Consider the following 57671-nt stretch of genomic DNA (forward strand, 5'->3'; position numbering starts at 1 on the left):
CCCTGTTTCTAAGTATTGTGAAAAGCAGGGAAAAAAAAGAATTAAAATTGGAAGTGAGTATTCTTTTCATCTCAAAAAGGATATAACTATTGGTAATATTGAGGAAGAAATTATTAGTCAAAAAGTTGATGATAAAATTGTTTGGACTTCTGATATGAAGAATACTATTTATTATGATCAATGCGAAAATGTTTGCGGATTATACATACAATAAACTCTTCACTACCGCACAATTTTATCGTGTGTAAGATAACAAGTGACCTCGTATTTGAAGCTGCTATCTTTTCGAAATAGAAGTTTATGTTCTGATTATTAAAAATCAAGAGAAAATAATTAAAAAAAGGAAATGCAAGGGTTAGTTATGCTAAAAAAAGTGATGGCAACCTTGAAATAACAGATACGAACAACTATTATGCTTTTGGGATGAACCATATTGGAGGACTGAAAGGGATCTTTAGAGGATATCAAAGTTACAAGTACAACGGAAAGAAGATGGGGTGTGGTGGACCCGTTGGCGGAAACTTCGAGAAGATGGTCAGCTTATACTTATGCATTTAACAATCCTAGAAGATTTATTGATCCGGATGGGATGTAGAATAAAGATATTATAATTACTGGAAGCGAAAAAGATAAGGCCTTTGAATAATTACAGGCTTCTGTTCAAGGACAACTTAATTTATCAATAGATGAAAAAGGAAAGGTTACTGCAACAAAAATTGAAGGAGTTGAACAAACGGATGCATCAAATCTTCTTTTTCATGCAGCTAATGTTGATAAAGAACATATTGTTACTTTACAGACAGACAGTGATTTGAGAATTGATCAAGCAGAAGGAGATGAATATCCATTATATGAAGGAGGGGCTTATAGAGGGAGCTATGAATATGGAGGTAAAATTCGTGCTACTAATATTGTCAATCCCGATATTTTGGGCAAATATGAAAATGTTATGGGGGCAGTTAAAGGATCAAATATTTTGCATGAAACTCTGGAATCATTTATTGGTGCAGTGCTTTTTCCTGGTAGCCCAGCTGCTATAACTGAATCTGACAAAAACAAAGGATATTATGAAGCACATGATCTTGCTAAATATATTGATCCACGATATAAGGATAGTGATGGATTTTCATTAATACAAAGCTCTAGCAGGACATTTATTGATAAGAATAATGTTACTTTAACGGATGAATTTTCATTAAGAAATAAAAAGACTGGAGTAGTTACTTCAATTGGTAGCTATTCTGGAACATATAAAAACTTAAAAAAGAAACAATGAGAATATTAATAATTATAATTTGTTTTATTAATGTTAGCTGCTTTTCACAAACAAATAAGAATAGGGATATTATATCTGCAACAGTTAAAGGAATAGATTCTACATCATGGAATTATATTCTTCATTTGGAAAATAAGAAAACAAAAATTATTGTTCCTGTTTTCAAAGAATGTGATAATGGAAAAGATTATTTGGAAAAAATAAAGGTAGGAAAAAAGTATAGTTTTGTATTATCCAAAGAAATAAGTTACGTAAGAACTCAGAGAGAGTTTACAAGCCAAAGCATTGACGGAAAAGAAATATGGAACTCTGATATGAAAGATACATTTTATTATACCGATTGCTCAAATATGTGTGGACTTTATATAAAATTGAATAAGAAAAATTCGCCTTCTCTAAGAAGCGAGTTTAAGTAATCATTTCAGATTCTCGATTATCTACTAGAATCTAATATTGATGGTTAATCCTTCTAACAAAGATGAAAAAACGCTCTTATTTATGGTACGGCATATAATGATGCAGGTACTGCTGAAGGTTTCTACAGCTATACGGAAAACCGTTATATTTACCAGTATAAAGATCATTTGGGAAATGCAAGGGTTAGTTATGCGAAAAAAAGTAATGACAATCTTGAAATAACAGATACGAACAATTATTATGCTTTTGGGATGAACCATATTGGAAGGCTGAAAGGTATTTTTGGTGGTTACCAAAGTTATAAATACAACGGCAATGATTACTTCCAAAGAATCGAACCATTTGCTAATCCAGATAAAAATGGATTTACAAGTAATGAGAAAATAAGGACTACTCTTTTATCTAATCAGGTGAATGAATCATTAAATGAACCACAACGTAAAGTTTATTGGGGAATCACGTTGCCAACAGAATCAGTAACAAGTAATAAATTAAAATAAATCATGCTTAGATTAATTGTTTTATTTATGTGCTTTTTCATATTTTTTTCATGCTCAATGAGAAAGGAAAATAAAAACGGAGAAGCTATTCTTTATAAGCAATCAACTTCAGCAAATGATGCTTCATTTAGCTTTGAAAAAAAATGTTTTGGAAAATTAATTCTGATGAAAATACTTTTGTTACACAAAAATTTTCTAAAATAGATTATTTGGAAATAAATGCAAAGATTAAAACATTTAAGTTGATCGGTAATAATACTCCAGAATATTATAATAATGTAGATTTTGCTTTTGTATTATATAATAAAAATAAAAAAAATGATACCATGTATTATGACGGTTATAATAAGTGGTGGATTGTGGAACAAGGAAAAACAACTCAATATGAGGATGAAAAAAATTATTTTACAGATAGATTAAAAATGGTGTATCCTATATTTATAAAATGCTCATATAAACCATCCAAGTAATTTTGCTGATATCACCTCTAAATCACAACAAAAAAGGAAGGAATATTTTTCACCTTCCTTTTTTGTTTGTAGGTATTAATATTACAAGTATAACGGCAAGGAGCTTCAGGAAAGTGAGATCTTTGCGAAAAACAGTTTATTGGGAATCCTTTATAATTTTTAGATCACCCTGAATTTCTTGAAACATTGTGATGATTTGTTGATTATCAAAATTGTTAGTACTTGGATCAAATTCCTTTGTCGCTATACTCATGGCGTATTCCCAGATTTCAATAATACTTTCCAGTGGAATATCATAAGGCTGGTAAAAGAGATTATCTGCTTTTACGGTAATTTTTTCAGGTTCTATTTCTAACAGGCGCTTGTAGGTGATTCCCTCACTTCTGGTAACAAAAATATAGCTCTTACCGATTTTAAGATCCGCTATGCTTTCGATGTATTTTCCAATCACATAAGCTCCGTCCTGATGTGGGGGCATGCTGTCTCCGTCAGCAGGAAATGCTCTGTACTTTCCATGACTAAGAAATGGAAAGACAATTTGCTGCAGGCTTTCAATATATTCAGGATCACTATATCCGGTTAAATATCCCATGCTTGCCTTTGCTGGAACAATTTCAATAACATTATTTCCCTCCATGTCTACTTTTATTGGCAGAAGGATTCTATTGTCCGGAAGTTTTAAGACATCTTCCAGCGGATATTTTCTGATGTCCACCGTGAGGAGCAGATCAATACTTAAATTGAAATATTTAGAAATCCTGATAAGAAGCTCATAAGGAGCCTCAGAGCGCCCATCCTCATATTTGGAATAGCGAACTCTGCTCATCGAAATTTGATCTGCAAGCTCCTGTTGGGATAAATTTTTCTGAGTTCTTAAGAACCTGATGTTATCTGAAAAAATTGACATTGATACAAATTGTATCTACAAATATACAAAAAATGATACAAATAGTATCTAATTTTGTGACGTGAACCGAGCGATTGTACATATGGATCTCGATACATTCTTTGTATCTTGTGAGAGACGTAATAACTCTCAACTTGACGGGATTCCCCTCATCATAGGAGGTGGAGACCGTGGGGTGGTCGCATCATGTTCCTATGAAGCAAGGAAATTCGGAGTGCGTTCTGCGATGCCGATCCGGATGGCTTTACGCTTATGTCCTGATGCAAAAGTAATCCGTGGTGATCATGAATTGTATTCCAATTTATCCCATACCGTCACCGAAATTATTCAGGAAAAAGTTCCGGTCATGGAAAAGGCAAGTATCGATGAGTTTTATCTTGATCTTTCCGGGATGGATAAGTTTTTTGGATGTTATCAGTGGACCAGAGAGATTGCTTCTGCTGTAACCAGAGAAACCGGTCTGCCGATAAGCTTTGCTTTATCCAGCAATAAAACCGTTTCGAAAATCGGTACGGGAGAAGCAAAACCGGTGGGAAGATTAGAAATTAAAGAACCAGAAGTTCAGCCGTTTCTAAATCCGTTATCGATTAAAAAAATTCCGATGGTGGGCGATAAGACATTTCAGCTGTTGTCGAGAATTGGTATTCGTACCATCCATACCTTATCCGAAATGCCGGTTTTGGTTTTGCAGCAGATGATTGGAGTAAACGGAAAAGAGCTCTGGAAAAAAGCCAATGGCATTGATGAAAATCCAGTAGTGCCTTATTCAGAAAGAAAGTCGATTTCAACAGAAAGAACCTTTACGAATGATACAATGGATATCCTAGAGCTTAAAAGATTGATATCAGGGATGGCTGAGCTATAAATACACCGCTGTGTTCGGCAGACTTAATTATCGGTTGATGAACCGGTATATCATCAACTTAACAGCAAGGCGCGATGGCTCAAGCCGCTTCGGGCCTAATAACAGGTTTTCAAATTTTGGAGCAATTGGAGCAGCCTGGCTGTTTTCTGAAGAATCTTTTTTTTAAAATTCCAAATGGCTCAGCTTAGGAAAATTAAGAGGTAGTTACGGACGTACCGGCAGCGATCTTAAAATATATAGGAAATCTAAGATACGATGGCTTTCCCTTTTACGTATTGAATATCATTATTTTTAGTTGCTTTAATAGTAATTATTCCACAATAAATAGGATCATGTAATATCTGAAGAGACTGAGAAATTAGGCTGATGCTAGTAAGGATACAAGGAAAAATTGTACTTACCGTTAAATAATTTGGATATGAATGAATAATATTTTGATAGAAATACTATATGTTGTGATTATAATCATAAAAACAATATAAATATTTCATTATGCAACTAAAAATGAAGTTTATTTTGGCAAAAAAATTGTTTTATAAGGATTGTTGTATTCAAACACTTTACCTATTACTATGAACTCTTTTAACCTTACATTAAATAGAATTGCTCCAAAACTTCTTAGAATGGAAGAAGATGTTTCAAATGCGGATGATGATCTCTCTGACTCATTGGAAGAGGTTTTTTCTCAAATTCCGCAATCCGAAAATTTTATATAGTGCACTGGCTAAGAGCGAGATTTATAGCGTTAAGCAAAGTTCAAGACAATAAGTACAAGGATTGTTAAATAGGGTAGATAGACTGTAGAAAAAATAATTAAACAAATAATCCATGTTAAAGACGGGTTACTGGTAAAAGATTAAAAATCAAATACAAAATATTAATAGTAAAAATGTAAAATTATGGCAACAACTACAAAAAGCACAGCAAAAAAAACTACGTCTAGAAAAACGCCAGCTAAAAAAGATGCCGCAAAAGAATTAAAAGATCTTTTTGAGGATGGTCTTAAAGATATCTATTGGGCCGAAAAAGCACTTGTAAAAGCTTTAGCCAAGATGCAGAAAAATGCGACTAATGAAAAATTGAAAAATGCGATCGCTCAGCATTTGATTGAAACTGAAGAACACGTAAGTCGATTGGAGGAATGTTTTGAATCTATGGGCAGAAAAGCACAAGCAAAAAAATGCGATGCAATGCAGGGGTTATTGGATGAGGCGGAAAGTATTATAAAAGAAACAGAACCGGGAACAGTAAGAGATGCAGGGATTATTGCAGCTTCACAAAAGGTTGAACATTACGAAATTGCAACATATGGAACATTAGCTGCTTTTGCAAAAATACTGGACGAAAAAACATCCCTAAAAAATCTCCTCGCAACATTAAAAGAAGAAAAACAATGTGACGAATCTTTAACTAAACTAGCAGATACGAATTTGAATTCTAAAGCAAAGTAACATTAAACTTTTCAAAATTCAGATTATAAAACTTTAAACACTCACCACTATGAAAATACACGAACTTAGACTTCATAATTTAATTCAATATAAAGAGGAAGTTGTACCCATTACTGGACTCGATTTAGATCATAAAAATAGCCTTGTACATATTAGAAGAGGAACTTCTAAAATTCCAGTTGATTCAAAGGATTTAAAACCTATTTTACTTACTAGTGAGTGGCTTACCAAGTTTGGTTTTAAAGAAAGTTACAGATCAGATTTTAGAATCCGTTATGATTTACCCAACTTTGGAAAATATGATTTTGACCTTTCGAAGGAAAAAATATTAGAGGGATTTTTATACTTTGGAAATTATATTCAGTGTATATATCTTCATCAATTGCAGAATCTCTATTTTGTGCTTACAGGAAGAGAATTGGTTGAAGTAGAATGCAATTAATTGTTCTCGCAATTTTAAGACTGCAATTACAGCGTATTTTTATTTCATATACAAATAAAAAGACTATTAGGTTGTTCTAATAGTCTTTTTATATAAATGCCAAGAGTAATGATCTCAAGTATTTGTTTTTCTATTTCATGTTGATTTTTCGTTTACCAAAGATAAGGAGAAACATATAAGTGATATTTGTAATCTAGAGATAGATAACTAAAATTTATTTAAATTCGTAATTAGCTTATAGTTTGGTAGTTAATATTGTATCATTACAATAATGGAAAATTTTAAAAATAATACAATTATGTGGCAATATTATTTAATCCTGGGACTAGGAGTAGTACTTCTTGTATGGGCAGTCTACAGCTTCCGTAATACAATGACATTTCTTAATAATGGTTATAAAGCTACAGCAACAGTAATCGATTTTCACAAGTATGAATCCGACGGTGAAGTGTTTGCGCCAATCTTCACTTTTCGGACAAAAGATAACCAATTAATTACATATGAGTTAGCAGAAGGAAATGATCCTCCAGCTTGGGAAATAGGAGAAACAACCACTGTTATCTATGATCCTTCCGACCCTTCCAAAGTAAGCTTATATAGCTACTTTAGACTATTTATTTGGACATTGGTTTTGCTATCGATTTCTCTTCCACTACTAGTAATTGGTGGTGGTTACTTTATAGCTGCAAGATTTCTCCTTTGACAGTTTGTAAATGAAAAAATATACTTCATTAGAATAAATGAGGTATATTTTTTTGATCCATTGTGCAATCCAGCTAATATTAGCAATATCAGGTAAAAGACCTAATATTCAATTAACATAAAATACTCTTACCAAAAATTGTAGGTGTAAAACATCTTTATTAATATTGTGTTCATATGTCCACAAAAAAAGTTTTTAGAACGTTTGGTTTTCCCAAGGCTGGTGCCGTTTTATTCTTATTACTGATGATTTTGCATGCCTGTAAGGATGTTTCAGCAAAATCGGATAAAATAAATATCGGCTTCTCGCAAGGGTTGGGAAATCATCCCTGGAGACAGACGATGAATCATTCCATGGAGATTCAGGCGTCTTTGCATTCTGAGGTGCAGCTAAGCATTAGTAAAGCAGAAGGTTCGGTTCAGAAGCAGATTCTGGATATTCAGAAGATGATAGATAATGAAGCGGATATCATCATTATTTCACCCATTGATCCCAATTCGCTGGTTCCTGTGGTGGAAAAAGCCTTTGCAAAAAAGATTCCCGTGATTTTGGTGGATAGAAAAATCAATTCTGATAAATATGCCACTTACATCGGTGCTGATAATGTGGAGATTGGGAAAGAAGCAGCGCAGTATATTATCTCGGATTCTAAAAATTTAAAAAAAATCATTGAAATAAAAGGCGATGACAATTCTTCGCCCACTACGGAAAGAAGTCTGGGTTTTCAGCAAGCTATTAAAAATAATTCCAATACAAAACTGATAAAAACCTTCAAAGGTCTTCCGGCTGAAGCATTCAGAAAAACTCTGGATTCATTGGGAAATCAAAGCTTGTATGTTTTTGCTTTCAATGACCAACTCGCTACACAAGCTTGGCAAATAGCGAGAAACGCCGGTGTGGAAAATCAAATCAAATTTATCGGTGTGGATGGTCTGAACACCAAAGACGGTGGAATTCAAATGGTTTTGGATGGTAAATTGAATGCCACTTTACTTTATCCTACCGGCGGAACGGAAGCCATTGAGACTGCCATTAAAATCTACAACGGGCAAATTCCACCGAAACGAATTAAGCTCAGTACAACCATTATCGACAGGCTGAATGCTGAAATTATGCGCAACCAGTTCGATAAAATCATCGAACAGCAGGGCGTGATTGAAAATCAGGTGAATGCCGTGAAAAAGCAGACCGAACTCTATTCTTCCCAAAGAGAATTGTTCCGATGGTCAGTTGTACTTTTGATTCTGATGTTTTGCCTGATCGCCTATGCTATTTACCTGATTTATACCATTAAAATTAAAAATAAACAGCTTACTCTCACCAACGAACGTGTAACGATTCAAAGGAATCAGATTGAAACCATTGCTAACGAGCTCAAAGAAAGTAATGATGCGAGAGTAAACTTTTTCACCGGCTTATCCCACGAATTCAAAACGCCGATAACGCTTATTTTGAGTTCTTTGGAATCATTGAAAGATACTTTTAAAAGCAAGGGTACAAAACCGTCTTATGAGCTGGAACTGATTAATAAAAATTCAAACCGTCTGCTAAGGTTGGTAGATAATCTTTTGGATTTCAGGAAAATAGAAAATAAAACCTTCAATCTAAGGGTTTCCAAAACCAATATCTACGATTTCACTTATGGCATTTTCAGGGATTTTGAAAATGAGGCTAAAAAAAGGAATATTAAGTTTGAAATTCATTCCGCAAACAAAAATCTGGAACTGTATATTGACAGAAACCTGATGGATAAAGTATATTTTAACCTTTTGTCAAATGCTTTTAAATTTACACCAGACAACGGAAAAATTGAAATTACAATTCAGGAAAAAGGAAATCAGGCGGTTATCAGCTTCAAAGACAACGGTATAGGAATCCCGGAAAAAGAGATCAGCAACGTTTTTGAACCCTATTTTAAAGGTTCCAACAACCGCAAAAACAGCTCGGGAATCGGGCTTCATCTCAGCCGTCAGTTTGTGGAGCTTCATCTCGGGAAAATTGATGTGAGTTCTTTTCAGGGAACGGAATTTATCATCAGTCTTTATAAAGGAAACAAGCATTTCAATGAGGATCAGATGATAAAAGAACCGGGTGTTATGGATGCGGAAACGTTGGCAAAAGAGGCTGTTTTTAGTGTGGTAGAAGAAGGAAGTTTTATGCAAAACCAAGAAAATCCGGGTGATCGGTATTCTTTGCTGTTGGTGGAGGATAATTCGGATTTGTCGTTTTTCCTCAGCAATAAGCTTCAGACGGAATTTGACGTGATGGTTTCTGACGGTACGGATGCGATTGATAAAGCGCTAAGCGAGATTCCCGACATCATTGTCTGCGATGTGAATCTTCCTGAAAAAAACGGATTTGAAATCTGCGAAATTCTGAAAAATGACCTCAGAACATCTCATATTCCGGTTATTCTTCTTACGGCTTTGGACAATAAGGAATCTTATCTTCACGGATTGAAATCCGGGGTTGATCTTTATCTTACCAAACCATTCAGCTATCCGATTCTGACACAGTCGCTGCGTTCATTGCTTTACAACCGCGAAAAACTCCGTTATTATTACACTAACAACATCGGAAGAATTGTGGACAGCAAATCCTTCGGAAGTATGGAGCAGACGTTCGTGAACAAATTGAATCAGATCATCAAAACCAATATTGATAATCCCGATTTTTCAGTGGAAAATCTTGCGGATTTACTGAATATTTCAAGAATTCAGCTTTACAGAAAAATAAAGGCAATGTTTGACGTGAATGTAAGCGACTACATCAACAATATCCGTCTGGAACAGGCAAAATCGATGCTGCAAAATCCAGGGCTGACGATTTCCGAAATTGCTTATAAAACCGGCTTCTCTTCCCCGAATTATTTCTCTACGGTCTTCAAAAATAAGTTTGGGGTTTCTCCGAATGTGTTTAGGAAGAGCGTTGGTGAGGAGTAATTAATCCTTGTATATCTTTTCTTTTCTTTCCCGAATAGAGTAGCAATATCCGTGCGAACGAGATATCGTTGTCAGCACTGATAAGACGTCGTTATTTGGTTGAACAATGATGCATTGCCTGCTCGAAGTATTCATCTTATAAAAACCAAAGCCGTAGTTTCCCAAAACCCGGCCTCAAATTTCGGTCAATCTTCCCACACTAACATTCGTTCATACTTCTAAAAATCTTTATAATCTACGTAACATTTTTATAGAATGGTGTTACATTTTTGAAACATCGTTATCATATTTTGAAATTACATTAATTTTAAAATTTTGATTTTCAGTTAATTAAAATTAGTTAACAAATAATTAACCTTGACGAAATATTTTGTTACATAATTAGACCTTCGCATTCCTGTCCCGGGATATATTAGCCACAAACAAAGTAATATTTTTCAACAGCTGAAATCGCTATGGTTTGTAAACGCAAACATCAATGAAGAAGAAGCGATTCCATTTGATCAATAAAAATTAATAAATACTATATATGAATAAAATTTTGATGTGGTCTGTCACTGCGGCTTTGGCAGGATTTCTTTTCGGGTTTGATGTTGTGGTGATTTCCGGAGCCGATAAAAAACTACAAGCGCTTTGGCAGAGTTCAGATACATTCCACGGTGCGGTAGTAATGGGAATGGCATTGTGGGGAACCGTTATCGGGGCCATCTTTGGCGGAATCCCGACCAACACATTCGGGCGTAAAAAAACACTTTTGGCAATCGGCGTCTTATATGCACTTTCAGCAATCGGAACAGCGCTTTCCAATGATCCTTATATCTTCGCATTTTTCAGATTTATGGGCGGTTTGGGAGTTGGAGCATCCACTATCGCAGCACCGGCTTATATTTCCGAAATCGCACCTGCAAGAGATCGTGGAAGATTGGTTTCCCTGTATCAGTTCAATATTGTTTTGGGAATTTTGGTTGCCTTTTTATCCAATTATTTACTCAGCGGAATCGGAGATAACGACTGGAGATGGATGCTTGGTGTTCAGGCAATTCCGGCAAGTATCTACACCTTATGTGTGCTTATAATTCCGGAAAGCCCGAGATGGCTCGTTTCTAAAGGCAGAATAAACGAAGCCAAAAATGTAGTTAAAATCGTAAACCCGGATCAGGATTCTGACCTACTCATTTCTCAGATGGAAAACGATCACGCCGAAGCACCAAAGGAAAATATCTTTATGAAAAAATACCGTTTTCCGCTGATGCTCGCTTTCCTTGTCGCATTTTTCAATCAGATGTCGGGTATCAATGCATTCTTATATTATGCACCGAGAATTTTTGGTGAGGCTGGATTGGGCGAGAAAACCGCACTTCTCAGCAGTATCGGAATTGGAGTTGTTAATATGGTTTTCACGTTGGTTGGTGTTAATCTTATCGACAAAGTTGGCAGAAGAACTCTAATGTACATTGGTTCCATCGGTTATATCATTTCGTTGGGGCTCGTTTCTATGGCTTTTTATTTCCATTGGTCGGGCTTGGCGATTCCTGTGTTTTTATTCCTGTTTATCGCTTCTCACGCCATCGGACAGGGAACGGTGATCTGGGTTTTTATCTCCGAGATTTTTCCGAACCATCTTCGTGCATCAGGACAGGCATTCGGAAGTTCCACGCATTGGGTTTTGGCAGCGATCATTCCTTCCCTTATCCCGACTCTATTTTCGACTATTGGCGCCGGAACTGTATTTCTGGTATTCACAATCGCAATGGTATTCCAGCTGTTATTTGTGATTTTTATGATGCCGGAAACCAAAGGAGTCTCACTGGAAAAATTAAGCAAAACACTTACAAAAGAATAGAATCTTCAAAAATCTTCGAGAAAAAATAATTCAATGAAAAAAATAATATCAAGTTTAATTGTCGCTTCTGTCTTTTTTTCGAATCTGAACGCTCAGTCGGATTCGAAGAAGGAAGAGCAGCTTTACCGCCCTAATTTCCATTTCAGCCCCAAAAAAGGATGGATGAATGACCCGAACGGACTCTATTACAAAGACGGTGTTTATCACCTGTTCTTCCAGCATTATCCCGATGGAAATAAATGGGGACCGATGCATTGGGGACACGTCACAAGCAAAGACCTCGTCAAGTGGGAAGAGCAGCCGATTGCACTTTATCCTGATGATTTGGGATATATTTTCTCAGGAAGTGCGGTGGTCGATAAAAACAATACTTCAAGTTTCGGGGATTCCAAAAATAATCCTGTCGTTGCGGTGTACACTTATCACAATCCCAACCGAGAAAAAGACGGAAAAATAGATGTAGAATCTCAAGGAATTGCTTACTCTTTAGATAATAGCAAGACTTGGACAAAATATAGTGCAAATCCAGTTCTTAAAAACCCGGGAATCCGTGATTTTCGTGACCCAAAGGTGTTTTGGGACAGCAAAAGACAGCAATGGATTATGGTTTTGGCGGCTCAGGACAGAACACACTTTTACGCCTCAAAAAACCTGAAAGAATGGGCGTTCCAATCCGAATTTGGAAAAGATTTGGGCGGTCACGGTGGCGTTTGGGAATGCCCTGATCTATTTCCGTTAAAAGTCGAAGGGACCAACGAAGAAAAATGGGTTCTGATCGTCAATATCAATCCAGGCGGACCAAATAATGGTTCTGCAGGACAATATTTTGTCGGTGATTTTGACGGGAAAACTTTTAAGATTGATGAACATTTCACGAAACAGCTTCAGAAAGAAAAAGCAGCCTGGCTCGATTGGGGAAAAGACAATTATGCCAGCGTTTCATTCGATAATGTTCCGCAGGGAAAACGGGTGATTATCGGCTGGATGAGCAACTGGGAATATGCGCAGGAAGTTCCTACGGAAGCGTGGAGAAGCAGTACGACAATGGCGAGGGAAGTTTCACTCAAGAAAACAAAAGACGGCTATATTCTTAAGAATATTCCGGTTGCCGGACTGAAAAATTATCAAGGAAAATCTATCCGGAAAAAAATCAATCTGAAGGCTGAAAATAAATTAGTAAGTCCGTCAGAAATTGACCTGACTAAAGCTGTTCTCGATTTAAATTTAAAGAAGATGACTGCCGGAACTTATAGCTTTTCTCTGAAAAATTCTTTAGGAGAAGAAGTCGTTTTTGGAATTGATAATAAAACAAAAGAATTGTTTGTCGATCGTTCCAAATCAGGAAAAACAGATTTCGGAAAAAACTATTCAACACCTGTTACCAAAGCACCATTGAATCAGATCTATTCCGAAGCAAAGATAAAACTTGTTATCGACAAGACCTCCATTGAAATCTTCTTCAACGACGGCGAAAAAGTACTGACCGAAATCTTCTTCCCTAATGAAAATTTCTCAGAACTGACCTTATCAACAGACACGAAAGGAAGCTCATTAAATATCGATGCACATCAGCTTGATATTAAATAAGAGATAGCAGTGTAGAACATTCCGTAGACAATTAATTAAAATTAAAACTATATGATATGAAGAAATATAAAATTGCAGTCGCCTTTTGCCTTCTTCCGTTTTCCTACCTTTTTGCGCAGGAAATTGTGAAAGGAAAGGTGCTGTCTCCCAATCAGAAACCGTTGAGCGGCGTGACTGTCACTGTTTCCGAAACGGGAGTTACTACAACGACTGATAACAGCGGAACATTTCAAATTAATGATTTGAAGAAAGGAAACACGCTGGTTTTTACCTATCCCGATTATACTACGAAAGAAGTGGTGGTGGATGAAAAAACTTTCCTCAACATCATTCTGGCAGCCGATAAGGTGAAGAACATTGACGAAGTTGTGGTGACCGGATATACCAAGCAGAAAAAAGCCGACATCACCGGAGCAGTTTCCATTGTTGATATGAAAGATCTTAACAAACAGGCGGAACCGAATCCCATCAAATCACTACAGGGAAGAGTAGCTGGGGTGAATATCTCCGCCGATGGTTCGCCTTCAGGAGGAAGTACCAAAGTTCTGATTCGTGGTGTCGGGACACTGAACAATACCGACCCGCTTTATGTCATAGACGGTGTACCAACAAAAGCAGGAATGCACGAGCTGAATCCGGGCGACATCGAAACGATGCAGGTACTGAAAGATGCTTCTTCCGCAAGTATCTACGGTTCCAGAGCGGCAAACGGTGTGATCATCATTACCACCAAAAAAGGGAAAAAAGGCAAGATGAGAATCGACCTGAATTATTATACTGCTTTTTCCCAATATGCGAAAAAAACACCTGTTCTCAACGCAAAACAATTCGGGCAGGTGCTTTGGCAGGCTAATATCAACGACGGTCTGAATCCGAACAATAATAACCTGAGCTACAGCTTCGACTGGGGCGTTCAGAACGGCGTTCCGACCTTGTACAACAGCTACGTTCCGGAATATCTGGATGCAGCAAAAACCATCAAATCTTCCAATACAAATTGGTATGATGAGGTTTCCCAGACTGGTGTTGCCAATTCTTTGGATGTGGCGGCTTCAAGCGCGTCAGACAAAGGTTCTTACTATTTTTCGATGGGGTATTATGACAATGACGGTATCGTAAAGCTGACCAATTTCAAAAGATTGTCTGCCCGTGTGAACACTTCCTATAATTTTTTCGATGGTAAATTAAAAATCGGGGAAAATTTTACATACAATAAAACTAACGAATTGATGGATCTTGGCGTTCTTGATCCGGCTTTAAGAGCACTGCCGATTATTCCTGTTCATACTGTGGACGGAATCGGGTGGGGTGGTCCGGTTGGAGGGATGAATGACCGTCAGAATCCTGTCCGTCTTTTGGAATACAACAAAGACAACGGTTATCGTTATCAGCGTTTTTTCGGAAATGTCTATGCCGAATTACAGCCTGTGAAAAACCTGACGTTGAAATCAAGCTTCGGGGTTGATTTTTCGAATTATTATAAAAGAATGCTGCAAAGAAGCTATGTTTCGGGCTATCTTCAGAATAAAACAAATGCTGTAAATATTGACCAGTCGGATACTGAAAAATGGACATGGACCAATACAGCTCAATACACGGCCAAAGCAGGAAATCACCACTTCGATTTGCTGGGTGGGATGGAAATGTATAAAGATACCTATAATAATACGTGGCTTAGAAAAGAAGGCTTCCTGATTGAAACTCCCGATTATATGTACCCAGACGCGGGAACGGGAGATGCGTTCAACGGTGGAAGCTCTACCTATTACAGCTTGTTGTCATACTTCGGGAAGTTCTCTTACGATTATGACAATCGTTATCTTTTCTCTGCAACAGTACGTTATGACGGCTCGTCAAGATTCGGGAAAAACAACCGTTTTGGAACATTCCCGGCATTTTCGGCTGGATGGAGAATCAACAAAGAAGATTTTGCGGAGAAATGGATTCCGTTTTTCTCAGATTTAAGGCTGAGAGTAGGTTGGGGACAGACCGGGAACCAGGAAATCAGCAACTCGGCGGTGTACTCGCTATACATTGCGAATTATGCAGGCGGAAACCCGACCTGGGCAACTTCCTACGGAACGGCTTACGATATTTCGGGGGTGGGAAGCGGTTTATTGCCTTCAGGATTCATCGCAACACAAACCAAAAATGACGATTTAAAATGGGAAACCACTACACAGACCAACCTAGGTCTGGATTTCGGATTTTTTAATCAGAAACTGACGGGAAGCGTGGATATTTATAAAAAAGATACCAAAGATATTCTCGTTTTACCTCCTTATCTGGGCGTGATTGGCGAAGGCGGAAACCGCTGGATCAACGGTGCTTCGATGGAAAATAAAGGGATTGAGGTTGCTTTAGGTTATCAGGATAAAACTTCCGGCGGATTCGGGTACGAGATTTCAGGAAATTTCTCTATGAACCGCAACAAAATCACGGAATTACCACAATCCGTTATCAACAATTATGGCGGAAACGGAACCACAGATAATATTCTCGGAAGGCCAATCAATTCAATGTATGGTTATGTTGCCGACGGACTTTTCAGAACGCAGGCAGAAGTTGATAATTCCGCTACGCAACCGGGTAAAGGATTGGGAAGGATCCGTTATGCCGATTTAAATAATGATGGAATTATCGACGACAAAGACAGAACGTGGATTGGAAATCCGAATCCGGGATTTATGTATGGTGTTAATCTTAATTTCTCCTATAAAAATTTCGATTTGTCTACCTTTTGGCAAGGTATCGGCGATGTGGATGTCATTAATTCTAAAAAATACCAAACCGATTTCTGGAGTGTAGATGATGTAGGTTCCAACAAAGGGACGAGATTGCTCAATGCATGGTCACCACAGAATCCGAATTCTGATATTCCAGCACTCACAACAGTAGACAGCAACGCAGAATCCAGATTTTCATCTTATTATGTAGAGAACGGAAGCTATCTGAAATTAAGAGTTTTACAATTAGGTTATAGTCTTCCGAAAAATGTGTTGGAGCAATACAGGCTTACCAATTTCAGGATTTACATCAGCGCACAGAATCTTCTGAGCATCAAATCCAAAAGCTTCACGGGTATCGATCCGGAAACGCCGGCTTTCGGTTATCCGCTACCGCTGACGTTTAATTTTGGAGTTAATTTATCCCTTTAAATTTTAAATATTAAAACAATGAAAAAATATATACTATTAACAGTTGCCTGTGCATTTCTGTTGGGAGCAACTTCCTGCAACGATTTTCTGGACAATGAGCCAAGAGGCGTGCTTTCCGAGGCCGATGTTGTAACGCCGGAAAATGTGGACGGTTTTGTGATTGCAGCTTATGCGGCACTTGGAAACGACCATTACGACACGCCTTTCAGCCTTTGGCCATACGGAAATGTACGTTCAGATGATGCTTACAAAGGCGGAAGCGGAACTAATGATATTCAGGCATTTCACTTTTTTGAAATTTCCAACAATATCCGTTCGGATTTTGGTGAATTGGACCGTCTCTGGTATTTGCATTACGCTGGAATCAGCAGATGTAACAAAGCAATTGCAGCGCTTAACCAGCTTTCTGAAGCGCAATACCCAAACAAGAAAAAACGTATTGCCGAGATGAAATTCGTGAGGGGACATTTTTATTTTATGCTGAAAATCCTTTTCAAATATGTGCCTTACGTGGATGAAAATACACCTATTGATGATTACCCGAAAATCTCCAACCGTGCGAAAACCGACCAGCAACTGTGGGATGCCATCGCTTCCAATTTTGAAGATGCTGCCGCCAATTTGCCTGCAACGCAATCCGAAGTCGGAAGACCAAAGAAAAGTGCGGCTTATGCATATTTGGCAAAAGTGAGATTGTATCAGGCGTATGAGCAGGACGACAATTATACGGTGACTCAGATCAATCCTGTAACCCTTCAGAAATCCATTGACGCAGCTAATCAGGTGATCGGAAATTATACTCTGGAATCAGATTTCGGGTACAATTTTCTTCCGGGAACGCACGAGAATGGTCCGGAATCGGTTTTCTCCATTCAATATTCCGACAATGACGGAACGCTTTTCGGAAGACTGAATTACGGTGATGTGCTTTCTCTGCCGCAAGGTTTAGGATGCTGCGATTTCCACAAACCAAGCCAGAATCTGGTGAACGCTTTCAAGACAACTCCTCAAGGTCTGCCAATGTTTGATACGTATAATGATACGGATCTGAATTATAATCAGCTGAATAATTACAATGTGGATCCGAGACTTTACCACACGGTTGCTTTGCCGGGATTGCCTTGGAAATACGAGGAAAACAAAATCTATCAGGAAAGCTGGAACAGAAGCCCGGGAACTTATGGTTATTATGCTTCATTAAAAGAAAATGTACCTGTAGGATGTGGCTGCACCGTGAATGTAGACCCGTTTTATGCCAATTCTAAAAACAGGATCATCATCCGTTATTCCGATGTGTTGCTGATGAAAGCGGAGGCGCTGATAGAGCTTGGACAAATCAATGAAGCGTTGCCATTAATCAATCAGGTGAGACAACGTGCGGCGAACAGTACTGTTTTGACTGGAAGTTACACTTCAAACAATCTGATCAGCAAATATGAACCGGGTGTCAACTGTACATGGAATCAGGATTTTGCCAGAAAAGCCCTAAGATGGGAGCGCAGAATGGAATTTGCAATGGAAGGCAGCCGTTTCTTCGACCTGGTGAGATGGGGAACCGCAGCAGGTACAATGAATACCTATTATTCCGGAGAAAAAACGAAAAGATCTTACTACTCTCAGGCAGGATTTGACCACGGAATTGAAGAATACTGCCCGATTCCATTGGCTCAGATCAATTTCAGTCAGGGATTGTACAAGCAAAATAACGGATATTAAAAACGAAAGATTTATGAAAACAATATTTAATAAACTCCAGGTATATTTCATTTTGCTGGTTTCCGCAATATTGGTCTGGTCCTGCGACAACAATATGGAAGAGGGTCTGGTAACAGACGTTTCGGTGAATGTGTCTTCTTTTAAAGTAAACGGCGTTTCTGGAGACATTGATAATAAAAATGACAAAATCACGGTAACGTTACCTTACGGAACGAGTGTAAAAGCCTTATCGCCAATCATAGAAATTCCGCAAGATGCAGTGATTTCCCCGGCTTCGGGAACTGTAATTGATTTTTCGCAGCCTGTCAAATTCAGAGTAAAGAATGGTAATATTTATAAAGATTATCAGGTGACGGTTCAGTCCCAAGTTCCGATTATCAGTTTTAAAATTAACGGATTATCGGCAACTATCAACCATTCCAGCAAGACGATTTCACTCACAATGCCGGAAGGAACTAATCTTACTGCCTTGCAGCCTGTAATAGAAATGGCAAGCGGAGTAAGCATCAATCCTGCATCAGGAACTACGATTAATTTCAGCAGTCCTGTACAGTTTACCGTTTCCAATGCGAATCTGACTGAAATCTACACGGCAAAAGTAACCACGCCTGTTTCAGGACCAACAGTGGCATTCCTCGGAACAGCGGTAACCAGAACGGGTCTTACCAATCCTGATGAAATTGCAGCTTCTGACTGGCTTTTCGGTAAATTTTCCGGAGCGGTCTACGTTTCAATGGCAGATGTGGCGAGTGGTGCAGCTAACCTAACAGGTATCAATGTGATTTGGTGGCATTTTGACTCGGCTACCGCTTTGCCTGGTGACGCATTGAATGCGAATGTAACTTCCAAAATCAAAACCTATCTGAATGCGGGCGGAAATATTCTTTTAACTGGATTTGCTGCTCAATATGTGGATGCTTTGGGAATTGTGCCTTCGGGAAAAGGCCCGAATAATGTTTTCGGGGATTTCTTACCGAACGGGTTTGTAGATGCGAACAACGATTGGGGAATTTCTTTCAAAGGGAATGAAACGCACCCTGTTTTTGACGGGCTTCAGACCTACGAATCCGGGAAAGCCAATTTTCTTCAGAAAGGAACATTCAGATTGAATCACACCGCGTGGTGGTTCTTGCCGGATTGGGGAGGCTATGTGAACGGAGCCGGATGGAGAACGCAAACAGGAGGAAATAACCTGGCCAGTGAAGCATGGGACGATACTTTGGACGGACGTGTCGCCGTGGCAGAATTTCCGGGAGGAACTGCCAATAAAAAGTGTATTACTATCTCAATGGGCGCTTATGACTGGTACAACGAAACCTCGAACGGAACACCAAGCCAGTCGAACGGATTTTTGGATAACGTCAAAAAAATCACGGAGAACAGTCTTAATTATCTTGTAACGCATTAATATCAGAATCAATGACAATCAAAACAATATATTTAGCCGCTATAATGGCTTTGGCGACTTATTCCTGCCAGAACCATGATTCGGTGGCCGATGTGAATCCGGATGATATTTTCAGACAGACGAACATCTTTCCACAACCGCCCAATCAATGGATGGGAGCTACTAATCCTTATTACACAGCAGGTTATGTCGGCGATGTAATGCCATATTACGAAAACGGAAAATTCCACCTTTTCTTTCTGCATGATGCTAAAATCAAACCTGCAGGCGAAGGATTCCATGATATTCACAGCTTCGAGACGACCAATTTTAAGGATTTTACTTATCAAGGGAGACAAATTCCTTACGGAACGACTTCCGAGCCGGATTTTGGTGTTGGAACAGGAAGTCTGGTGAAAGTCGGGAGTACGTATTATTACTATTACACAGGGCATAACGAGATTGCTTCGTTCTTAGCGGGTAATCCGAGGGAAAGTGTGCTTTTGGCAACAAGTACCGATATGAAAAACTGGACGAAAGTGAAGAATTTTAAGATCACTGCTCCGGCTGGCTATTATGATTATGAATTCCGCGATCCACATGTTTTCTTCAATACTGAAGATGGAAAATACTGGATGCTGGTTTCTGCACAGACTTCAGCTAAAAAAGCGGTTGTTCTTAAATTTACCACAACCAATCCTGCCAGCGGAAACTGGACGGTGGAAAACCCGATTTACACGACAACTTCATCAGAAAATTATATTATGCTGGAATGTCCCGATCTTTTCAAAATGGGCAATTACTGGTATCTTGTTTTCTCTGAAAACTGGAGTAACAATACCGGAACACATTACAGAATCGGAACTTCACCAAACGGACCTTGGACTACACCTGCGAATGACCGGTTGGATGGCTCTTATCTCTATGCTGCAAAGACCGTTTCGGACAATGCCAACCGTTATCTGGTAGGTTGGACTGCAAGAAAAGTCCCTGAAAGCAATACCGGTGGAAAAGACTGGGCGGGAAATCTTGTAGCACATCAACTCGTTAAGAATCAGGATGGAACGTTGGCGGTAAAACCTATTTCTACCTTGCAGTCTGTATTTGGGCAAAATGCTCCTCTTTCCGTAGATAGGATTACAGGTAATGCTTCTCAGAACGGGAATAGCTTTAATCTTTCTGCGAATTCTCAGGTAATGTTCGAGAAGCTCCAGAAGGCCAATCAGATCAGCTTTACGTTGAATGCTCCAGCTAACGGGAAATCAGGATTGATTCTGGCGCAGGACAATGACGGAAAGAATGGTTTTAAAATTTCATTTGAACCTTCTTCCAACAGAATGGCGAGCTATGTAATGAACGGCGGAAGTGAGGATTTTGCCAATGCTTATCCTTTGTCCGGAATCTCGGGAACCAGCTATAATGTAACGGTTTTTATCAGTAATGATGTTTGTGTGGTTTATGTGAATGATAAGTTGGCGTTCAGCAATCGTGTATATGATGTTGTTAACAAAAAATGGAGTATTTTTGGTACTGCGGACAGTTCATTCAGTAATATTAATGTTAAAAATCCTTAATTAATGTTCCTTAATAAAAAAATAAATGCAGTCAGTTTCGGAGAGGTGCTCTTCGATGTGTTTGGAGAAGAAAAGAAAATCGGCGGTGCTCCGCTCAATCTGGCACTCAGAACGGCGTCTTTCGGATTTCCGGTGGCGATGATAAGTGCTGTTGGAAATGATGAGGATGGAAAGGTAATTTGTGACTATGTCAGGGAAAACCAACTTGATACCAGTGGAATTATGACAACCCGGGATTATGATACGGGTATTGTCCAGGTAACATTGAACGAGCGTGGTTCTGCAACTTATGAAATCAAATTTCCGTCTGCCTGGGATTTTATCGAAACTAATGATGATACTTTGAATATCGTTAAAAATGCGGATGTCTTTTTTTACGGAAGCCTTGTCTGCAGGAATGATGCTTCAAGAAATACACTTTTCAGTCTGCTGGATTCCAATCCTGAAATGTTCAAGGTTTTTGATGTGAATCTGAGAAAGCCTTTCTACCATATTGAGCTTCTGGAAAAATTGATGAACAAGGCCGATTTCATTAAATTTAATGATGAAGAAATCCTTGAAATTGCCGCTGAGCTGGGTTTTAAATCAGATGATTTGGAAGAAAACATCCGTTTCATTTCAGAAAAGACAAATACAGGTTCTGTCTGTGTCACGTTGGGTAAACACGGTTCAATATTGCTTTGGAAAGACAAGTTTTACAAGCACGGTGGCTATCCTGTGAAAGTGGCGGACACCGTTGGAGCTGGGGATTCGTTTCTGGCAAGTTTGATTGCCCGATTGTTATCAGATAAAAATCCTGAAATGGCACTGGATTTTGCGAGTGCGGTTGGTGCTTTGGTGGCGAGTTATTCGGGAGCTAATCCGAAGCTTCGAAATGAAGAGATTGAAGAGTTTATAAAGGAAAGGGTTTGAGAGAATTCTTAAGCATTCAAAATGACAATAAAAATGGCACCAACTAAAGATAGTTGGTGTTATTTGTGAACTCGGCAGAATATCATCATTATTCACCTAATTTTTTTATGCCCTACTTCGATTGGATTTGAGATAATATGATAACCAAAGTATTCGCCAAATTAAATTCGATATTTGTTAAAAAATATTTTGGACACTAAAGTAATTTACTTTCAATATTTTTTCGCATTTCCGCAAGCATTTCTGCCAATACCTGTAGGTCCGCCACCTGCAATTACTATACTTAGTTTTTTTTCTGCTTCGGCATCATTCTTTATGATTGATGTCTTTCGATCGACTCATGATGTAAGTTTTGTAAAACGGAAGTATTTTCAACTTACATACTATTATTTAACAAATTGATTATCAGTAAAATAAATTCAATAAAACGCAATTAAAAGGACGATATTTCGTATTTAGACTTTATGAGTACTTTATTTAGTTCTTGCGTTAAAAAAATATCGATGTTAATAATAAGAGATCGAAGTTCGTTTCCGCCCTATAAATTGGGTTTTAGTGACCGTTATCATATTTGTTCTCAAAGGAAGTTTATAACTTTATTAAAAATTAAAAAATGAAGATCGAGCAAATTTATACTGGGTGTCTTTCCCATGCAGCTTATTTTCTGGAAAGCGATGGAGAGGTTGCTATTTTTGATCCCTTACGTGATGTGGATTCCTATATTTCAAAAGCAGAAGCTGGACAAGCTAAAATAAAGTATGTTTTTGAGACCCACTTTCATGCAGACTTTGTAAGCGGACATCTTGAACTAAAAGCCAAGACAGAGGCTGATATTGTTTTTGGGCCCACAGCAAAACCATCTTATGAAGCGATAGTAGCGGATGACGGAGATATTTTCTATGTGGGCAAATGTATGGTAAAGGTGATCCATACACCTGGCCACACCATGGAAAGCACAACATACCTGATCTTTGACGAAAATGGTGATCAGAGCGCTATCATCACCGGGGACACTTTATTTATAGGTGATGTCGGCCGGCCGGATCTTGCACAGCATGTCAACAGTGAGCTTACACAGGATAGATTGGCCAGATTGTTATTTCATTCTTTAAGAGAAAAAATAATGCCTCTTGATGATCATCTGATCGTTTACCCAAATCATGGGGCAGGAAGTGCGTGTGGCAAAATGATGAGCAAAGAGACAACCGATACGTTAGGCCATCAGAAAGAAACCAATTATGCCTTGAGAAAAGATATGACCGAAGATGAATTTGTTTCAGAATTACTTTCCGGCTTAACGGACCCTCCCGGATATTTTCCGAAAAATGTTCTGCTTAACATCAATGGTTATGATCATCTTGATGCTGTACTAATTAAAGGAAAGAACCCGCTGATCGCTGACCATTTTCTAAAGATAACGGAAGATGATGATGTATTGATTTTAGACACCAGAAATGCCTCAGCATTTGCACAAGGTTTTGTTCCTGGTAGCCTTAATATCGGGCTGGATGGAAGCTTTGCCAATTGGGTTGGTGAAATGATCAGTGATATTAATCAAAAAATAGTTTTAGTGACTGATGAGGGGAGAGAGGAGGAAAGTATCGTAAGACTATCAAGAGTAGGATACGACAATACCATCGGTTATCTTAAAGGAGGATTTGAATCCTGGAAGAATGCAAACAAAAAAATTGAAACTGCAGAAAGGATCTCGGCTGAAAAGTTGAAAGAAATCTATGGTGAAAGCCTAATCATCTTTGATGTAAGAAAGAATAGTGAGTTTGAATCCGAACATGTTGCAGGTGCTATCAATGTTCCTTTAAACAAAATAAACTTTCATTTTGATTCTTTTCCAAAGGACAGATCATTTATTATATATTGTGCGGGAGGTTATAGAAGTATGATAGCAGCATCAATACTAAAACAAAATGGATTTAAAGATTTTGCGGATGTCGAAGGAGGCTTTACGGAGATAAAGAAAAATGACCTGCCGAGAACTGCTTATTCAGCACCGACCACGTTTTTATAAGGCTTAATCTTTTACAGAGTTGGAAGGATGTTAAAGTGTCTAAATCATATAATCAGACAATGACAGGTAATTTATAGGAAAGGACAGCTATGAATGAGCAGCTTTCTGTTATAGAAAAATCCAGATAATTCTAGTTTGTAACAGAATAAATACTTATCGAAATACATCACCGTATAAAGTGTTGAACCTATCTGAGGGAAAGATTTTTGGGAAGATTAAAGATTGGTGCAAATACTTTTAGTGAAATGCCTTCATATTTTATACAATTAATCTATGAACGGATATGACGATATATCTTAGGGAGTTATCAATATTGTAAACAAAAGAAGATAGGCGGAACTTCTGAGTTCCTTAATATGAAGATATACATACCGGTTTTATTAATCGACAGATAAAATTGGTTTATATTCAGGATTCTGTTACAAAATACTGCGATATAGATACATCAATAATTTTTCAGATTCCCACTTTTGTTATTCAATTTTAACAAAGAAAAAATGAAAAAAGTATTGATTACAGGAGCCAATAAAGGGATTGGTTTTGAAATGGCAAAACAGCTGGCCGAAAAAGGATATTATATTTTTATCGGCAGCCGAGATCTGCAAAACGGTTTAGATGCAGTAAAGAAACTGAAAGAACAAGGTTTGGAAAATATTAAAGCCATACAACTGGATGTCACTGATCAGGAGTCTGTGAATCTGGCACGTATTGAAATCGGTCGTTCAACAGATTATTTGGATATTTTGATAAATAATGCAGGGATAAACGGGATAGAATTTAATGGCAATACACCTGTCATGCACTCTGCGATCAGGACGGGTGTAGATAAATTTAAAGAGGTCTATGAAGTAAATGTCTTTGGAGTTATCAGGACTACCCAAGCATTTTTTGACTTATTGGAGCGATCCACAGAACCCCGTATTACAAATGTAAGTTCAAGCCAGGGTTCACTGACGTTGCACAGTGATCCAACTTACAAATATTACAATGCAAAAGGAGCGGTGTATCAGTCCTCAAAATCAGCGCTGAACATGTATACCATCGCTTTGGCACATGAGCTGCGTGATACAAACTTTAAAGTAAATGCCGTCAGTCCACCATCTACTGCTACCGATTTTAATCACCATTTGGGTACAAGTACTGTAGAAGTGGGCGCAGAGCATATTCTCCGTTATACCCTTATAGACAATGATGGACCTACGGGCAAATTCTTCTGTGTAGACAACAATCCTAAAACAGGTGAAATTCCTTGGTAACAAACAAAGAGAATTTACTAAATTTATCTAATGAAACAGGATCCTAAAATACCTTACCATTATAATTCTTTAATAGATTTACATCGGATGCTCGGGCTGCCTAAGCCTTTGCATCCGTTGATAAGCCTGATTGATAACAGTTATAATCAATTGCAGGTAAGCCATTTGCCAGATCATCATACTTCTGTTTTTTATAAAATATCATTAAAGCAGAATCTGAAAGGAAAAATAAAATACGGTCAGCAGTATTATGATTTTGACGACGGTGGATTGTTTTTTGTTTCACCTAATCAGGTAACCTCCAACAGTGACACTAACGATGATCATTCAGGGTATACCTTGATCATTCACCCTGATTTTTTACTGACCTATCCTCTTGCAGCAACGATCAAGCGTTATGGCTTTTTTTCTTATTCTGCAAATGAAGCTCTGCATTTGTCGGCAAAGGAAAAGGAAACTATTATTACAATTTTTAAAAATATAGATAATGAGTTGAAAGACAGGTTGGACGACTTTAGCCAGGATGTCATCATTTCACAAATTGAATCATTGCTGAATTACAGTAATCGTTTCTACAAGCGACAGTTCCTGACACGAAAAGCTTTTAATAACAGTTTGTTACAAAAAATGGAAGCCCTGCTTGATGATTATTTCAATGCTGAAAAGTCCTTAATTAACGGTATTCCGACCGTTCAATATCTTGCAGATGAACTGCATCTTTCCCCCAGTTATTTAAGTGATATGCTCCGCAACCTGACCGGGCAAAATGCCCAGCAGCATATACAAGCCAGGCTTATAGAAAAGGCAAAGGAAAAACTATCGACAACAGATCTATCTGTCAGCCAGATTGCTTATGAGCTTGGTTTTGAACATTCACAGTCTTTTAGTAGATTATTTAAAAGTAAAACCAATCAAAGTCCCATTGATTTTAAGTCTTCGTTAAAAAATTAGTTAATCATGATAATAATTTTCTTAAATGTACCGCTGTTTGGTAGTCAGGAAAAAGGGCTTAGATCTATTTATTAAACGAAATTCCTGTCAAGATTATCCTATTGTAAAGCTTTTCATGCTTTACAATTTCTGAATCTAAATTGTCTCAGAAAGAACTAAAATCTGTCATCATGGAGCTTCGGCTATTTGATGGGATTTGAAAATCTTAGCCATTTTACCCGCATATTTGAACGGTATATTGGCATGAAACCAAAGGCTTACAGTATGTTGAACCAAAGTATTGGATAATTTGTTAATTGTAAATTGCATAAAAACAAGGATAATGAATGCACTTATACAGAAGCTGACTGCAGTGGAGCATGGCTTCAAATCATTTGAAGCGGAAGCTCAAAAAATAGTTGACAATCAAACTTTATCGGAGTCAAAAGCAATAGCTATCGATATGCTTCGAAGTGAGTTTTACCAGATTCGGTGTTGTGCCATCTTTATCTTGGGATTTATTACAGCCAAAGATAATACAGTGCTGCTTTTACTAAAGAACGCCGCACGTTCGGATGAAAGCTGGCAGGTGCAGGAAATTATTGCAAAAGCATTTGATCAATACTGTAAAGATAATGGCTATGAAAATTCACTCCCCGAAATCAAGGCGTGGCTCAGTGATGAGCATCCCAATGTTTGCCGTGCGGTTACAGAAGGATTAAGGATATGGACGGGACGGCCTTATTTTAAAACGCATCCTGAAGTGGCTATTGATTTCATTAGCCAACATAAAGCCAACGATAGTGAGTACCTTCGGAAATCGGTCGGAAATTCGTTAAGGGATATCAGCAAAAAATATGGAGAACTGGTCAGAATGGAAATAGCAAAATGGGATCTTCAGGATAAGAGGATTGCCTTCACCTACGATTATGTGCTTAAAAGGCACTGATGAGATTTTAATGATTAGATCTTCGGATGCTTTTTCAAAGTAGGATTGATTTTATATTTATGTTTTTATTAGTTGTTATGTTTATTTAGCTAAGGCTGCATAATTACAATTACTATAGCTGAATTGATAGTAATTATTTTCTATGTACTATTTCGGCAAATGAGCTACCAATTCAACCTCGAGTTTGGAGTCCGGCATATAGAGTCTCTGAACTTGTATCCAGGTGGCAGCGGGAAAATCATTGTTGTAAAATTTCTTCCTTACATTATTATGCTTTTTCATAGCTTCAATGTCCGTTGTGTAGAGGTTTTCCTTTACCACGTTGTCAAATGTTGCACCGTATTTTGAAAGTACTGTTTTTAAATTATTATACACAGAAGTAATTCCTTCCGGTGTAATATTATTTGTTACCACTCCTGAAATATAAATGACATTATCAACCTTTATAGCCTGAGTATATCCTGCCGTACTATCCTGTGTCTTATGATTCCAATGCCATTTTTCTTTCTGTATTTTGGTTTTTTGAGAAAACACATTGCTGAAAACCAAGATAAAAGCAATTATAATTAAATGTCTCATCATGTAAGTAGTATTAGGGTAATTTTAATATTAAGCTGATTTTAATTACTGCAATAAAATTAAAAATATAATCTATTTAAGATATCAGTGTAAATATGTTAAAGTTATTCATTTTCATCGGGCTTTACAATAATAGAATTAAATTTGAAAGTACTGGCTTGACAGGAACAGATAAAAAGTGTTTTGCTGCTCCCATCAAAGACAAAAAATGAAAAGAAATGTTTGCTGGTTGGTCACGCAGAGCTATTAAAAAATATAATTTTTTTTCGATATATGAAAGCTTGATGTGATTTCATGAACATGAAATTATAAAACTTATGAAGAAAATTAATTTCTTTTCATAACTTTGCGAAAGTGAAAAGAGCATTATCCATATTTTTTTTGATCCTATTCCTATCTACAACCATTATAGGAAATCAGCTCTTGAAACTACCCGATCTGATCGAACATTTTATATTGCATCAGAAAGAACATGATAAGGAGTCTAATTCATTTATAGGATTTTTAAAGGAACACTATTCTTATAATAGTCCTCACAATAATTTAGCCAATCAAAGCCATAAGAACTTGCCTTTTAAAAGCTTGGATGTTCATGCTTCTCATATTAGTGTTTTTAACTTTCAGCCTAATACATTTACATTTTTAAAGAGCATTCCCGAAATTAAGGAACAGCCTTTATCTAGTATCAATTCTTTTGTTCCATCTGCTCAGCGCAAAGGCATTTGGCAGCCCCCTCGTTTTTGTTAATCATTTGACATTCTCAAAAGAATTTTCTTTTGAGCCATTACATGTTCGGCTAATGTCGATATGGATGTTTAATGCTTAACAAATAAAATATGCTTAATAAAATAATTGAGTTTTCTATAAAAAATAAACTCATTATCGGGCTTTTTATCGTGGCCTTAATAGGTTATGGCGTATATGAGGTGAAGAAACTTCCCATAGATGCGGTTCCCGATATTACAGATAATCAGGTGCAGATAATTACTGTTGCGCCATCTCTCGGAGCTCCGGATGTAGAGCGATTAATTACATTCCCCATTGAACAGGTCAATAACAATATTCCGGGACTGAAATCACTTCGTAGTTTTTCAAGATTCGGACTATCAGTAGTAACCATTGTTTTTGATGATAATACTGATATTTATTGGGCAAGACAGCAAGTTTCCGAAAGACTTCAGCAAATACAGGATCAAATACCTAAAGGGTTTGGTACACCCATTTTAGCGCCTGTAACAACGGGATTAGGAGAAATCTATCAGTACTCTGTCCGTCCTAAGAAAGGATATGAAGGCAAATACGATGCTATGGAACTTCGTACGATTCAGGACTGGATTGTCCGCCGTCAGCTCATTGGTGTTAAAGGGGTCGCTGAGGTAAGTAGTTTCGGCGGACTTTTAAAACAATATGAAATTGCTGTTGACCCTGCAAGGTTGAAAGCCAATAATGTTTCTATCAGTGATGTATTTACCGCTATTGAAAACAACAACCAGAATACCGGAGGTGCTTATATTGAAAAAGGACCGACTGCTTTGTTTATTCGCAGTGAAGGTCTTGTGGGAACTCAGGAAGATATCCAGAATATTGTTGTAAAAAATCTTGACAATGGTATTCCTTTACTTATCCGCGATATTGCCCAGGTAAGATTGGGAAGTGCTACCCGGTATGGTGCAATGACCTATAATGGAGAGCAACAGGTTTCCGGGGCTGTTGTCATGATGCTGAAAGGAGCCAACAGTAATGAGGTTATCAAAAATATCAAAGAGAAAATTGACCAGATTCAAAAAACACTTCGTGAAGGTGTTGTCATAGATGCGTTTCTTGATCGTACCAAAATGGTTGACAATTCGATCAATACAGTTACCAAAAACCTAATTGAAGGAGCATTAATAGTAGTGTTCGTATTGGTATTTTTCCTGGGAAGTATGCGAGCGGGACTTATTGTTGCCTCTGTTATTCCTTTATCAATGCTTATTGCAGTGATCTTAATGAATACATTCGGAGTCAGCGGTAACCTGATGAGTTTAGGGGCGTTGGATTTTGGTTTGATTGTCGATGGGACTGTCATTATTGTAGAGGCCGTAATGCACAGGATCCGGCATTCAAACGTTTATAGCGGAATTAATATTCTTTCTCAGAAACAAATGGATGCTGAGGTGTTGAGTACATCTACCAGAATGAGAAATGCTGCGGTATTCGGTGAAGCGATCATCTTAATCGTATATCTTCCGATTTTTGCACTAAAAGGAATTGAAGGGAAAATGTTTACCCCGATGGCGCAGACTGTTGCTTTTGCTTTGGCAGGTGCATTTGTATTGTCATTAACGTACGTTCCGATGATGACAGCTTTATTTTTGAGTAAAAAAGTTCAGGTAAAAGAGAACTTTTCGGACAAGATTATGGCAAGATTGGAGAGATCTTATAAAAGTCTATTGGAAAAGGTTCTTGGTTTCCCGAAAGTTATGTTGGTTTCTGTTATATCAATGTTTGTTGTAGCGATCTTGATTTTATCAACTCTAGGAGGGGAGTTTATTCCTTCATTACCCGAAGGAGATTTTGCTGTTGAAACCCGGGTTTTACCGGGTAGCAATGTAAATACTTCGATTGATGCGGTTTCAAAAGGCTCAAAGATTATTTTAGAGAAATTCCCTGAAGTTGAAAAAGTAGTGGGAAAAACGGGAAGCAGTGAAGTGCCAACCGATCCTATGCCGATTGATGCCACGGATATGATGATTATTCTTAAAGACAAAAAGGAGTGGAAGTCTGCCGATTCTTATGAAGAGCTGGAAGAAAAGATGGCGAAAGAACTGGAGGCTGTTCCAGGTGTGACATTCAGTTTTCAGTATCCTGTTGCGATGCGTTTTAACGAGCTGATTTCTGGAGCCAGACAGGATGTTGTGTGCAAAATTTTCGGAGAGGATCTGGATACTTTAGCAAAATATGCGGATCAACTGGGCAAAATTGTTGGTTCGGTTAAAGGGAGCAGCGGTGTCTATGTAGAAGCGGTTACCGGAATGCCTCAGATTGTCATTAAGTTCAACAGGGCAACAATCGCTCAATATGGTTTAAATATTAAAAATGTAAATAATGTAGTAAATTCTGCATTTGCGGGGGCTGTCGGAGGAACCGTCTATGAAGGAGAAAAACGTTTTGATCTAGTAGTCAGATTATTGGGTGATAAGAGACAAAATCTTGAAGATGTTCAAAATTTGCTGGTATCAACTCCCAGCGGACAGCAGATTCCATTGAGTTCCATTGCTGACGTCAATATTGTTGAAGGACCCAACCAAATCCAAAGAGAAAATTCGCAACGTAGAATTATCGTCGGTTTCAACGTTAGGGGAAGAGATGTTCAGAGCTTGGTTCAGGAACTGCAGGACAAAGTTGGAAAACAAATGAAGCTGCCTCCAGGGTACTATGTGACTTACGGAGGAGCGTTTGAAAATCTGCAGGAAGCAAAATCGAGATTATTTATCGCTGTTCCTGTCGCTTTAGCATTAATTCTTATTTTACTTTATTTTGCATTTAACTCAATGAAACAAGCCTTCCTAATTTATACAGCAATCCCGCTTTCGGCGATGGGTGGAATCTTCGCATTGGCTTTAAGGGGAATGCCTTTTAGTATCTCTGCAGGAATTGGCTTTATTGCATTATTTGGAGTTGCGGTACTGAATGGAATTGTTTTAATATCGGAATTCAACCGGCTTAAGAAAGAAGGGATGACCGACTTGCGTGATATCGTTCTTGAAGGAACCAAAGTGCGTTTAAGACCTGTTTTGATGACCGCTTTTGTAGCTTCGCTGGGCTTCCTGCCTATGGCTTTGAGCACCGGAGAAGGTGCGGAAGTACAAAAACCTTTGGCCACGGTGGTTATCGGTGGTTTAATGGTGGCAACGTTGCTAACTCTTTTCGTATTACCAATTCTTTATATTATGGTGGAAAAAAGAAAATTTACATTCAAAGGGAAGTCGGGTAAAGTAATCATTTTTGTATTTCTGTTTTTCGGACTTTTTAGTGCAAAAGGACAGTCCGTTATTTCTTTAAAAGAAGCGACAGATATAGCACTTGAAAACAATCTGTCCGTTAAAAATGAAAAATTAAGAGCTGATTACAATAAACTTCTTATCCAATCAAATGCTGTTATTCCGGCAACAAATGTTACTGCTGAAGTGGGGCAGATCAATAGTTTTTATACAGATGTAAAAGCAGGGATTTCTCAATCAGTTGAGTTCCCTAAAGTATATTCAGCTAATAAAAACCTGCTGACAGAAGTTTGGAAAAGCAGTATGCTAAATATTGGTGTTAAGGAGGCACAACTGCGTAAAAGTGTTGCTCAGGTATATTACAATCTGGTGTATCTACAGCAGAAGAAAAGCCTGTTACAGGAAAACGATAAATTATATGAAGAATTTCTGAGTAAGGCTAATCTCCGTTTTAAAGTAGGAGAAAGCAATATTCTGGAAAAAACCACTGCTGAAAACCAGCGTGGACAAATTGCCCTCCAACTGAAGCAGTTGGAAAGAGATTTGGAAATTTCCCAACTTCAGTTCCAATTATTGCTCAATACGGAAACAGTTTATACCGCTGATATACAAGATAATAATTTACTACAGCAGACTTCGTTAAATGGGGTCTTAGTGACTGAACATCCTTACCTGCAATACCTAAAACAGAAAAGAGATATTTCTGTAGCTGAAACCGAGGTCGAAAAAAGTAAACTTCTGCCAAGTCTTTCCTTGGGTTACAATATTATGGGAATGAAAGGAACGGGAGCAGACAATAAAAATTACAACAGTACTCCACGTTTTCAGTCAGTTGTTGTTGGAGTTGGTATTCCTATCTTTAATGGCGGGCAGAAAGCTAAGATAAAAGCCTCAGAAGCTGGTCAGGTAGTGGCTGCAGCTGAGTATGAGTCAAACCTGAAAAATTTTGAGACCAGTTATCAATCTGCTCTCATCGATTTTCAAAAATACAATGAGGCTGTTGATTATTACCAAAATACTGGAATGAAGCATGTTGGAATAATTAATTCTACTGCTAAAAAACAGTTTTTGGGAGGAGATATAGATTATCTTCAATGGGTGATCCTGACCAATCAGGCTATCGAAATTCAGAATCAATATATTGAGGCATTGAAAAACCGTAACAATAGCCTGATCGAGATTAATTCGTTCGATCCAAAATTTAATGCCAATGGAAACTAAAGACCAGAAAACATGTGTTCAAAAGCTTACAGAGCCTTTTCTTGCTTTGAAAAATAAGGATTTTGCAAAGCTTTACTTGGCGCAAATGAAAGTCTTATCGGAAATGCATTTAAATGGGTTGGGTTAGCGCTTTTGGCCTATCAATTTGGCAAAGAGTGTTCTGCGGTGATATTGGCAAGCGCACTGACTTTACCCATTGCAGGCTTCTTGGGGTCTGACTTTCCCCAAAAGGAATTTTTATATGGTGGACTTATGATTATTCTCTTTTCCATCATCGCTGTATTGGTTTTTAAGCCATCCCTTAAATTTAATTCAAAATCAAATAATTAATTATGAACAGATTAATGCTCATCATATGCACGGTACTTCTACTTGGTTCTTGTAAAGGAAATAAGGAAGATGAACAAAAAGGAGAAGTGACTGCAAAAACAGAAAATAATATAGTGACCCTAACCGATGTACAGTATAAGAATGCTGGAATTGAGGTAGGCAGTATCGGTAATCAAAGTATTTCATCCAAGCTCAAGGTTAATGGAAAAATTGATGTTCCTCCTCAAAATAAGATTTCGGTGAGTGTACCTTTAGGCGGATATTTGAAATACTCCAGACTTCTGCCGGGAATGCAGGTTTCAAAAGGCCAGATCATTGCGGTTATTGAAGACCCTCAGTATATACAAATTCAACAGGATTATCTGGTCGCTAAAGCTCAGTATGCCTATAATAACAGTGAGTACAACAGACAAAAACAGCTGAATGTAAGCAAGGCCACAAGTGATAAAGTATATGAGCAGGCAAAATCCAATTATCAAACACAAAATGTGTTGGTTAAATCCTTAGAGCAGAAACTCAGATTAATTGGTATCAATCCTTCAACATTATCAGCGAATAATATTTCGAAAACAATTAATATTTATTCATCAATTAATGGTTTTGTATCGGCTGTCAATGTTAATATCGGAAAGTATGTCAATCCAACCGAAGTACTTTTTGAACTGGTTAATCCAACGGATATCCATTTAGCTTTACATGTTTATGAAAAGGATATAGATAAATTGTTGGTGGGGCAAACTGTTTGGGCTTACACCAATACAAATCCCGGTAAGAAATACAGCGCTAAAATTATCCTGATCAGTAAAAATGTTTCCGCAGATAATACCGTTGAAGTGCACTGCCACTTTGATAATTATGACAAAGAACTTATTCCTGGGATGTATATGAATGCTGATATCGAGGCCCAGACCAGCAATGCTTCTGCACTGCCCGATGATGCCATCGTAAGATTTGAGAATAAAAACTATGTTTTTGAGCTGAAAGGAAAAAATAAGTTTGAAATGAAGGAAGTTAAAACTGGAACTTCTGAAAATGGTTTTACAGAAATACTGCAGACAGATTTTGCTGGAAAACAATTTGCTACAAAAGGAGCATACAACCTTTTAATGCCATTAAAAAATACAGAGGATTAATAATTGATTTATAATTTTAAAGTAAAAGCTTCGGATTTCAGGAGCTTTTACTTTTTATCAGATAATTTTTGTCTTTCTTATGATTGTGAACAGCTACGTCTGCAATACCGTTTCCAACCAATGCTTTTATGACCGGAGCAACTTCAGGAGGTCCGATAGTATATTTATAGACACCGTTATTCATATCTCCGGTTATTCCCAGAATAGTATCTAACTTTTTAGTGTCAATGGTATTTTCAACTTTTCTGCCAATACTCAAAAGATAAAGCAATTAGTATGTATTAAAAAATAGATCTTGCAAAATCAATGATTTGTAGGACTTTTTTATTTATGGGAATTGTTAAATTTTTCAAAAGCACTCTAAAGGTTTGTGGTAGAATTGTGACGATATTAGGAAATTAAAACTTGCCACAGACTTTCACGTCGGGATAAACCCTATGTATTTCAAAATCAACAGGATTGGTCTCAGTTCCCAAACGATATATCAAGTGTAAATAAGTTTGGGAATATGATAAAGAATAATGCCCTCCTATTAATAATGGCTGAAATTGGTGTGAGCCATATTACCAAATTATTGAACTAAATTACAAAAAGGTAAGCATTTTTAATTTGCAATTTTGAACCATCAATAGAAAGTTTATAATTAAAAAATTAAAATTATGGGTTTATCAAATTTGGGTATTTTTCATACCGTTATCGGAATTATAGCAATTATTTCAGCAATTATTTCCTTAATTAAAAGTGGTAAAATAAATCTAGACACACTGGCAGGGAAAATATATTTTTATTTCACGTTGATTTCCTCTTTGACAGCTTTAGGTTTATCAAGTGTGAAGGGGGTTAATCCAGGACATATTCTGGCTTTACTTATCGTGATGTTGATATCTGTAGCCTATATTCTGTATGTAAGAAAGAAGGGTAATAACGGTTATCGTTTAATAGAAAATTTTTTTCTGTCTTTCAGTTTTTTTCTATCCTTAATACCCACTGTTAACGAAACTTTTAGCCGGGTGCCAGTTGGAAATCCTATAGCATCAGGACCAAAAGACCCAATAATCGGAACAACTATACTTTTTATCTTCGTTTTGTTTATTATTGGTTCGATATTGCAGTTTAGAAAGCAAAAGAGGATAAACAAAAATTATATTACTCCTTAAAGGTAATATTTTGCTTCGGTCTGAACTTTTTTAATATCTCTATTATGAGTGCTTGCTTTATCTACACTTGGTTATAAAGCCTTTGGGGCGGATTGATGCTACATTCAACTTATAATCTGTTTATTCGGTGGTTTCTAGCATCTATTACGGTATCAAATAAGTTATATCTTAGCATATAGGAAAATTTGATATGGCTCTTGAGTTCTTTCAGTCGTCTTTGCCTTTTACTTTTGTAGACGAAGAAGGGGATGTAATGCGGTCCATCATTTTAAAATCTAAGTACTTCTTATGGTTACAGACTATAAAAAATTTGATCTATTCGGAAAAACACTGATTCAGAAAGTGGATTTTAAACCACCTTTTCAATTTGCTTTTCCGGTTGCAGAACAGGCTTGCTTCCTTTATATGTTGCGGGGTGAAATAGAATATCGGTCAGAAGATGATCAACTGAAAATAGAAGATAAACGCTCATTATTACTTAACTGTATGGCTTCCGGCCAGCAGATACAAAATAACAATTCGGAAAGCAATGGTGAAATCATCATTGTTACCTTTCATCCGGACATTCTTAAAAAAGTATATGATAAGGAGATCCCCACGATCTTTATGCCCAATAATCAGGTCACCAACCAAAATAAAAAGAGAATCAATAATGATTTTCTTATTCAAAAATACATAGAAGGTCTGCTTTTTTATTTTGAAAATCCTTCTTTGGTAAACGATGAAATTCTGATTTTGAAGCTTAAGGAAATAATCCTCTTACTGTCTCAAACCCAAGACGCTGAAAATATTCAGGTCATACTTTCACAGCTTTTCTCATCAACGACTTATTCCTTCAAACAGATTATTGAAGCCAATCTGTTTCTGCAGTTAGGAATCGAAGAACTGGCACAGAAAACAAATCTGAGCATTTCGTCTTTTAAAAGGGAATTTAAAAAGTTATATGATGATTCGCCTGCCAATTATATTAAATCCAAAAGACTTGAAAGGGCTGCAGAACTCCTCATAGCTACCAGTGAAAGGATTACGGATATTGCATTTGACTGTGGATTTAACGATCTTGCAAATTTTACTAAAAGTTTTCACGAAAGATATCAGCAATCTCCTACAAATTACCGGTTGAAGTTAAAAGAAGAGTAACCATACTGGTAAAAAGGTTTCAAAAACGCATGTATTATTAAAATTTAAAATAAATTTCATTGGTCTAAGATTCCAAATCTTTCAGAATTAATTCAAATCATTGTCTTTTACTATTTCTCGCCAAGCGATTATTTCAGCAATAATATTCTGAAGGGCTACAATATTCAATAAATTCATATTCAATTAAACAGAAATCCATCTGGATAGACTGTTCTTTTTACCATTTAATATTCAGTTATCGTTTCTGCTTAACTGATTAAGAAATTCAAACTTCATCTCCTACAATTCAATATTTTCATTGTTTTTCCAGACAACAATTATTTAAATGAACACAGGCTTATCAGTGATCCAGTCTTTATTGGGATGGCCCAGCTATTTAGGTCTCTTTATTTAAAGATATAAATGTCTATTTCATCGTTCCAAATGTCCAGTTCACCTATTTAATAGATAATTACGGTCTAGATATACAATATGTTTGTACCATAATTTCTAAAAAATATTACAATGAAAGCAATCAAAAAGTTTACAATCGCAAGCACATTATGTGCAAGTTTATTTTCCGTAGCATTAATTTCCTGTAGTGATGATAATGACCTTTCAGTAGTCCAGGAAGCACCTGTGGTAAGCCACAATAATGCGAAGACTAATTTTATTAATGTAAAGGGAACGGATTTCGCTTACCGCAGCTGGGGTAAGGAAGGAGGGATTCCGTTAGTTTTATTGCCGGGTACCGGTGGTTCAATGGATGACTGGGATCCCGCAGTAACTGATGGACTTGCCAAGCAGTACAGATTAATCATATTTGATAATAAGGGAGTAGCTTCATCAAAGGGAACAACTCCCAATACGATCCAGGAAATGGCTAACGATGCTATTGATTTCATTAAAGCTATGAATCTAAGTAAGGTCAATATCATGGGGTTCTCTATGGGTGGTTTTGTGGCACAGCGAATTGTATTGACTGAGCCTGGTTTGATCAATAAGATCATTTTGGCCGACAGCGGTCCTAAAGGTGCAATCGGGTTATCAAATCTTCCTAACATCATTGCAGGAACAGCAGGATTAAGTCCTGAAGAATCCTATTTAAAATTCGGTTTTACTGATTCGCCATCTAGCATTGCTGCCGGCAAAGCTTCTTTTACCAGAGTTCATTTACGTACGATCGACAGAGACCCTGCTTTGAGCGATGCTACTTCAACAGCACAGTTTACTGCAGTACTGGCATGGGCAATGCCGGATGCATCGGCACTTGATGAGATCAAAACCATCAAGAAACCTTTTCTAATTGTCCATGGAGACAAGGACCTTCCCATAGCGATCCAGAATGCTTACAATATGAAGCAAAACTTAGATAATTCTGAATTATTGGAATTTTCCGATTCAGGTCATGCTGCTTTTTATCAGAATTATGAAGCCTTCTTGGCAAAAGCGGTAGCCTTCTTGGGGCAATAATAATATACTCAAATAATCCACATAAACGAGCAGTATAATTAACAGATAAGCTAGCACATATTAATATAAAAATCCTTAAAAGAAATGAAAACAAAAATAACAACAATGCTTATGTTTGCTACATTAGCACTAAATATTCCCACAATCACCAATGCTCAAGCCAAAAAGGGAAAAATAGAAACCTCGAATTCTGATATGAGTATCAGACCGTTCAAGATCAATATTCCACAAACAAAACTAAACGATTTAAAAAGACGTATTTCGGAAACCCGCTTTCCTGATAGAGAAACGGTCAAAGATGAATCTCAGGGAATACAGCTGGCTCAATTAAAAGAACTGATCGACTATTGGGGAAATGGTTATGACTGGCGCAAATTGGAAAATAAGCTAAATGTGCTTCCACAATTTGTCACAAAGATAGACGGCCTGGATATCCAGTTTATTCATGTACGTTCAAAGGAAAAAAATGCCTTGCCAGTGCTTCTCACTCATGGTTGGCCGGGTTCACCGCTGGAATTTATTGATACTATCGGCCCATTAACTGATCCGGTTCGATATGGAGGAAAAGCTGAAGACGCTTTTGATGTTATTATTCCTGCAATCCCGGGTTACGGCTTTTCTGAAATTCCAACAGAAGTCGGCTGGAACCCTGACCGTGTTGCCAGAGCCTGGGATACACTTGTAAAACGTTTAGGTTATTCAAAATATGTTTCTGAAGGCGGTGATCATGGATCGGTGATCTCAGATGCACTGGGTAGACAGGCTCCTACTGGATTATTGGGTATCCACCTGACAATGCCTGCAACAATTCCCTCAGAATTGGTAAAACCTATCAATGCGGGAGATCCAGCCCCAGAAAGTCTTTCAGTAGAGGAAACCAAAGCTTATAATTCATTAAGCACCTTCTTTGGAAAAAATGCAGCCTACGGGGGGATGATGGTCACCAGACCGCAGACTACAGGCTATCTGTTGTCAGATTCTCCCAGTGCGTTTGCGGCATTTTTATATGAAAAAATTGTCGAGTGGACTGAAAGTGACCTAAAACCTGAAAAAGTAATCAGTAGAGATGCGATCCTTGATGATATAACACTGTACTGGCTAACGAACACGGGGGCATCGTCTTCACGTTTTTATTGGGAAAACAATAACAATAATTTCAGTTCTCAACACCAGAAAACAAAGGATATAAAGGTTCCGGTAGCAATATCAGTTTTTCCCCATGAAATCTACCAGGCTCCCGAAAGTTGGTCCAGAGCCGCTTACCCTTCGTTGTATTATTATCATAAAGCTGCCAAAGGGGGACATTTTGCTGCCTGGGAACAGCCACAGATCTTTACTGAAGAGCTAAGAGCAGCGTTTAAACCACTCAGATAATTTGTTCAAATATCGGACTCACTTCACCTTCCGAGTTGTCTGTTTCAGGGATTAAAACGCCTGGTTGAGCTACTTTATACTGGCATATGCGTGATAATTAGTGTCTATTTGCATCACAAAACTTAAGGTTTAACAAATTAAAAAACAAAGACATGAACAGATTAGCAATTTTAATGATGATGGTTTTTATGTTGTTCTGTGGACATTCTAACGGACAGATATCAGCAGGTCAGGGAATATGGGAATGTACTCTTAAAAGAAAATCAGCCGATGAAGGAGAAATCCTGATGAAGGGGAAAATAGTACCGGAATTGCAGATGTACGAATTTGGCAACAGGACAAAAGGTCCCATCAAAATAAGCTTTAAATTTCAGCCTGACAATTCGTACCAGTCGGGAGAAAATATTAGCCGGCTCCAACCACTAAGGAAGTTTGAGCAGCTTTTGGGTATACCGGTCATTTATTCTGAGAATGAGGCTGAATTTGATCAGAAGATCAAACTGAAAGGGAAGGATGGTACAATCAGGGGAGCTATCCAGTTTATGCAATGTAGCGAACAGATATATGTTGTACCACAGGATTTTGGTGTTTCGCTAAAAATTTTCAAATAACAATTTGTAGAATTAAATTAAAATTCAGATCATGAAATCAATAAAAGAAATTTTGTACGGTTATTTCAGCAAGACAGCAATAATTGCACTTGTGGTAACAATGTCATTGGGAATAATTGCACCGTCATTACAGGCGCAGCAGACAATCCAAAAACAGGAGATACCTTCCGATACTTCGGTAAGTTCGGCATTTCAGCACACGAAAAAAATTAGGGCCGGGCTGCTTGATATAGGGTATGCAGAGGTTGGACCAAGTACCGGAAAGCCTGTTATATTGCTTCACGGATGGCCATACGATATTCACAGTTTTGAAAAATCTTCTGAGCTGCTTGCTTCGAAAGGATATCGAGTATTGGTTCCATATCTCAGAGGATACGGAACGACAGCTTTTGTATCGCCAAAGACGGTACGTAACGCTCAACAATCTGTCGTGGCACTTGATATTATTGCGTTTATGGATGCTCTGAAAATAGATAAAGCCATCATTGGTGGTTTTGACTGGGGAGCCAGGACTGCGGATATTATGGCCGCTCTTTGGCCGGAGCGTGTGTCTGCATTGGTAGCTGTGAGCGGATACCTTATCGGGAGTCCAAAAGCAAATGAGAATCCGCTGCCACCAAATGCAGAATTATTATGGTGGTATCAGTATTATTTTGCGACTGAAAGAGGATATAAAGGCTATAAGGCTAATACAGGGGCTTTCAATAAGCTGATCTGGAAAACAGCATCGCCCAAGTGGTCATTTGATGAAGAAACTTATCAGCGTTCTGCCAAAGCATTTGACAATCCTGATCATGTGGATATTGTCATCCATAATTACCGCTGGCGCCTGGGATTGACCCCTGGAGAAAAACAGTATGATGAACTCGAGGCCAAACTTGCGAAATCGCCTGATATCACGGTGCCGACAGTTACCCTTGAAGGTGATGCGAATGGCGCAGCATTTCCGCTACCTGAAAATTATGCTTCTAAATATAAAGGGAAATATGTGCATCATACTTTAACAGGGGGTATCGGGCACAACTTGCCGCAGGAAGCTCCCCGTGAATTCGCTGATGCAATTATTGAAGCAGATTCGCTGTCCAGATAATAGAGGCGGTTTTGTTCCTAGTTAATCAAATAAGAGAAATGTATAGGAAAAAAGGCTTAGTTCTTTGATGTCCGGATTGCCAATCCATATTATCCAGCACATCATTTTAATTCTCCACTTCAGGTCTTAATATACCTATTTAAGCCACTTTGAATTATTATAGTTAGAAACTTTATTATCATAACGGAAGACAAAAAGATTTTTTAGAACATAAAAACAATTAGTTAACACTTAAAACAATTAAAATGAAAACAATTACAAAAATTGATAAAGTACTTTATACAGCTAAGACTCACACAGTAGGGGGCAGAGAAGGAAGTGCTAAAAGCAGTGATGAGAAATTGGATATTTTACTTACTCCTCCGGGGTTAAATGGAAAGGGGACAAATCCTGAACAGCTTTTTGCAGCGGGATGGTCCGCCTGCTACATCGGTGCATTGGGACTTGCAGCAAAAAAACTGGGAATCGTACTTCCAAAAGATACATATGTAGATGCGGAAATAGACCTGGGATTAAACGGAGAAGCATATAGTCTTCAGGCAAGATTGTTTGTCAGTGTTCCCGGAATTAAAAATGAGATCGCGGAACAGCTTATAGAACTCGCTCACCAGACCTGTCCCTATTCAAAAGCGGTAAAAGGGAACATCAGTATTTCAACAACAATTATCTAATAACAATCGTCATGATCAAAAAAATCCAGCTTTCACTCTTAGTGATATTTACAATAGTTTTTGGCCTTTCAAGCTTAAAGGCGCAAAATAAAGATAACAGTGCAAAAATCAAAAATGTAGTTCTTGTCCATGGTGCTTTTGTAGATGGTTCTGGTTGGAGAGGAGTGTACGATATTCTGACAAAACGTGGTTATAATGTGACCATCGCTCAGATCCCACTGACTTCACTGAAAGATGACAACGAAACTGTTCGCAGGGTATTGGATAAGCTTGACGGACCAGCTGTTTTAGTGGGGCATTCCTGGGGCGGAACGGTCATTACTGAAGTAAGTTCCCATAACAATGTTGCATCATTGGTATATGTAACCGCTTTCCAGCCAGACAAAGGCGAAACTACTGATACTTGGTATTCTTCACAGCCAGGACTTCCCGAAGCGGACATCTTACCTCCGGATGCTGAAGGATTGGCCTATTATGATGTGAAAAAATTCCATGCAGGATTCGCAGCAGATCTTGATCACGATCTGGCAACATTTATGGCACATTCACAAAAACCAATATCGGCATCTTCTTTTACAGCGGTGGTAACGGCTGCTGATTGGCATACCAAACCAACATTCGGGATCATACCAACAGCGGATAAAAGTATCAACCTACTTATTCTGAGAAATATGTACAGGAGATCTGGAACAAAAGTTACAGAAATCAACGGTGCTAGTCATGCGGTATTTATTTCCCATGCAAAGGAGGTGGCAGATGTTATCATTGCTGCATCTAAATAAATGATCAATGGGAAAATTTTTTGCCATATTATATATACACTCATTTAAGTGAGCAATGTCTATATAACTCTAGCGTATTTGTATCAGCGATAACATAAAGGATTTAAATTTGCTTAATATTTTCATGATTTAGATGTAATGTATTTATTTATATGTCATATACTTTTCATCTAAAAATATCATGAAAACCAGAAGCTTTTAAATCTTCTGTTTTGCAGGAAATGGCTCAAATAATTTTTTTGTTTTTCCATAATACAAAAAGAAGCCTTCAAAAAACGAGGGCTTCTTTTGTATTCGATTTATTTATAAAAGTTTACAAAAGGAATATATAGGAAATGACGTTTCAAAAAAGGGCTTGGTAAAAAAACAGACAGAATCGTTAATTCTTGGCTGCCAATAATTCCGTGGGCGAATAACCGAATTGTTTTTTAAAAGCATATGAAAAGTGTGAAAGATTTTCGAATCCTACTTCATAACAAACTTCAATCGGCTTCATCTTCTTTTCAACAAATTGGTAATGGGCTAATTCTAACCGTTTTTTTGTCAGCCATCGCTGCGGTGTGATATTGAATATTTTACTAAAATCCCTTTTAAAAGTGGTAAGGCTTCTTCCTGTCAGATATCCAAATTTCTCCAGTGGCAAGTTGAACATAAAGTTCTTTTCCATATACGCTGCCAAGTCAATTTTTCCGGGTTCTTCAAAATTGGCAAGGACATTATCTATTCCTTTATCGATTGCACGGAGGATGCTTATTGCTTCTGTGATTTTTAATGAAGCTATATTTTGCGGAATTTCCTGCATTTCAAAATAAGGAATCAATGAGGAAAGGCAACTCTCCAGTAACGGATGATTATTGTAGTATTGTATTCTTTGTGAATGCCGTACATCGGGTTTTACATCCAGATCTGCATAGAAGTTTTTTAACATGTCCGCCGTTAAGTGCATGACAACTGTCTTATGGGGTTGCCCGTCTTTAGGATAATTGATAATGGTAGCCAGCTGATTCCTCGGGATTAAGAAAATATCACCTTTTTTAAAAAGATACGTAGCATCAGCCTGTACAATTTTTGTTTCGCCGGAAATAAACCAGATCAGCATATGACACTCGAAACTGATATCCGATTTAAAAAATTTATCCTCATAACATGACAGTTTAATATCGTCTGTAATATATTTTGCTTTATATTCCATAATGATTGCTATTTGTTTGGCTTCTAAGCTAGAATAATATATAAATATAAAAATTTCATATTGATTACTTTGCTTAAAAGCCCATTATTTGTATTTGAAGAGCCTAGTTCTTACGTTGATAATATTTTAAACAGATTGGCCGCCATCAACCAGAAAATTCGAACCGGTAATGAAAGAAGAATTGCTTCCGGATAAAAAAGTTATCAGATCCGCTACTTCATCAGGTTTGCCTAATCTGGAGAGTGGGATACTGTCAATTAATTGGTGTTCCAACTGATCATTCAATCCGATTTTGTCCATAATTTCCGTAGCAATTGGGCCGGGACTTACCGCATTCACACGGATATTCCGGGGAGCCAATTCAAGAGCAGCTATTTTGACCACTGCATTTACGGCAGCTTTACTGGCTGCATAAACCGATGCATTTGCCGGAGAAATCGTTGCCGAGGTTGACGAAAGTAATATCACAGATGCACCCTCATTGAGAATAGGAATAAACTTACTCAGTGTAAAATAAGCACCTTTGAAATTAACATTCATGATTTCGTCAAATATATCCTCTTTCATTTGTTCTATGGGGCCAAATTTTGTTATCCCCGCGTTGATCAGCAAAATATCCACTTTTCCAAATTTTCTGGTAATATCAATAACCAGTTGATCAATATCGGATAATTTGGATTGATCGGCAATCAAACCCGTTACTCCCAACTCGGCAGCAGCTTTCTCCAGGGCTTCTTTTCTTCTGCCCGTAATGATTACACTGGCAGATTTTTCTTTCAGTGCTTTTGCGGCAGCATATCCGATTCCACTGTTGCCGCCTGTAATGACGGCAACTTTATGATCTAAACTTTTCATTTTAATAAATTTGAATGATTAATTGATGTTGAATTTTACTCCTGTCATTTCTTCGCTAAGATTCCATAAGCGTATTGCTGAATTTTCATCCAACGAATATTGTTGTACACCGCTCTGATGCAGTTTTGCATTGGTTTGAACAGAAGGATCTGTTGGTAAGAGCTCTGCAATATCGTTATCTTCGAGATATACACCACCTATTGTATTCAATAATGGACTGGTCGCGGTAAAAACAGTAGTGGCAGCACCTTGGGGAATAGTTTTCAATGCAGCAAGGACTTCCGGACGAATATTTCCATCTTCATCCAAAAATCCTAATTTCTTGAATTGTTCCGGATCAGCATTTCTTCCTAATTCTGTCCCTCCGATAGAACCGGGATGTAAAGAGTATGCTCTTACATTGAAGTCTTTAGCTCGATTGTCTAACTCCATAGCAAAAAGATTACTTGCTGTTTTTGATTGACCGTAAGCCTGAAGGGTTTCATAAGTCCTGTTTTCAAAATTCGGATCTTCAAAATTAAATTCGGAATTATGATGTCCCAGAGAAGAAACATTTACAACCCTTGCTCCGTTTGCCTGTTTTAATGCGGTCCATAATCTTGCTGTAAGATGAAACTGACCTAAATAATTTGTTGCCAATTGAGATTCAATTCCACGCCCGTCACGTTGCAAAGGAACCCACATAATACCGGCATTGTTGATTAATAAATGAAGCGGTCTCCCTGATGAAATGAATTTTTCAGCAAATGTGTCAATAGAAGAGGGAGACATCATATCGACTTCCTCAATTTCAACATTTGTTATATCTTCCAGGTTTGCTTTTGCTTTTTCCATGTTTCTTGCAAGAACGATGACTGTTGCCCCGGCTAATGCCAGTGTTTTTGTTGTTTCTAACCCTATCCCTGTATTGCCACCTGTTACAACTGCGATTTTACCGGTAAGATCGATTCCCTTGATTACCTCTGTTGAAGTAGATGCTGCTGTGAAGCCAGAACCCAGCGGTTTCTGTAACGCTCCTTGATAATTGTTTGCTTTCATTTCTTGAAAATTTTGATTTTGTTATGACAAAGGTAGATGTCATTTTGACGAAGAATTTTGTTTAAACGTCCGAAATTGCTTTGTTTAAAAGACCAGTGAAAGCGTTAGTTAAATTAGTGGAATTTCAGACTGTCTAAAATAAAAGTCAAACTCCCTGTTACTGGGAGTTTGACTTTTATTTTAGATTATATTTTTATAAACCCTTTTTTCCCTCAAGCCAATAACCTTGCGAAGAAATGTTCCCTCTTGATCTTTCTTTTAAAGTTTTTCTGAAAGTCTGCACTGATTTTACATTTCCTGTCAGTATAAAATTAGCATTGTCCCATTCATCGGTGTTGAAAACCGGCAGTTCACTGATCCATTGTTGGTTTCTGAATGTATTCTTTTTAGAAAATACGGTATAATTTTCCAGACCTAATAATTCCGGGACATTATGGTTCTCATCGTCCAGTTCAAAATAAAACTGATATTGATGTTTATTTTTTCGAAGAATCGGCAAAATTGAGCAGGCAAGTCCCAAAGATGTTTCGTCACCAAAAATAAACTGTCGTTGTATGGTGCCGTTATACATTTTTTTACCCCTGGGAATGCTGATGCGCAGTTCATCTTCCGACTTCAATGCATCGATGTACAGGCTTCCGACACCATTGCCATGAATGTGAAAGATAATATCCAAAATGCCCTCATACACATTATGATAAGCTACGGAATAATTTCTAAACTCCGTATCGCTTACACGGATAACACTGGCATAACCTATCTGGAAGTTCATTCGTGACAGATCGCCTCGGAACCGTATTTTCTTAATGTTCGGACTTACGTAAACCGTTTCCAGTACTTTCATATCTGTCATTATGGAGCTGGCTTTTTCCGTCAGGTCAGCTGCCCATTTTGGTAATTTTGAAATCATGTTATTGCATTAAAAATATATGACAAAATAACAATGAAAGGTGTCGATAAGCAATGGAATGAAAGATGTAGGTATAGGACTAATCGTGGTTTTTGTTCCTGAAAGTTAAGGCGGTCATTCCGGTTGTTTTATTAAACAGACGTGAAAAATAGGCATAATCTTCATAACCCAATTCATCAGCAATCTCCTTGACCGATTTATCTGAATGGTAAAGCAGTCGCTTGGCTTCCAGAATAACACGTTGCTGAATGTGATAAGTAACAGGAAATCCTGTCGTATTTTTCACACATTCATTAAGATAGGAAACAGAGATGTTTAAATTTTGGGCATAGTCTGCAGGCCGTTTATTTTTAATGAAATTTTTTTCCAATGCTAATTTGAATGCTTTGGAGACAAGGTCGAATCGGGAAATGGTATCCACTTGCTTCGATTTTTCCAAATATTGCGACAGGAATAGAGAAATCAAAGTATTGCAGCTGTCTTTTAGTGATGATAGATATAATTTGTTTTCCTTTTCTTGAAACAGGTTGATGCACAACAAAAATGCCAGGCTGATGAGAGAAAAGTGCTTGGAGTTTAGCGATAATGGTTTTGCGGGAGGGATTTCCTGTAATAATTTCAGATATTCTGGTTGTAGGTTTTCATCGTTGATGGCTAACAGACAAAACTCAATGTTTTCTGCTTTTAAAACTCTGTGAACCTGGTTGGGGGCAATATAAATAAGTGAAGGCTTCTTTATGTGATACCTCTCAAAATCAATTTCAAAATGAGATGTTCCTTTTTCCTGCAAAATAAAAAAATGATAATCGTGCCGATGTGAATTGCCGGCTTCTTCTGAAAGTTGTAAATCAGCGATCGGATATTTCCCAACAGCAATACCTTTGTCAAATTCCTTGTCTAAAGTTTTTACGGGAATGGACTTTGATCTTCCGGCCATTTTTGTCGATTTATGTTTTTCAATACTTTAAAGATACTAAAACTGTCTCATTACACGCTGGCAATACATCAGAAGTATATCATTCTAAAATTAATATTGTAGTTTAGGTTTTTGAATGATATCATTATCAATGTATTAGTTAATTAATGACATTTTCCAGTTGATGATAACTAATGTAACGATTGAAAGAAAATTTTAGATAATTTTTTTACTGGCATGCATTTCAGTAAATTTGATCTATAAATAAATTTTAAGTAAGAATGGAAAAGTATAATTACGGGGTCGTTGGTCTGGGTGTAATGGGAAGAAATCTGCTTTATAATATTGCTGATAACGGGTTTTCTGCAGCAGGATTCGATTTAGATGAAGAAAAGGTAATAGAACTTCGTAAAGGAGTGGCTTCAGGTACAAAGGTTATTGGATCTGTTTCCCTGGAGGAATTTGTGTTAAGTTTAGACAGTCCGCGAAAAATTATTTTGATGGTTCCTGCAGGAAAACCGGTTGATGCTGTTCTTGAAAGCGTAACACCGCTTTTGAGCCCAAAAGATGTCGTAATTGATGCAGGAAACTCTTATTTCAAAGATACCGAGAGACGTATAGCTGATTTAGCGTCTAAAAACCTTCACTTTATGGGAATGGGAGTTTCTGGAGGAGAGCAGGGCGCAAGAAGAGGACCGAGTATTATGCCGGGTGGAGATTTGGAAGCATTCAATTTGGTTAAGCCTATGCTGGAAGTTATTTCAGCAAAAGTAAACGGTGAACCTTGCACTGCTTATATGGGGAAAGGCGCTGCAGGAAATTATGTTAAAATGGTTCATAACGGAATTGAATATGCCATCATGCAATTAATCAGTGAAGCATACGATTTACTAAGAAAAGGGGCTAATCTTAACAATGACCAATTGTACGAAGTCTTCAAAAAATGGAATGAAGGCGAAATGAATTCTTTCCTTATTGAAATTACAAGAGATATTTTCAAGCAAAAAGATGATGTAACGGACGGTTTTCTTGTCGACAAGATTTTAGATAAAGCAGGAGCAAAGGGAACCGGAAAATGGACTTCCGAGGAGGCTATGGAAATTGGTGTTTCTATTCCAACGATTGATATTGCAGTAACTTCAAGAATTTTATCCGCTTATAAAGATGAGCGAGTAAAAGCTTCTCAACTATATGCTAAAGGAGAAGTAAAAACTCCTGAAAATACAGAACTGTTCATCAAAGAGGTGGGTGATGCTTTGTATTTATCTACTTTAATCAGTTATGCTCAGGGTTTGGCATTATTGGTAAAAGCTTCTGAAGAATATCAGTTTGAAATTCCGTTAAAAGATGTTGTTAAAATCTGGAGAGGAGGATGCATTATCCGTTCTGTTTTATTGGAAAAATTCTATTTAGCCTATTCAAAAGATGAAAATTTATCTAATATTTTATTGGATCAGGAAATTTCAGAAATAGTAAAAGATAAAATTTCTTCATTAAGAAAAACTTCTGCTTTTGCTGTATCAAACGGAATTCCAAGCTTAGGAATTCAGTCGGCTCTGGGGTATTTCGAAGCTTACACCACAGAATCTTTACCTGTAAACCTGCTGCAGGCTCAGCGTGATTATTTTGGTGCACACACTTACCAAAGAACTGACAGAGAAGGAGTCTTTCATACTTCATGGCAAAACCTAAATAATTAAATCCTGAAAATGAGTGATAATACAATCCTGCATCCAACAACGATCGTCATTTTTGGTGCAACGGGAGATTTGGCAAAAAGAAAGCTTTTTCCTGCCTTTTACAATTTATATATCGATGGCAGAATGCCAAAAGGTTTTAATATTTTAGCTTTAGGAAGAGCCGAAAATACGGATGAAAAATTCAGAGCTTATATTAAAGAAAATCTGGAAAGTTTTTCCAGGAAGACTGTAACCAAGGAAGATTGGGCTGGTTTTCAGGCTCACATCAGCTATTTTCAACATCAACTTGATGAAGAAAGCTCTTATCAGAATTTATATCAGAAACTGGAAAATTTTGATAAAGTGTATGGAATGAGAGGGAACAGACTTTTCTATTTATCCATTGCACCAAACTTTGTATCGGTAATTTCAAATCATCTTAAAAATACGTCAATAGCATCTGATCCTGCGAAAGATCGAATCATTATCGAAAAACCTTTTGGTCACAATAAAGAATCTGCCATTGAGCTGAATAATCTTCTTTCACAAACTTTTCAGGAAGAACAGATTTATCGTATCGATCATTATTTAGGTAAAGAAACGGTTCAGAATATTTTGGCATTCAGGTTCGGAAATTCAATTTTTGAGCCCCTATGGAATCACAGACATATAGAATCGGTGCAGATTACGGTTGCCGAAGAAGTAGGAGTGGAAACAAGAGCCAGTTTTTATGAGCAGACAGGAGCTTTGCGCGATATGATCCAGAACCATCTTTTGCAAATTCTTTGCATGGTTGCTATGGAGCCTCCTGCTTCACTCGAATCTGGTGAGATCAGGGATCGTAAAGTTGATGTTTTAAAATCAATCCGTAGAATTTCTCCCGAGAAAGTAGATCATTATGCGGTAAGGGGACAGTACGGACGAGGCAAAATAAATGGACTAAAAGTAAACGGCTATCGCCAGGAAGAGGGGATTGCCCCTGATTCCAATACGGAAACATTTGTCGCTATTAAGTTTTACCTGGATAATGAAAGATGGCAGGATGTTCCTTTTTATGTTCGTACCGGAAAGAAGATGAAAGAAAAGCATTCTTATATAACGATTCAGTTTAAGCCACTTCCCAATTCTACGTTTTCAGAAAGTACTTCACTTCTGTCGGCTAACCGATTGGTTATTAATATCCAGCCACAAATGGACATCAGATTGCAGTTTATGTCTAAAAAGCCAGGCTTGTCTTTAGAGCTTAAACCTGTGGAAATGATTTTTGACAATTTTGCCTGTCAGACCGATACTCCCGAAGCGTATGAAACACTTTTGCTGGAAGCACTTGTGGGAGATCTTACACTGTTTATGCGCTCGGATCAGGTAGAAGAGGCTTGGGATGTTATCAAAACGATTCAGGAAACCTGGGAGCAGACCAAAGATCCATCTTTCCCAAATTATGCTTCAGGAAGCTGGGGACCTGATGACAGTGATGCATTGGTAGAGAGACAGGGACATCAGTGGGTTTAAAATTTAATTAAAAGTAAATGAATATTACAATATTTAATAATCTGGATGTTTTATATAAAAAAGCAGCAGATACATTTGTTGAGCTTTCGAAAAAAGCGATCCAGAAGCATGATAAGTTTGTGGTCGCGTTGAGTGGCGGTTCTTCACCGAAAGCCATTTTTAGCTTATTAGCTAGTCCCGAATATGCAGATAAAATAATTTGGGACAAAATCTATTTTTTTTGGGTAGATGAAAGATGGGTTTCTCTTGAAGATGAGAAAAGTAATTTCAAAATGACTTTGGAAGCGCTTTTGGATAAAGTTCCTGTAAATAAAGCTCAGATTTTCCCAATGTATAAAGACGGAATTGAGCCTGAGGATTATGCTAAAGAATACGAAGATCAAATCAGAAATGTTTTGGGAGCTGACGGTATTTTCGATTTTATCCTTTTAGGAATGGGTGATGATGGCCACACAGCTTCTCTGTTTCCGGGTGAAATGATTTTACAAGAAAAAGAAAAATGGGTTGATGCCTATTATCTGAAGCCACAGGAAATGTTCAGAATTACTTTGACTGAACCTATCATCAATAAAGCTGAAAATATTCTGATTGTCACATTTGGTAAATCCAAAAAGCATGCTTTGAATGAAGTTCTTAATGGTACATACAATCCTGAACTATATCCGCTTCAGTTAATTGAAAAGAAAGCAGGAGTTCAGATTTTTACTGATAAAGAAGCTGGAATTTAAAGCTTTACTATATACAAAATATGCAGAAGAAATTAGTTGAGCCGGTTGCTATCTGAAAAGATATGTCGAACTGAGTAATCGATTAATCCTAGATGAAAAATTAACTTGGTTTTTCAAAAAAGAGGCTATTACAAAATCAGTAATAGCCTCTTTACTGTGTCCGTAATATTTTACCTACACTTACCACAATAGATTCATTATATTGCTGGCGCTACGCGGTCAATAAAATATATGGTACATATTTTCGTTATCGTTTTCCTTCAAGGAGTAGAATTAAGTTCCTCTTTACCTCGAAATACTAGTATTGAAATTGAATGTATAGCCGTTAATAAATGTTACTAAAACGGGTCTCCATTAGATAAAAATAGGTTAGACGATGATGGCTGTGTTATTTATGGTGATGTTTTGTCTTTGTTGATATGAAATTGGATTTTCAAAAGTTTCCAAATAAAAGAAGGATAATACTCAAAAGATAAAGCAATTAGTATTAATTCAAACCTGAAATTCAATTTTGAAAATTCGATAAATAAAATGAATATCCTTACTGAGACCTATTAAGAGATACATTAGGAACACTTTCCAGAACAAGTTTCTATCTTCTGATGAAGGTATCCAACGAAACCGCACCGATTTCTATTCGAATTACAGTGGCAAAAATAATAGTTCAATCACATCAATTTATTTTCTTGCGAGCCGTCTGAGATTTAATGTTGGAAATTTTACCTGATAGTCTAATTGAACGAATTTCTGAACTCTACAGGAGAAAGACCTGTCTGAGCCCTGAACATTTTACTGAATGACTGCGGATGTTCAAAGCCCAATTCATAGGCTATTTCAGCTACTGTCAATTCGGTGGAGATCAACCTTTCTTTTGCTTTTTCGGCAACCTTTTCGCGAATATACTGCTGAGTATTTTTACCAATTACCGAGCGCAGTACATCACTCAAATAACCGGGTGAGATATTAAGCTGATCTGACAGATACTGAACGGTTGGAAGTCCATAACGCAGCGCTTGTTGATCATTAAGGTAATGATCAAGGATCGTTTCTGTTTTTTGAAGAATATCATTATTGACTACTTTTCTGGTAATGAACTGTCGTTTGTAAAACCGGTTGACGTAGCTCAGCAGCAATTCGATCTGTGCGATCACCACTTCCTGGCTGAATTCATCAATCCTGCTGTTGAGTTCCTGTTTCATAATTTCAAAAACGGAAAGGATAATTTCCTTCTCCGGATCAGATACATGAAGGGCCTCATTGGAAGAGTAGGAAAAATAGCTGTATTGCTTTATTTTACGTGCTATGGGGTGCCCCAAAAGAAAGTCAGGATGAATCAATAGTAGGTAACAGTAGGTTTCACTGTTATAATCTGTGCTTCCCACCAGCTGATTGGGTGCCAGAAACAGCATGCTGCCTTCATTATAATCGTAAAAATTCCTGCCATATTTAAGCCTTCCTTTGTTTCTGGTGATGAAAGTAATCTTGTAGAAGCTCAGGAGATTATAAACGGGTGCCATCTCAGGATTGAAAGGATTATCCTTATTGAAATGGATGAGGCTGATCAGCGGATGCTGTGGAGCGGGAAGTCCGAAAGCCTTATGGCTTTCCGATATTGATATAAACCGGATCAATTTATCCTCTTTACTTTTCATACTATAAATGTATAAAAAACCTATGACCCAGGATCATAGGTTTTGAAATTAAATATTACCAGGGAAGAAGGCTGCCCTGTCTGCTGAAATTGACAGGACCTGTAAAACTACCTGTCGGAAGGTCTTCCGCCAGTGCTACTCTGATAGGCTCTTTAGACCCCTCTTCGACAGAATCAGTTCCCTCAAAATTATTGAGTGCTGTAGCTGTAAATCCAGGACTCACTAAATGAACCTTGATATTGGTTTTCTCCAGTTCTATCGCCAGAGACAGGAAAATTCCATTAAGTGCAGTTTTAGAAGCTCCATATACCGCGTCAAAATGTACACGGTACGGGTTTTCGGGATTGGCATTAATGGTAAGGGAACCCAATGCGCTGGAAACTGTCACAATACGTGCAGCTGGTGCTTTATGTAATAGTGGCAGAGAAGCCTGCGTGAGGGCCAGGGTTCCAAATACATTCGTGTCCCACACAGTTTTCAGTTCATCTATAGGCACAATACTTGCGCGTTGTGAATTCAGGATTTCTTTCATGGTGCGTCCGGATTTTCCGGCATGAGAGATTGCTGCATTGTTCACAAGCAGTGTAAGATATCCATGTTCAGTTTCTATAGTCTCTACAGCAGTTCTTATCGACTCATTATCTGTAATATCCAGTTGAATCGCTTTTACGCTCGTGCCCATTTCAGCTACAGCTGCCCGGCCTTTTTGTAAATCTCTTGAACCCACATAGACAATATACCCATTTTCCGCAAGAGCTTTAGCAATCTGAAATCCTACACCGGTATTAGCACCAGATACCAGGGCTACCTTATTTTCGTTATTTGTTATCATATTCATTAATTTGATTTTAATACAGCAAATTTCCCCAATATATATGGCACACAAGTATCCAAATCGAGGATATCTGAAGCCGTATTGAGGTTAGCGTATCATATGAAGGATATTCACAACTTGATTTAATCAAATACAAGGTTCTCTGCTTTTTATAAATTAGATGTTCAGTAGTAAAATTTACTCTTTGCCGTTTAGGGATAGAGTTCGCTAAGGGCGATCTGTAATCTTTGTTTTAAAAGTTTTTACTATCTTACTGTTATATTCAATTTTGAAAATTCAATGAGTAAAATGGATATTTTCATTGATACCTGTTCAAGGCATATATTAGGAACACCATTTTCCAGAATTAAGTTTCTGTCTCTGATGATCAAATGTATACCAAGTAAAGAAGCTGATGACCTTTAAAAACAGATTTTCCTTTTGAAAACGAAGGCTTGCAGAATTTCTAGAAATCAACAAGATTGCATCGGAACTGGCTATATCACATACTCATTTAACAGACGTATTGCAGCAGGAAATGGGAAATCATCCATGTTACTTCTATGATCTGAAAATCATTGAAAGGGCAAAGGAAATGCTAGTCAATTCCCAGTTGTCCATTGCAAAAATTGCAGAAACATTAACCTACGACCCCTCAAACTTCTCCAAATTCTTCAAAAAATGGACAGGTATCACTCCAGGTGATTTTAGACAGAAGAATTTCTGAAAAGCTACCATCTTCCGAAAAGTTCACCATATAGATATAATCCGGAATGTTGAATTTTGTATTGTAATCTTAAAATTATACGATGTCAACACATGATTTAAAAGGAAAAGTTGTTTTAATCGCTGGTGGCGGTAAAAACCTTGGTGGCTTATTAAGCAGAGATTTTGCTTCAAAAGGAGCAAAGCTTGCTATACATTACAATAGTGAAAGCTCAAAAACGAAAAGCGAAAAAACATTGGCGGAAGTTCAAGGCTTAGGAGCAGAAGCATTTTTGTTTCAGGGCGATTTAACAAAAGTTGAAAATGTAAGCCGTTTTTTCGACGAGGCAATAACTAAATTCGGAGGAATTGATATTGCCATCAATACAGTTGGAATGGTATTAAAAAAGCCGTTTACTGAAACTACTGAGGAAGAATATGATAAAATGTTTGGAATCAATTCAAAATCAGCTTATTTCTTCCTTCAGGAAGCCGGTAAAAAATTGAATGATAACGGGAAGATCTGTACAATAGTAACTTCTTTATTGGCTGCATACACAGGGCTGTATTCTACTTATGCAGGTGCTAAAGCTCCTGTGGAGCATTTTACAAGGGCTGCTTCTAAAGAGTTCGGATCAAGAGGGATTTCTGTAACCGCTGTTGCACCTGGTCCTATGGATACACCATTCTTTTATGGTCAGGAAACTGATGACGCTGTAGCATATCACAAATCAGCATCTGCACTCGGTGGATTAACAAAAATTGAAGATATTGCCCCTCTGGTTGAATTTTTGGTAACGGATGGATGGTGGATCACGGGGCAGACTATTTTTGCCAACGGCGGCTATACTACCAGATAAGATTAAAGCCGGCTGCTCAATAAGGAACGGCTGGCTTTGATTTATCATGCAGTTTATTCGTGGCAGGCTGGTTTTAAAGCGATGAGATTAAAATTCTGAGATGGATTATTAAAGTAACAGACAAAGCTGTTAATATTCATGATGCTGTTGGAAAACTCTCAGCTGTTTACATGGTTTGCCTTTGTTAAAATTTATTGAAATATTAAAGTAAAGATGATAACCATGAATGAAGCTATAAAAAAGTAATTAGTAATCAGTAAAATATTGGGTAAATTGAATTGAAATATTTATTTTAAATCTAAAAAATTACTATGGATTCATTTTCTCATATAAGAGTTATCATAAGCATGATTTTGGGCTTCGGAGTAGCTCAATTACTGAAGAATTTAGTAAAATTGATAGATCATCCCAAGAAAAGCAAGTCTGTTTACTGGCTACATTTAGGCTGGGTATTCTATATTTTTATTCTGATTGTTCTTTTCTGGTGGTGGGAATACCGGCTTGAAGCTATTCAACATTGGAATTTTTTGAGCTATCTGTTTCTAATTATCTATACCACATTGTATTATGTGTTATGTGTTCTGATTTTTCCGGATAATGTAAATGAATACAAGAACTATAAGGATTATTTTTTTTCCAGGAAAAATTGGTTTTTTTTATTTCAGATATTTCTGTTTGTAATTGATTTTGGAGATTCTCTTTTAAAAGGGAAGGCTTATTTTCAATCACTGCACTGGACATATCCGGTAAGAAATATACTGCATATTGCTCTTTGTTTTCTCGGAATCAAATCATCAAATGAAAAAATTCAGGCCGGTCTTTTTTTTATTTTGCTTGTCTTTGATGTTTTATTCATTGCGCAAAATTATTTGTATTGAATGATTTCTATAAAAGAAGCTTAATTAGTAATTCATACGTACAATAAATACGTTCTTCAGAAAAATATTACTGCCTAAGTATTTTCTGATTTAGTCTAAATTTTGACAATAAGAATAACGTGGCAAAGCTTCATTCAGTCATTCAATTACTTATTTAGAAATATAAAACACACAATTATGAACAAATACCAATCACTTTTTGATGCACAAAGAGAATTCTTCTACACCGATGTTTCCAAAACGTACGAATGGCGAATGGAGCAGCTCAACAGGTTAGAGAAAATGCTTACCGAAAACCAGGAAATATTTTGCCAGGCATTAAAGACCGATTTCAATAAACCGCCTTTCGAGCAGTTATTTGAAATTACAGTACCATTGGGGAATATCAAATATTATAAAGAAAATCTTAAACAATTGATGGCTCCCGAGCATGTTGCTATACCAAAAGGGTTGGAGGCAACCGGAAACAAAGGGGTCATTTACAAAGAACCTTTTGGAGTTACCTTGGTTATAGGACCGTTCAATGCGCCTATTTTATTACTGCTCGATCCTGCAATTGCAGCTTTGGCGGCCGGAAATCCGGTGATCCTTAAACCAGCTAATACAACTCCAACGGTTGCTGCACTTTTTCAGGAACTTATCCCTAAATATTTTGAACCTGAAGCAGTAAATATTGTGACAGGAGGAAGAGAAGAAATCTCTGCATTATTGGGACTGCCTTTCGATTTTATTTTTTTTACGGGAAGCTCTGCGGTAGGGAAGGTCGTAATGCGTGCTGCGGCTGAAAATCTAACACCCGTCATTTTGGAATTAGGAGGTCAAAACCCGACTGTGGTTGATGAGACGGCAAATCTTGACATTGCAGTTGATCGTATTGTTTGGGGGCATATGGCAATTTCCGGACAATGGTGTATTGCCCCGGGTTATGTATATGTTCATGAAAATATTGCTGAGGAATTTCTGGACAAGCTGAAAGCATCTGTTGTAAAAATGTATGGTGAAGACCCAAGTCAAAGCCCTGATTTTGCAAGAATGATCAGTGAGCATGATACCGAAAGGGTGGCCTCTTATATCATTCCCGAAAAAGTAATTTTAGGC

51 protein-coding genes and 2 pseudogenes (2 of these 53 running past the window's edge) are annotated in these 57671 nt (G+C 37.5%); 43 read left to right on the top strand and 10 right to left on the bottom strand.

Annotated elements, in window-relative coordinates; translation table 11 throughout:
- From CLV73_RS01825 to CLV73_RS01845, 5 genes are all read left to right on the top strand, one after another.
- Positions 1-214: the 3' portion of a hypothetical protein gene (locus CLV73_RS01825; RefSeq protein ID WP_100375192.1), read on the top strand. Its footprint begins 158 nt before the window's first position; the window shows 214 of its 372 coding nt (coding positions 159-372); its start codon lies off the left edge, out of view; it ends in the stop codon at positions 212-214.
- 597 nt (positions 215-811) lie between these two features.
- On the top strand, positions 812-1276 hold the full coding sequence (locus CLV73_RS01830; RefSeq protein WP_100375193.1) for a hypothetical protein: 465 nt from the start codon (positions 812-814) through the stop codon (positions 1274-1276).
- Positions 1273-1692: a hypothetical protein gene (locus CLV73_RS01835; protein ID WP_100375194.1), complete on the top strand. Its 420-nt coding sequence runs from the start codon at positions 1273-1275 to the stop codon at positions 1690-1692. The genes CLV73_RS01830 and CLV73_RS01835 overlap by 4 nt, the downstream gene beginning before the upstream one ends.
- Positions 1693-1860: 168 nt before the next feature.
- Positions 1861-2193 carry a hypothetical protein gene (locus CLV73_RS01840; protein WP_100375195.1) on the top strand — a complete coding sequence of 111 codons (333 nt, stop codon included), beginning with the start codon at positions 1861-1863 and terminating at the stop codon, positions 2191-2193.
- 143 nt (positions 2194-2336) lie between these two features.
- Positions 2337-2663: a hypothetical protein gene (locus CLV73_RS01845; protein ID WP_100375196.1), complete on the top strand. Its 327-nt coding sequence runs from the start codon at positions 2337-2339 to the stop codon at positions 2661-2663.
- A gap of 136 nt (positions 2664-2799) precedes the next feature.
- On the opposite strand, the gene CLV73_RS01850 is transcribed toward CLV73_RS01845, so the two are convergent.
- Complete coding sequence (locus CLV73_RS01850; RefSeq protein ID WP_100375197.1) at positions 2800-3570, bottom strand: XRE family transcriptional regulator; 771 nt, start codon at positions 3568-3570, stop codon at positions 2800-2802.
- 61 nt (positions 3571-3631) lie between these two features.
- Here CLV73_RS01850 and CLV73_RS01855 point away from each other — a divergent pair.
- From CLV73_RS01855 to CLV73_RS01935, 19 genes and pseudogenes are all read left to right on the top strand, one after another.
- Positions 3632-4429 (top strand): annotated as a pseudogene (locus tag CLV73_RS01855) (DNA polymerase Y family protein); the annotation flags it as partial.
- Between the two features lies 1 nt (position 4430).
- Positions 4431-4661 (top strand): annotated as a pseudogene (locus tag CLV73_RS01860) (hypothetical protein); the annotation flags it as partial.
- A gap of 346 nt (positions 4662-5007) precedes the next feature.
- On the top strand, positions 5008-5151 hold the full coding sequence (locus tag CLV73_RS18830) for a hypothetical protein (RefSeq protein ID WP_157798697.1): 144 nt from the start codon (positions 5008-5010) through the stop codon (positions 5149-5151).
- A gap of 183 nt (positions 5152-5334) precedes the next feature.
- On the top strand, positions 5335-5886 hold the full coding sequence (locus CLV73_RS01865; protein ID WP_100375198.1) for a YciE/YciF ferroxidase family protein: 552 nt from the start codon (positions 5335-5337) through the stop codon (positions 5884-5886).
- A 49-nt stretch (positions 5887-5935) separates the two neighbouring features.
- Entirely contained in the window at positions 5936-6328 is a 393-nt protein-coding gene (locus CLV73_RS01870; RefSeq protein WP_100375199.1) for a hypothetical protein, read from the top strand.
- A 271-nt stretch (positions 6329-6599) separates the two neighbouring features.
- Entirely contained in the window at positions 6600-7031 is a 432-nt protein-coding gene (locus CLV73_RS01875) for a DUF3592 domain-containing protein (protein ID WP_100375200.1), read from the top strand.
- Between the two features lie 176 nt (positions 7032-7207).
- Positions 7208-9973: a substrate-binding domain-containing protein gene (locus CLV73_RS01880; protein WP_100375201.1), complete on the top strand. Its 2766-nt coding sequence runs from the start codon at positions 7208-7210 to the stop codon at positions 9971-9973.
- Between the two features lie 529 nt (positions 9974-10502).
- Complete coding sequence (locus tag CLV73_RS01885; protein ID WP_100375202.1) at positions 10503-11816, top strand: sugar porter family MFS transporter; 1314 nt, start codon at positions 10503-10505, stop codon at positions 11814-11816.
- Positions 11817-11849: 33 nt separating this feature from the next.
- A complete protein-coding gene (locus tag CLV73_RS01890; protein ID WP_100375203.1) occupies positions 11850-13403 on the top strand; it encodes a glycoside hydrolase family 32 protein in 1554 nt (517 codons plus the stop codon).
- A 56-nt stretch (positions 13404-13459) separates the two neighbouring features.
- Entirely contained in the window at positions 13460-16561 is a 3102-nt protein-coding gene (locus CLV73_RS01895; RefSeq protein WP_100375204.1) for a SusC/RagA family TonB-linked outer membrane protein, read from the top strand.
- A gap of 18 nt (positions 16562-16579) precedes the next feature.
- Entirely contained in the window at positions 16580-18277 is a 1698-nt protein-coding gene (locus CLV73_RS01900) for a RagB/SusD family nutrient uptake outer membrane protein (protein ID WP_100375205.1), read from the top strand.
- Positions 18278-18290: 13 nt separating this feature from the next.
- Positions 18291-19685: a DUF4960 domain-containing protein gene (locus CLV73_RS01905; RefSeq protein WP_100375206.1), complete on the top strand. Its 1395-nt coding sequence runs from the start codon at positions 18291-18293 to the stop codon at positions 19683-19685.
- An 11-nt stretch (positions 19686-19696) separates the two neighbouring features.
- Positions 19697-21238 carry a glycoside hydrolase family 32 protein gene (locus CLV73_RS01910; RefSeq protein WP_100375207.1) on the top strand — a complete coding sequence of 514 codons (1542 nt, stop codon included), beginning with the start codon at positions 19697-19699 and terminating at the stop codon, positions 21236-21238.
- A gap of 3 nt (positions 21239-21241) precedes the next feature.
- The gene (locus CLV73_RS01915) at positions 21242-22150 is read left to right on the top strand and encodes a carbohydrate kinase family protein (RefSeq protein ID WP_100375208.1); all 909 of its coding nucleotides are present in this window, start codon (positions 21242-21244) and stop codon (positions 22148-22150) included.
- Positions 22151-22763: 613 nt separating this feature from the next.
- A complete protein-coding gene (locus CLV73_RS01920; protein ID WP_100375209.1) occupies positions 22764-24176 on the top strand; it encodes an MBL fold metallo-hydrolase in 1413 nt (470 codons plus the stop codon).
- A gap of 497 nt (positions 24177-24673) precedes the next feature.
- Positions 24674-25432, top strand: a complete 759-nt coding sequence (locus CLV73_RS01925; protein WP_100375210.1) for an SDR family NAD(P)-dependent oxidoreductase — start codon at positions 24674-24676, stop codon at positions 25430-25432.
- Between the two features lie 30 nt (positions 25433-25462).
- Positions 25463-26383, top strand: coding sequence for a helix-turn-helix domain-containing protein (locus tag CLV73_RS01930; protein WP_100375211.1), 921 nt, complete (start codon positions 25463-25465; stop codon positions 26381-26383).
- Between the two features lie 189 nt (positions 26384-26572).
- Positions 26573-26671 (top strand): AraC family transcriptional regulator, encoded by a 99-nt coding sequence (locus CLV73_RS19065; RefSeq protein WP_228424155.1) that lies wholly within the window; start codon positions 26573-26575, stop codon positions 26669-26671.
- A gap of 34 nt (positions 26672-26705) precedes the next feature.
- On the top strand, positions 26706-27311 hold the full coding sequence (locus CLV73_RS01935; RefSeq protein WP_100375212.1) for a DNA alkylation repair protein: 606 nt from the start codon (positions 26706-26708) through the stop codon (positions 27309-27311).
- Positions 27312-27458: 147 nt separating this feature from the next.
- Here CLV73_RS01935 and CLV73_RS01940 read toward each other — a convergent pair whose 3' ends face one another.
- Positions 27459-27893, bottom strand: coding sequence for a RidA family protein (locus tag CLV73_RS01940; protein ID WP_228424157.1), 435 nt, complete (start codon positions 27891-27893; stop codon positions 27459-27461).
- Positions 27894-28244: 351 nt separating this feature from the next.
- Between CLV73_RS01940 and CLV73_RS01945 the strand changes: the two genes are divergently transcribed.
- From CLV73_RS01945 to CLV73_RS01960, 4 genes are all read left to right on the top strand, one after another.
- Positions 28245-28637, top strand: coding sequence for a hypothetical protein (locus CLV73_RS01945; RefSeq protein ID WP_157798698.1), 393 nt, complete (start codon positions 28245-28247; stop codon positions 28635-28637).
- A gap of 89 nt (positions 28638-28726) precedes the next feature.
- Positions 28727-33094, top strand: a complete 4368-nt coding sequence (locus CLV73_RS01950; RefSeq protein WP_100375215.1) for a CusA/CzcA family heavy metal efflux RND transporter — start codon at positions 28727-28729, stop codon at positions 33092-33094.
- Positions 33084-33221 (top strand): hypothetical protein, encoded by a 138-nt coding sequence (locus tag CLV73_RS01955; protein WP_185116750.1) that lies wholly within the window; start codon positions 33084-33086, stop codon positions 33219-33221. The genes CLV73_RS01950 and CLV73_RS01955 overlap by 11 nt, the downstream gene beginning before the upstream one ends.
- Before the next feature lie 205 nt (positions 33222-33426).
- Positions 33427-34557 (top strand): efflux RND transporter periplasmic adaptor subunit, encoded by a 1131-nt coding sequence (locus CLV73_RS01960; RefSeq protein ID WP_169925733.1) that lies wholly within the window; start codon positions 33427-33429, stop codon positions 34555-34557.
- A gap of 37 nt (positions 34558-34594) precedes the next feature.
- Here the strand turns inward: CLV73_RS01960 and CLV73_RS01965 are convergent, their stop codons facing one another.
- Positions 34595-34816, bottom strand: a complete 222-nt coding sequence (locus tag CLV73_RS01965; RefSeq protein ID WP_169925730.1) for a hypothetical protein — start codon at positions 34814-34816, stop codon at positions 34595-34597.
- A 400-nt stretch (positions 34817-35216) separates the two neighbouring features.
- Here CLV73_RS01965 and CLV73_RS01970 point away from each other — a divergent pair, with 400 nt between their 5' ends.
- The 8 genes from CLV73_RS01970 to CLV73_RS02005 all read left to right on the top strand — a co-directional run bounded on the left by CLV73_RS01970 (position 35217) and on the right by CLV73_RS02005 (position 42834).
- Positions 35217-35714, top strand: a complete 498-nt coding sequence (locus CLV73_RS01970; protein WP_100375218.1) for a hypothetical protein — start codon at positions 35217-35219, stop codon at positions 35712-35714.
- A gap of 288 nt (positions 35715-36002) precedes the next feature.
- A complete protein-coding gene (locus tag CLV73_RS01975) occupies positions 36003-36854 on the top strand; it encodes a helix-turn-helix domain-containing protein (protein ID WP_100375219.1) in 852 nt (283 codons plus the stop codon).
- A 504-nt stretch (positions 36855-37358) separates the two neighbouring features.
- The gene (locus tag CLV73_RS01980) at positions 37359-38306 is read left to right on the top strand and encodes an alpha/beta fold hydrolase (protein ID WP_100375220.1); all 948 of its coding nucleotides are present in this window, start codon (positions 37359-37361) and stop codon (positions 38304-38306) included.
- Between the two features lie 195 nt (positions 38307-38501).
- A complete protein-coding gene (locus CLV73_RS01985; RefSeq protein WP_228424159.1) occupies positions 38502-39680 on the top strand; it encodes an epoxide hydrolase family protein in 1179 nt (392 codons plus the stop codon).
- Between the two features lie 152 nt (positions 39681-39832).
- On the top strand, positions 39833-40291 hold the full coding sequence (locus tag CLV73_RS01990; protein ID WP_157798699.1) for a hypothetical protein: 459 nt from the start codon (positions 39833-39835) through the stop codon (positions 40289-40291).
- Between the two features lie 31 nt (positions 40292-40322).
- On the top strand, positions 40323-41381 hold the full coding sequence (locus tag CLV73_RS01995; RefSeq protein WP_228424161.1) for an alpha/beta fold hydrolase: 1059 nt from the start codon (positions 40323-40325) through the stop codon (positions 41379-41381).
- A gap of 245 nt (positions 41382-41626) precedes the next feature.
- A complete protein-coding gene (locus tag CLV73_RS02000) occupies positions 41627-42052 on the top strand; it encodes an organic hydroperoxide resistance protein (RefSeq protein ID WP_228424163.1) in 426 nt (141 codons plus the stop codon).
- An 11-nt stretch (positions 42053-42063) separates the two neighbouring features.
- The gene (locus tag CLV73_RS02005; protein WP_100375223.1) at positions 42064-42834 is read left to right on the top strand and encodes an alpha/beta hydrolase; all 771 of its coding nucleotides are present in this window, start codon (positions 42064-42066) and stop codon (positions 42832-42834) included.
- Between the two features lie 379 nt (positions 42835-43213).
- Here CLV73_RS02005 and CLV73_RS02010 read toward each other — a convergent pair whose 3' ends face one another.
- The 5 genes from CLV73_RS02010 to CLV73_RS02030 all read right to left on the bottom strand — a co-directional run bounded on the left by CLV73_RS02010 (position 43214) and on the right by CLV73_RS02030 (position 47766).
- Positions 43214-44026: a helix-turn-helix domain-containing protein gene (locus CLV73_RS02010; protein WP_100375224.1), complete on the bottom strand. Its 813-nt coding sequence runs from the start codon at positions 44024-44026 to the stop codon at positions 43214-43216.
- Between the two features lie 126 nt (positions 44027-44152).
- The gene (locus CLV73_RS02015) at positions 44153-44881 is read right to left on the bottom strand and encodes an SDR family NAD(P)-dependent oxidoreductase (RefSeq protein ID WP_100375225.1); all 729 of its coding nucleotides are present in this window, start codon (positions 44879-44881) and stop codon (positions 44153-44155) included.
- 18 nt (positions 44882-44899) lie between these two features.
- Entirely contained in the window at positions 44900-45919 is a 1020-nt protein-coding gene (locus CLV73_RS02020; RefSeq protein WP_100375226.1) for an SDR family NAD(P)-dependent oxidoreductase, read from the bottom strand.
- A 193-nt stretch (positions 45920-46112) separates the two neighbouring features.
- Complete coding sequence (locus tag CLV73_RS02025; protein WP_100375227.1) at positions 46113-46829, bottom strand: FAD-binding oxidoreductase; 717 nt, start codon at positions 46827-46829, stop codon at positions 46113-46115.
- 79 nt (positions 46830-46908) lie between these two features.
- On the bottom strand, positions 46909-47766 hold the full coding sequence (locus CLV73_RS02030; protein ID WP_100375228.1) for a helix-turn-helix domain-containing protein: 858 nt from the start codon (positions 47764-47766) through the stop codon (positions 46909-46911).
- 260 nt (positions 47767-48026) lie between these two features.
- On the opposite strand from CLV73_RS02030, the gene gndA reads away from it, so the two are divergent.
- The 3 genes from gndA to pgl are packed head-to-tail and all read left to right on the top strand — an operon-like array spanning position 48027 to position 51664.
- Complete coding sequence (gene gndA / locus CLV73_RS02035; protein ID WP_100375229.1) at positions 48027-49445, top strand: NADP-dependent phosphogluconate dehydrogenase; 1419 nt, start codon at positions 48027-48029, stop codon at positions 49443-49445.
- A 9-nt stretch (positions 49446-49454) separates the two neighbouring features.
- On the top strand, positions 49455-50936 hold the full coding sequence (gene zwf, locus CLV73_RS02040) for a glucose-6-phosphate dehydrogenase (protein ID WP_100375230.1): 1482 nt from the start codon (positions 49455-49457) through the stop codon (positions 50934-50936).
- A gap of 17 nt (positions 50937-50953) precedes the next feature.
- Positions 50954-51664 carry a 6-phosphogluconolactonase gene (gene pgl, locus CLV73_RS02045; protein WP_100375231.1) on the top strand — a complete coding sequence of 237 codons (711 nt, stop codon included), beginning with the start codon at positions 50954-50956 and terminating at the stop codon, positions 51662-51664.
- A gap of 731 nt (positions 51665-52395) precedes the next feature.
- On the opposite strand, the gene CLV73_RS02050 is transcribed toward pgl, so the two are convergent.
- Both CLV73_RS02050 and CLV73_RS02055 read right to left on the bottom strand, forming a co-directional pair.
- Positions 52396-53316, bottom strand: coding sequence for a helix-turn-helix domain-containing protein (locus tag CLV73_RS02050; protein ID WP_100375232.1), 921 nt, complete (start codon positions 53314-53316; stop codon positions 52396-52398).
- Between the two features lie 55 nt (positions 53317-53371).
- Positions 53372-54202: an SDR family NAD(P)-dependent oxidoreductase gene (locus tag CLV73_RS02055; RefSeq protein WP_228424164.1), complete on the bottom strand. Its 831-nt coding sequence runs from the start codon at positions 54200-54202 to the stop codon at positions 53372-53374.
- 421 nt (positions 54203-54623) lie between these two features.
- Here CLV73_RS02055 and CLV73_RS02060 point away from each other — a divergent pair, with 421 nt between their 5' ends.
- The 4 genes from CLV73_RS02060 to CLV73_RS02075 all read left to right on the top strand — a co-directional run.
- Complete coding sequence (locus tag CLV73_RS02060; protein ID WP_394336975.1) at positions 54624-54857, top strand: helix-turn-helix domain-containing protein; 234 nt, start codon at positions 54624-54626, stop codon at positions 54855-54857.
- Between the two features lie 82 nt (positions 54858-54939).
- Positions 54940-55695, top strand: coding sequence for an SDR family oxidoreductase (locus tag CLV73_RS02065; protein WP_100375234.1), 756 nt, complete (start codon positions 54940-54942; stop codon positions 55693-55695).
- Positions 55696-56006: 311 nt separating this feature from the next.
- Positions 56007-56573, top strand: coding sequence for a hypothetical protein (locus CLV73_RS02070; RefSeq protein ID WP_228424166.1), 567 nt, complete (start codon positions 56007-56009; stop codon positions 56571-56573).
- Between the two features lie 177 nt (positions 56574-56750).
- A protein-coding gene (locus CLV73_RS02075) for an aldehyde dehydrogenase family protein (protein ID WP_100375235.1) crosses the window boundary here: on the top strand, positions 56751-57671 show its 5' portion. Its footprint extends 453 nt past the window's final position; only the first 921 of its 1374 coding nucleotides appear in the window; it begins with the start codon at positions 56751-56753; its stop codon lies beyond the right edge, outside the window.

Source organism: Chryseobacterium geocarposphaerae (assembly GCF_002797535.1).
In the GTDB taxonomy this organism is placed as follows: Bacteria; Bacteroidota; Bacteroidia; order Flavobacteriales; family Weeksellaceae; genus Chryseobacterium; species Chryseobacterium geocarposphaerae.

Excerpts from the sequence above, each read along its gene's own strand:
- CLV73_RS18830 (WP_157798697.1), top strand. The coding sequence starts at position 5,008 with ATGAACTCTTTTAACCTTACATTAAATAGAATTGCTCCAAAACTTCTT.
- CLV73_RS01995 (WP_228424161.1), top strand. The coding sequence starts at position 40,323 with ATGAAATCAATAAAAGAAATTTTGTACGGTTATTTCAGCAAGACAGCA.
- CLV73_RS01920 (WP_100375209.1), top strand. The coding sequence starts at position 22,764 with ATGAAGATCGAGCAAATTTATACTGGGTGTCTTTCCCATGCAGCTTAT.
- CLV73_RS01885 (WP_100375202.1), top strand. The coding sequence starts at position 10,503 with ATGAATAAAATTTTGATGTGGTCTGTCACTGCGGCTTTGGCAGGATTT.
- CLV73_RS01890 (WP_100375203.1), top strand. The coding sequence starts at position 11,850 with ATGAAAAAAATAATATCAAGTTTAATTGTCGCTTCTGTCTTTTTTTCG.
- CLV73_RS01980 (WP_100375220.1), top strand. The coding sequence starts at position 37,359 with ATGAAAGCAATCAAAAAGTTTACAATCGCAAGCACATTATGTGCAAGT.
- CLV73_RS02030 (WP_100375228.1), bottom strand. The coding sequence starts at position 47,766 with ATGGCCGGAAGATCAAAGTCCATTCCCGTAAAAACTTTAGACAAGGAA.
- CLV73_RS01870 (WP_100375199.1), top strand. The coding sequence starts at position 5,936 with ATGAAAATACACGAACTTAGACTTCATAATTTAATTCAATATAAAGAG.
- CLV73_RS02070 (WP_228424166.1), top strand. The coding sequence starts at position 56,007 with ATGGATTCATTTTCTCATATAAGAGTTATCATAAGCATGATTTTGGGC.
- zwf (WP_100375230.1), top strand. The coding sequence starts at position 49,455 with ATGAGTGATAATACAATCCTGCATCCAACAACGATCGTCATTTTTGGT.
- CLV73_RS01845 (WP_100375196.1), top strand. The coding sequence starts at position 2,337 with ATGTTTTGGAAAATTAATTCTGATGAAAATACTTTTGTTACACAAAAA.
- CLV73_RS01905 (WP_100375206.1), top strand. The coding sequence starts at position 18,291 with ATGAAAACAATATTTAATAAACTCCAGGTATATTTCATTTTGCTGGTT.
- CLV73_RS01960 (WP_169925733.1), top strand. The coding sequence starts at position 33,427 with ATGAACAGATTAATGCTCATCATATGCACGGTACTTCTACTTGGTTCT.
- CLV73_RS01880 (WP_100375201.1), top strand. The coding sequence starts at position 7,208 with ATGTCCACAAAAAAAGTTTTTAGAACGTTTGGTTTTCCCAAGGCTGGT.
- CLV73_RS01935 (WP_100375212.1), top strand. The coding sequence starts at position 26,706 with ATGAATGCACTTATACAGAAGCTGACTGCAGTGGAGCATGGCTTCAAA.
- CLV73_RS01835 (WP_100375194.1), top strand. The coding sequence starts at position 1,273 with ATGAGAATATTAATAATTATAATTTGTTTTATTAATGTTAGCTGCTTT.
- CLV73_RS01925 (WP_100375210.1), top strand. The coding sequence starts at position 24,674 with ATGAAAAAAGTATTGATTACAGGAGCCAATAAAGGGATTGGTTTTGAA.
- CLV73_RS02025 (WP_100375227.1), bottom strand. The coding sequence starts at position 46,829 with ATGATTTCAAAATTACCAAAATGGGCAGCTGACCTGACGGAAAAAGCC.
- CLV73_RS01975 (WP_100375219.1), top strand. The coding sequence starts at position 36,003 with ATGGTTACAGACTATAAAAAATTTGATCTATTCGGAAAAACACTGATT.
- CLV73_RS01970 (WP_100375218.1), top strand. The coding sequence starts at position 35,217 with ATGGGTTTATCAAATTTGGGTATTTTTCATACCGTTATCGGAATTATA.
- CLV73_RS19065 (WP_228424155.1), top strand. The coding sequence starts at position 26,573 with ATGGGATTTGAAAATCTTAGCCATTTTACCCGCATATTTGAACGGTAT.
- CLV73_RS01915 (WP_100375208.1), top strand. The coding sequence starts at position 21,242 with ATGTTCCTTAATAAAAAAATAAATGCAGTCAGTTTCGGAGAGGTGCTC.
- CLV73_RS01850 (WP_100375197.1), bottom strand. The coding sequence starts at position 3,570 with ATGTCAATTTTTTCAGATAACATCAGGTTCTTAAGAACTCAGAAAAAT.
- gndA (WP_100375229.1), top strand. The coding sequence starts at position 48,027 with ATGGAAAAGTATAATTACGGGGTCGTTGGTCTGGGTGTAATGGGAAGA.
- CLV73_RS02020 (WP_100375226.1), bottom strand. The coding sequence starts at position 45,919 with ATGAAAGCAAACAATTATCAAGGAGCGTTACAGAAACCGCTGGGTTCT.
- CLV73_RS02015 (WP_100375225.1), bottom strand. The coding sequence starts at position 44,881 with ATGAAAAGTTTAGATCATAAAGTTGCCGTCATTACAGGCGGCAACAGT.
- CLV73_RS01955 (WP_185116750.1), top strand. The coding sequence starts at position 33,084 with ATGGAAACTAAAGACCAGAAAACATGTGTTCAAAAGCTTACAGAGCCT.
- CLV73_RS02005 (WP_100375223.1), top strand. The coding sequence starts at position 42,064 with ATGATCAAAAAAATCCAGCTTTCACTCTTAGTGATATTTACAATAGTT.
- CLV73_RS01930 (WP_100375211.1), top strand. The coding sequence starts at position 25,463 with ATGAAACAGGATCCTAAAATACCTTACCATTATAATTCTTTAATAGAT.
- CLV73_RS01895 (WP_100375204.1), top strand. The coding sequence starts at position 13,460 with ATGAAGAAATATAAAATTGCAGTCGCCTTTTGCCTTCTTCCGTTTTCC.
- CLV73_RS01950 (WP_100375215.1), top strand. The coding sequence starts at position 28,727 with ATGCTTAATAAAATAATTGAGTTTTCTATAAAAAATAAACTCATTATC.
- CLV73_RS01985 (WP_228424159.1), top strand. The coding sequence starts at position 38,502 with ATGAGTATCAGACCGTTCAAGATCAATATTCCACAAACAAAACTAAAC.
- pgl (WP_100375231.1), top strand. The coding sequence starts at position 50,954 with ATGAATATTACAATATTTAATAATCTGGATGTTTTATATAAAAAAGCA.
- CLV73_RS02000 (WP_228424163.1), top strand. The coding sequence starts at position 41,627 with ATGAAAACAATTACAAAAATTGATAAAGTACTTTATACAGCTAAGACT.
- CLV73_RS01940 (WP_228424157.1), bottom strand. The coding sequence starts at position 27,893 with ATGATGAGACATTTAATTATAATTGCTTTTATCTTGGTTTTCAGCAAT.
- CLV73_RS01990 (WP_157798699.1), top strand. The coding sequence starts at position 39,833 with ATGAACAGATTAGCAATTTTAATGATGATGGTTTTTATGTTGTTCTGT.
- CLV73_RS01865 (WP_100375198.1), top strand. The coding sequence starts at position 5,335 with ATGGCAACAACTACAAAAAGCACAGCAAAAAAAACTACGTCTAGAAAA.
- CLV73_RS02050 (WP_100375232.1), bottom strand. The coding sequence starts at position 53,316 with ATGAAAAGTAAAGAGGATAAATTGATCCGGTTTATATCAATATCGGAA.
- CLV73_RS01910 (WP_100375207.1), top strand. The coding sequence starts at position 19,697 with ATGACAATCAAAACAATATATTTAGCCGCTATAATGGCTTTGGCGACT.
- CLV73_RS02065 (WP_100375234.1), top strand. The coding sequence starts at position 54,940 with ATGTCAACACATGATTTAAAAGGAAAAGTTGTTTTAATCGCTGGTGGC.
- CLV73_RS01900 (WP_100375205.1), top strand. The coding sequence starts at position 16,580 with ATGAAAAAATATATACTATTAACAGTTGCCTGTGCATTTCTGTTGGGA.
- CLV73_RS02010 (WP_100375224.1), bottom strand. The coding sequence starts at position 44,026 with ATGGAATATAAAGCAAAATATATTACAGACGATATTAAACTGTCATGT.
- CLV73_RS01875 (WP_100375200.1), top strand. The coding sequence starts at position 6,600 with ATGGAAAATTTTAAAAATAATACAATTATGTGGCAATATTATTTAATC.